The following is a 46,335-nucleotide window of genomic DNA, read 5'->3' as shown; positions in this document are numbered from 1 at the left end:
TGGTCGGCAAAAGCGGCTTTAGTGAAGGCTGCGCGGCAGGAAGCATTCGTCAAAGCTAAACAGGAGCTCATGGGACAACCTGCAACGCTCAAGAGCGGAACTCGGCTGAACGTGCAGCTGATCATTCAACCTCCCGATCGCCGGCGCCGTGACGAGTCGAACATGGTTGAACGTTGCAAGTCGTTCTACGACGGAATCGCCGATGCACTTGGATTTGACGATTGTCTTTTCCACCATCGAGAACAGGTATGGCTGAATCCTAAGAAGCCGGGAACGATTGTGATCGCAATTGACTGGGAGGAAGAATGACTGACGACGAACTTGAAGACTATTTAGTCAACTGGGGGAGATGGAGTCGAGAAAGCAGAGGTCCTGGAAGATCCCCTATGGCTCGCCTAATGGCTGAGGCCGGTGCTATGAGCGGCATTTTCGAAAGTGACTCTCCCGTTGATATCGCTAAGGCAGTTCAAGTCAATCGTGCCTGGCAAGGAATGCCGTGCACTACGCATTCTGACAGGTGCATTAAGGCGCTCATAGCTGCGCTCTATGCATACCCAGTCTCCCGAGAGCATATGCTGTCCTTGATATGGCGCCATTTCAAACTACGCATGCGCTATCGTGACGTGGATAACTTTCTTACACGTGGACGCACGGTCATTCGCAACCGACTTGAAAAAATTCTGCATCGTCCTCTATAATTGCTCAAAATTTATATACCGTCTCAGACGCGAAAGACTTGCTCTGGAGGAGCGGTCTTTTTGCGCCCAGAGAAAGTAGAAGAAAGCCCGGCTCGATTGAGATTGAGTGCGGGCTTTTTGCTATTTGGGTTTTGGCTAAATCTTTGATGCCTTCCATGTAATGCCTCTCATGACGTTTTGCAAACACCCCGGTTGTCGGCGCTCTGTACCGCGTGGTGTTGATTTTTGTGGACAGCATAAAAGCGATGCTGAAAAGCATGCCGCTGCAGCTCGTAAAGCTCGAGAGGCGCGTAGGACCGCTTTTAAGGGTTCTTCTGCAAAACGGGGGTATGGCTATCGATGGCAGAAGCTTCGTAATCGCTTTATTGCGCAGCACCCTTTCTGCGAGCAGTGCATGAAGCAAGGGCGCCTCACAATTGCAACGGATATCGATCACATCAAGCCACACCGTGGCGATCCGATCCTTCTCTTTGATGAGGAAAACCTGCAAGCCCTCTGCCACGCTTGTCACTCGCGAAAGACGGCTTCTGAGGATGGAGGCTTTGGGAATGAGAGGAAGGAATGATTCAGCTGGTAACGCCGCAGTGCATCCAATTCATGGTCAAAGCCGGCCACACGGTGATGGAGGTATGGACCGACATGCCCGGCAATGGCTTTATAGCTTCCATCGCCGGGCATGATGTCGTCTTTACGGAAACCGGAGTTGCCCTCGTGAGTGGCAATCAGCTCATCCGGATATTTACAGAAGTCCAAAAAGACCAGATGCAGAAGACAGCGTTGCCTGGATTCCCATATCCAAAAGTTTGTCTAGTAGGCGTTTGGCGGACTCTTCTGGAAGCTTCTTCAGTTGATCGACCAAGGAAGTTTTTTGTTGGGGATCGAGAGAAGAAGAAAGCAGGCGCGCCTCAACCAATGCCTTAATCGTGTCTGGGTGGATTTTGACGGTCTGAACATTCAGGATGGCGCTTAGGCCACCGTCCTGCGCTACGAAATCTATTCCCTTTTCTGTGATTTTCGGGAAGGGAATAACACCAACAGAAGTTGTGCCATCCACGCCGTGACTTAATAGGACTCCGTCTCTTAGCAGACCATGTTGCTGAAGGTAGTCAACGTTCCCGATGTACTTTGGACCGTCGGTCATGTATAGCTTCTGGCAATGCTCATGGGCATGTTCGTATTCGGGGTAATCCTGCAAAAGGAAATTGAGAAGTTCATTTTGGTATTGGCGGTCGAGAACCATGCTTTTCTCCAAGTCAGGGGAGGGGCGGGTCAAAAGTTTCAACACATTTGATTGTAGACCGCGCCCCTACCTAAATTTTTACGCATGCAAAATCGATAGGTTTCAGCTATGGGACGACCGAGGAAACCGGACGCCGAGAAAAAAGCGCTCGGAACTTTTCAGCCGTGTCGTTCACTAGAAGTGCAAGCCAAAACGAACACGGAACTTTCTTCTCAACCACCGAAATGTTTGACGAAGGAAGCACGTGAGGCGTGGAGGATCGCTGTCGAAAATGCGCCGAAAGGTCTATTGGCGGTTACCGATTTCACCGTACTCGAAAGATGGGCGCGAAATTACGCGCTCTATCGCAAGCTCGCTAAAGCTGTTGACCACGACGGCACGACGATCGTCACAGAGAAAACTGACGGTACCGTGCGGCGTGAATTGAATCCTGATGCAAAGCTACTTATTCAGATTCAGACAGTCTTACTTGCTTGCGAAAGGGAGCTCGGTTTTACGCCTTCTTCGCGCGCGCGCGTGAACATTGCGACAAAAGATGAACCAGTGAACGAATTCGATGGTTTCTAAGAATTACTGTGGTATCGCTCGCCAGTACATGGAGGGCGTGCTTTCTGGAGTGATCGTTGCATGCGAGTGGGTCAAGCTTGCGTGTCAACGCCAAAAAGAAGACCTGGAGCGATTCGCAGCTTCAGGTCTTTACATTTTCAATGAAGCTAAGGGAAACGAAGTTTGTCGGTTCATTGAGCTCCTGACACACACTAAGGGTGCGCTCGCTGGGAAAAGAATCGTGCTCGAGCCTTGGCAGATCTTCATCCTGACGACAAGTTTCGGATGGCGTCGACGTGCTGATGGCGGTCGTCGATTTCGGCGCGTCTACATTGAAGTGCCACGGGGGAACGGCAAATCCAGTCTGTCAAGTGGAGTGGGCCTCTATTGTCTTGTTGCCGATAAAGAACCTGGTGCAGAGGTCTACAGTTTCGCGACAACGCGTGATCAGGCGAAGATCGTCTTCGGTGACGCGAAGCAGATGGCCAAACAAAACGAGCCGCTGCGCCAACGCTTCGGTTTGGAAGTTTTGGCCAATGCCCTTTATGTACCATCGACAAACTCTACTTTTCAAGCCAAGAGTGCGGAAGGATCAACGCTGGACGGCTTAAACACTCACTTGGCGGTCATTGATGAGTTGCATGCTCACAAGACACGTGATGTCTATGACGTAGTGGAAACGTCCTTAGGCAAGCGCCTGAACTCGTTGCTTTGGGTCATTACGACTGCCGGCTTTGATACTTCGGGTATCTGCTACGAAGTGCGCATGATGGTCACACGAGTGCTAGGAAAAGAGATCAGTGATGAGACTCAGTTTGGAATCATCTATGGTCTTGATGACGGTGACGATTGGACTACTGAGGAAGCGCTCATGAAGGCGAACCCGAATTGGGGCGTCTCAGTAATGCCAGAAATGGTTCTGTCGCTGCAAAAGAAAGCAATAGCGCTGCCATCGGCGATGAACAACTTCAAAACAAAGCATCTCAATGTATGGTGCTCCGCTTCAACAGCATGGATGGATATGCAGGCGTGGAAACGCTGTGAAGTGCCAGAGATGTCCATCACGGACTTCGAGGGGCGTAAGTGCTTTATCGGCCTTGACCTTGGCTCGAAATCTGACTTGACTGCGAAGGTCTTGATTTTCCCCGGCGAAGATGATGAGGGCCGTACGACCTACGCCGTCTTCTGTCAGTGTTATTTGCCGCGTCGCGCAGTTGAACAGTCCACAAACTCTCAGTACGTGGGGTGGGCTGAAGAGGGTTATCTGATCGTTACAGAAGGTGCGATGACCGACTTCAACGTGGTTGAGGAGGATTTGCGACTTGATCTCTCTCGATATGAGGTCAGTGCCATTGTTTATGACCCGTGGCAGGCAACACAGCTTGCTACATCGCTCGCAGAGGACGATGCGCCGATGATCGAGTGCCGGAATACCGTGCAGAACATGTCGGACCCGATGAAATCACTCGAAGCACTTGTTCTCGATCACCGTATTTGCCACGACGGTAACCCTGTGCTCACTTGGATGATGGGCAACGTTGTTGCGAAGGTTGACGCGAAGGACAACATCTTCCCGCGCAAGGAGCGCTACGAAGAGAAGATCGATGGTGTGGTCGCACTAATTATGGGACTCGGCAACGCAATCGTTGATGACAACGACCGATGGGCTGGCTTTGTAGAGTCGTCCGATCAAACCTTTTTTTCATGGTGACTTAGATGTTCGTTCGCCGGTTGGTCAACTGGATCACGAGTTGGGGAGGTCCGCTCGGGACTGCATCAGGGATGCAGGTGCCGCTACCTCTCGCGCCGGTGATTGATCAGACGCGAGAGATTCCGTCAGATGTTGCACTGCAAATTTCTGCGGTGTATGCGTGTGTTGAGCTTTTGGCGAACACAATTGGGACGTTGCCACTCTTTGTCTACGCAGACGAAGGTGGAGGTCGTGTACCGGCTCGCAGCAGTCGCCTATGGATGCTCCTTCATGAGCGTCCAAATGCATGGATGACACCATCTGAGTTCTACTCTGCGATGACTGTTAACCGTTTGCTGAGAGGAAATGCATACGCACGTATTGAGCGTGACAGTTCCGGAGAACCCATTGCGCTCATTCCGGTGTCTCCAGATCAGATGGAAGTTTCTGTCGTGGGGGGAGGTGAGGTCTACACCTACTATCAGGACGGCGCGATTTCGGTCTGGGCGCCTGAAAACGTCATTCATTGGAAGGGTATTGGCAACGGGTTCATGGGGCTCTCGAAGCTCGAGTTCATGCGAGCTTCGATGAACGAAGCTGTGCATGCACAAGAGAACGCAAATGCACTCTTTGGAAAAGGCAGCAAGCCGACGGGCGTGTTGTATACCGACAGTGCTCTCAACGAGAATCAGCTGAAGAATCTGATGAGTCGCTTCAAGGTGCAGATGACATCGAGCACAGGCGGCCTGATCATCGCTGATCGCGGTCTGAAGTACACGCAGATGTCGCTTTCGCCGGCGGACGCTCAGCTTCTTGAGACGAGACGTTTTTCGGTAGAGGAAATCTGCCGTTGGTTTGGCGTACCGAGTGTGCTTGTAGGAGCAAGCGGTGTAACCACGTGGGGCTCTGGGATCGAGCAGATCACGAAAGGTTTTCACACATACACCATTGGACCGCTCTGTAAGCAGCTCGAGCAGGCTCTTGAGCGTCGGTTGATCGGAGTCGATCAAACAGAACTCACAATCGAGTTCAAGACTGACGCCTTCCTTCGCACAGATCAACAGACACGTGCGGCTTTCTACTCTCAGATGGCCCAAAACGGCGTGATGAGCCGTAACGAGATTCGGAAGCTGGAGAATCTCCCGCCTGTTCCGGGCGGTGACGATCTCACAGCTCAGAGTAACTTGGTGCCGCTGCATCGACTTGGAAAGGTGCAACCGGCCAATTCGCCTGTAAATGGCGAACCTGTGAGGCAGTGATGGCAGTGCAGTACAAAAGCATCCCGCTTCAGGATGTTGAGCTAAAGATGATAGAAGGGAGCACGAGAAAGTTCCGTGGCTACGCTTCTGTTTTCAACGGCAAGGATAGTTATGGCGACGTGATTCTTCCCGGTGCCTATAAGAAGTCTCTTGAGACCTACGGTATGCCGAAGATGTTCTTCGGACATCGGTGGGACTTGCCGATCGGCAAGTGGACGTTTGCGGCCGAGGATGAAAAAGGCCTTCTCGTCGAGGGTGAGCTTACGCCTGGCAATCCACAGTCTGATGCCGTGCTCGCAGCTCTCAAGCATGGAACTGTCGATGGACTTTCTGTTGGCTTCTCTTCTCGTGGTGCTGAGTGCCGAGAGCTTGATGGTGGCGGTCGTGAGTATAAGTCGATCGGGCGGCTCCTCGAAATATCGATCGTGAGCTACCCCGCAGACGATGCGGCGCGCATCACTGATGTTAGGTCCGAAGACCTCGACGAAATTGACTCTATTCGAAATCTAGAGAACTTCCTGCGGGATGCAGGCGGTTTCTCGAAGTCGATGGCGACGGCAATCGTCGCTAAATCCCGGAAACTTTTCTTGGATCAGCGGGAGGCTGAGGCCGAAGAGAAGGCATCCAAAGACCTACTCGAGCGACTCAAGAAGCTCGAGGAATCCATCTAGCAAGGAACCGAAAATGGAAACGAAGGACATCATGGAGGCCATCGACCGCATCGAAGAAAAGATGGCAGCTACCTCCGAATCGAACAAAGCTGAGCTCAAGCGTCTCGGTGAAGAACAGACGAAGCTTGCGCGACAGTTGCTTGACGTGCAACAGAAGGGCGTTAAGGTGCAAGAGGCCGTCCGTATGAAGTCGGCTGGTGAAATGTTCGTCGAAAGTGAGAACTTTAAGGCGATGGTTACTGGTCGTGCTGGCCGTGCTCGATTTGATCTTGACGAACAGGTTGATACGAAGGCTGAGGCACAGAATCCGATCACCACCCCGGCCGGCGGCGTCGTTCAGGCTTACCGCCGCCCCGGAATTCTTGCCGGTGCGTACCGTCCGCTCACAATCGAATCGCTCTTCCCGACGATTCCGATCACCACCAATGCGTACGAGTACGTGATGGAAGACGAGACGAAACTCGTAAATGGCGCGGCCTTCGTCCCTGAAGGTGGTCAGAAGCCCTTCGGCTCGACTGGGTACGCCCTCAAGCAGGGCACGATCCAGACGATCGCGCATATGGCTCGCGTTTCGAAGCAGCTGATGGCTGACGGACCCGCGCTCGCCGCGTACATCAATCAGCGACTTGTTTACGGTGTTGATCTAGTCGTCGAAGACGAACTTGTTTCCGGCGACGGCTCGACGAATCACTTGCTTGGCATTTTTGCCGCCGGACAGTACACGCCGCATGACGCGACGACCGATGATCTTCCCGCGAAAAGTGCGACGCTGTTTGATCTTATCCTTCACGCGAAGACGAAGGTTGAACAGGCCTTCTATCGCCCGAACGTGATTCTTCTGAATCCGGTCGACTGGTCGCGGCTGCAGATGGAGAAGAACAGCTCGGGCGACTACTATCTCGGTCATCCAGCCTCAATTGCTCCGAAGGCTCTCTGGGGCCTGCCGATCTGGCCGACGCCGGCAATCCCGCAGAAGAAGTTCCTCGTTGGCGACTTCACGCAGGCCGCCACGCTTTGGCCGCGCCAGGGCATGACTGTCGAGATGTTCGAACAGGACATGGATAACGTACAGAAGAATTTGGTTACGATCCGTGCAGAGCGTCGTCTTGGCTTTGGCGTCGAGCGTCCTAAAGCTCTCTGTGGTGGAGATCTCGTACTTCCAGTCTCGACGAAGTAAACGGAGATGCGGATGACGATCGACACCTCAACGGCCGTCGGGGCAGTGAGCCTCGAGGCCGCAAAGGAGCACCTTCGCGTGGACTGGCACGGGGACGATGATCTCATCCGCAGTCTCGTGCTAGCTGCTACGCAGATGGCTGAACACGAGCTTCAACGTGGTCTAATCACTCGTGATGGAGTCAAAGGATTCGGCACCAATGCTGAAGACATCCCAGCTAGCATCCGACAGTGGATCTTGGTTCAGGTTGCACACTTCTACGAACAGCGCCAGGCCGCAACTGCCGGAGAGCTCAAGCCCTTGCCATTCGTTAATGCGCTGCTTGATCCCTACAGGGTGTGGCTATGAATCTTCCGCAGATTGGAGAGCTTAACCGCCGCGTGAAGATCTTCTTCACCGTCCATCTCCCGGATGAGCGCCTAGGCTTCTCGAAGGCGACAGCTCACGAGGATGAGGTCTGGGGGAAGATCGAACCCGTGGGCGCGACTATCTACTGGGGCGCGAAGCAGGTCGATTCCGGCGTGACGCACCGCATCACGGTACGTCGCATTAAAGGTCGCACTCGCCCGCAGGACTTCGCCGGGGTGGTTGAGCTTGAGGTTGACGGCATCCGCTACCGCGTGCAGCGCGTTGCTGATCTTGGCGAGGTCAACCGTTTCACTGTGCTTGACGTCGAGGAGAAAGCAAATGTTGGTTCAAACACGCGTCGATCCTGGATTTCGAACGATTGATTACGACTCGAAAGAGTTGCGTAAGCCACTCCGGAAAGCAGGTAATGACGTTCGTAAACTTGCCAGAAAGTTGATTTCGCGACGGTCTGTTTCCGAGGCTGGTGACTTTCCGGGCCGCGACTCTGGTGAAATGCAACGCTCTCTACGCGTCAAAGTGTCCCGATCAGGCTACTCCGTCGCGGTTTATCCGACGAAGACTCAGCGAATGCCGGTTTATTACCCGGCATTTGTCGTTTATGGGCATCGTGGGCCAGGATCAGAAACGCTGGAGCAATCGCGGCGTCACAAAAAACGACCCGGTGAGAAGGTAGCGAAGCCGCGTAAGAACTTTGTTCCAGCAGCGGCCGAGCAGTATTCAGGAACATTTCATGAAACGATGGCAAACGCGCTAGCAAATGCCATTAAGCCGGGGATTGTATGAAGCTGGATCCAATCATTAGCGCATTGCGGGAGCGTTGCCCTTCCTTTCACCAGAGGGTTGGCGGCGCAGCGCAGTGGGCAGGCCTTGAGCGCGCTGAGAATGCGCCCGTGCCTTTTGCCTACGTTGCTCCGCTTCGTGAGGATGCTGGAGCGCAGGAGTCCAATAACGGGTATTACCAGGTGATTACGAATACCTTCGGGGTGATCGTAGTCGTGCCGAACTGTGCAGACGAACGTGGGCAGGATGCCGGTCGGTGGCTTGAAGTACTGCGTCCAGAGATCTTTCGAGCGATTCTTTCGTGGCACATGAAGCCCAAGGATGAGTTCAGTGAGATCGTCTACGAAGGCGGAGTTCTCATCTACATCGACGCGGCACGTGCGGCCTATCAGTTTGAGTTTTCTTTTGAGACCTACATCGATACTTCTGACACTTACCAGAAGGTCGAGCTCGATGCCCTGTCGCCGTTCGATGGCATGGATGTCGATGTGGACTGCATTGATCCGTCGATGCAGAAAGATCAGCCGGATGGCCGGCTCGAAGGACATATCAAGGTGGATCTATGAGTATTTCTTTCAATACCATTCCGAGCGGCATTCGAGTGCCGCTTTTTTATGCTGAGATGGATAATTCTGCGGCTTACACGCCGACTAATACTTCTCAGAGTTTATTGATTGGTCAGAAGCTTGAGTCGGGAACGGCCGAAAAGGGTGTGCCGGTGACAGTTTCGACTGTAGCGATGGCGAAGAAACTCTTCGGTCGCGGTTCGATGCTCGCACGTATGGTAGATGCCTATCGTACCGTCGACAGCTTCGGTCAGCTGGTGTGTATCCCATTAGTCGATGGTCAGTCTGCAGGTGCGGCAGCAGGCAAGGTCGAGATTACAGGAACTGCCCTCGAGGCCGGTACGCTCTCCTTCTACATTGGAGGCGAACGCCTGCAGGTGGCCGTGAAAGAAGGTGACACGGGTGCTCAAATCGCGATTGCACTATCAGACTCAATCTCTCTTTCAAAGGATCTGCCGGTTACGGCAGGTGCCGCTGACGGAATCTGCACGATTGCAGCACGGACGAAGGGTACGATCGGAAATGGCATTCAGCTTGCACTCAACCTTCGTGGTCTCATCAATGGCGAGGCGACACCTTCCGGTATCAGCGTGACAATCACGCCGATGTCTGGCGGAACGGTTGATCCTGAGATTGATCAGGCAATCGAAGCTATGGGCGACGAACAGTACGATTTCATCGGTTGTCCCTACTCGGACGCCGTCGTGCTCGATGCGTTCAAGACAGAGATGAACGACACATCGGGCCGTTGGTCTCCTTTCCGCCAAATCTACGGCCACGTGTATACCGCGAAGCGCGGTACGCTCGAAGAGCTCAAGACCTTCGGCGCGGCTCGCAACGACCAGCACATGACGATCGTCGGCGTCGAGCCTTCGATGCCGACTGCGGTTGAAGAGGTGCTCGCGGCCTACGTCGCGCGCACTGCTGTCTTCATCTCGGCCGATCCGGCCCGTCCGACGCAGACTGGAGCTCTTACCGGCGTCATGGCCTCGCCGACGCAGAATCGGTTCATTCTCACGGAGCGCCAGACACTGTTGGAGAACGGCATCGCCACGCTCACGACTGTGAGCGGCACGGTGCAGATCGAAAGGGCGATCACGACGTATCAGAGGAACTCTATGGGTGACGCCGATGCGTCCTACCTCGACTCTGAGACGCTGCATACGTCTGCCTACGTGCTGCGCCGACTCAAATCAATCATCACGTCGAAGTACGCGCGCCATAAGCTCGCGAGCGACGGAACTCGCTACGGCGCAGGTCAGGCAATAGTTACACCGTCTGTGATCCGCGGCGAACTCGTAGCTGAATATGCACGTCTAGAGACCTCAGGCATTTGTGAGAACAGGGACCTTTTTAAGAAGTACCTCATCGTCGAACGCAATGCGGACAATCCAAATCGTCTCGATGTGCTGTTCCCGCCCGACTATGTAAATCAGCTGCGTGTTTTCGCACTTCTCAACCAGTTCCGTCTTCAGTACGCGGAGGAATAACAAATGGGTAAGCGACTAGCAGGTACCTGCTATTTCAAAGTGGACGGTCAGCAGCTCGAACTGCAGGGGAACCTAGAGTTCCCAATGGCAAAAGTCACTCGTGAGACGATGGCTTCGACGGGTGGTCCAGTTGGCTTCAAGGAGACGATCGCTACGCCCTATATCGCAGGCGACTTCATTGTGACTTCTGACTTTCCTACTGAAACGCTCATGGAAAGTGAATCCATGACGATCACTGCTGAATGTGCAAACGGTATGGTTTACACACTTAGTGATGCGTGGCTTGTAGGTGACGCAGCCTTTAAGCCTGTAGACGGAACGATCAGCCTTCGGTTTGAAGGACTGGATGGAGATTTGGCATGAAGTACGAATTGAAGCATCCGATTGAACACGCTGGCGAGAAGATTAGCGAGCTCGATCTGAAGGAGCCGACTACAAAGATGTGCAAACAGCTTGGTATGCCATACACAGTAGATCTTGACGGCATGCCTCATCTCAACACTGCTGTGTGCGCAGCTTACATCTCAAAACTCGCAGGGCTGCCGCCTTCGATAATTGAGATACTTGCACTCAAAGACTTCAATGTGCTGTGTTGGATGGTGATGGGTTTTTTCGGGGAAGGGGCCGAGTAGAAGACATCCTGGCACGATGCTTTGATCTCGCGTATGTGTGGAGGCTCGCTCCTTCGAAGACTATGAAGATGTCCTTTTCGGAACAGGATCTTTACGTGGCTCAATGGAATCGCATCGCAATGGAGAGAACAGATGGCGGGTAAAGACTTTAGATTGACTGCCGTTCTTGCGATCAGAGACGTTGCATCGCCAGTGGTCAAAGCGTTCTCCGCCCGATGGGTTGGACTTGCCAAAGTCATTCAGTCGACGAAATTCACGGGTCTCCAGAAGCAGTTAAGACTCTTCAATCGGTCTGTGATGGACGTTGCCGAGAACGCAAAAAACCTCGGCAGTATTGTCGGCGGTCCTCTTGCCGCGGCAGCTGGATCTGTCGGCTTTAGTATGCAACAGGCGGTCTCGAGTTTCACAGCAACAGGCGATGGACTCGACAAGATGAGTCAGCGCGTCGGAGTGGGTGTCGAACGCCTGCAAGAGTGGGGCTACGCGGCTGTGCAGGCTGGCGCTTCTCAGGAAACGCTTGAAGATGCGCTCAAGGATTTCGGCAAGCACATGACTGAAATCGCAACGGGGATGGACACGACATCGAAAGCAGCAACGCTCTTCGACGCTCTTGGCATCAAGATGAAAGATGCTGCCGGAAACATGCGCTCGGTTGAAGACGTTTTCCGTGACTTTGCCGACGCAATACAAAGAAACGAGGATCCGACGTTGCGAGCCTCGATGGCAATGGCCGTCTTCGGTGAGGGCGGTCGCAAGCTCTTACCGATGCTGACTGCTGGAGCTGCAGGGCTCGACGATATGAGTGCCGAAGCTCATCGACTTGGCATCGTAATGAGTCGGGATGCAGTGAAATCAGCTTCTGATCTGAGCACGGGGTTCACAAACTTACACCTTGTTGTGGCTTCAGTGGGCAACACAATAGCTTCATCATTAGCGCCGACAATCACACACATGACTGGGCGTATCCAGACCATGATCGTCGCAAATCGGGAGGCTTTCTCTGAGAAGTTCGCTCAAGTTGCTGAGCGCTTCGCGCAATCGCTTGAGAGTATTGATTTCGAAGGAATCGTGAGTGGGATCCTGGCTTTTGCGGATTACGCGATTCGTGCCTTCAATGCTGTAGGTGGGTTCAATACAGTCTTGTATACGATGGGCGCGATTATGGCAGGAAAGACGATTATGGCTGTCGTCGCTCTCGGCTCGAGTGTGATGACGATGATTCAGACATTCAGCACGCTTGCGACTATCGCCCGCACAGTCGGGGTCACTATGGCTGGTGCACTCGGCCCCGTCGGCTTCGTGATCAGCGCCGTTGCAATTGCTGCGGGGCTTGTGATCGCGAACTGGGATCGCATCTGGCCAGCAATCAAGGAAGGTGCTCAGGCCTGTGTCGATTTTGTCGCCGCAGCATGGGATCGTCTCACCGACCGATTTGGGGCAGTAGGTTCTTCGATACTTTCAACGGCTAAAGCAGTTTTCCGCGGAGATTTTCCAGCGGTGCTCCGCAGTATTGATGATGTCATCAAGAGCGTGTTCAACTTGCTTCCAGATTCGTGGGCGAAGGCTTGTACTGGTTGGTATGAGAGTGTCAAGAAAAGCGTACAAAATGTTGGTCGAATCATCCGTGACTTCTTCGCAAACTTCGACTTCGCCTCCCTCGTGCCTGACTTCGTGAAGAGCTGGTTCTCGAGCGACTCGAAAACATCGGGCAGCACACAGTCCGCAACCGTGCAGCAGGTCGAGCCAGTGAACTTAACTGCATCGCAGCAGGTGAGTGGCCGCGTCGCGGTCGACGTAACTGCGACCGGCGGCGCATCGGCGGCGATCACTGACGCTCAAGGCAGTGGCGGCCTCGACATTCTTGGCTCCGTCGGTTATGCCGACCGTTACTCATACTGAGGTTTTGGATGAGTAAGTTCTCTGATCAGCTTCAGCCGGCAAGCTTTAGAGGTATACCCTTTGAGGTGACTGCGTCAGGTTTGAAAATTGGGCGCCGTACGGTGGTCCACGAATATCCTCAAAAGGATCAGCCATTTGTTGAAGATTTAGGGCGAGCGACGCGACAGATCACTCTCACTGCGTTCGTTATTGGTGATGACTATATCGCTCAGGCTCAATCCTTAATGGCAGAGCTGGAGGCTCCTGGGTCTGGCACGCTCATACACCCTTGGCTGGGCGAGATGGAGGTGACGATTACCTCTATCTCAGAGCTCAAATTTGATGCAGCACTCGGAGTTGCGTCGGTGGTGATCACCGCGACAGAGGCCGGCATTCTCGAATTTCCGACGATTTCGGTGGACGCTGAGAGTGAAGCATTCGATGTTGCAGATGCTGTCGAAGAGTCGGCTATTGATCGGTTTGTGACGTCAATTGATCTTAAGACGATCAACGAGTACATCGACTCTGCGCTTCAGGGTGACATTCTTGACTGTCTAGGGATCATAAGTAACTCGGAACTCTCCAAAATCTTCGATTTTGCTGAGGGAGTAGCTGAGACTGCGTCGAAGGCCATGTCACTGCTTTCAACTGATCCGAAGATCTTCGCGACGAAGCTCGTCGGTGCGCTAGGACTTTCGCGGTGGGCAACAACTGTTTCTGCGTGGCGCGGTGTGGCGAAGCAGCTCGAAAATTTGGTCGGGCACGACAAACTTTCGTCAGGCACTAAAGCTTACAGAAAGGTCGTTGAGGAAGGGACGACACTCTCGGATGTGCAGAAGACTGTGATGAAGAATCGTGCGGCGGTAGAAACGCTGACGCGTCAGCTTCTTATCGCGCAGATGGTCGGCGTGAGCGCTCTCGTGGGCTCTGACAAAGACTCTTCGGCGCCAGGCACGACGCTCACGACTAGGGACGATCTTTCCGAAATGACAGTTCATGTCAGGAGCTACGATGAACTCATTGAAACTCGTACGGTGCTTACAGAGGCACTCGATACGGAGCTTCTGCTCGAGACCAATGATGAGATGTACAAAAAGATCGAAGATGCCCACGTCGCAGTCTTTGAGGTACTTACATCACGTGCAGATTTGCAGCAGCGCTTAATCACTGTGACGCCAACGGATGTTGTTCCAGCTGTGGTGCTTGCCTACGACTATCACGATGATGCAACTCGCGATTCGGAAATAGCACTCCGAAATGGGGTTCGTCATGAAGGCTTCTGTCCCGCGTCTCCGTTAAGGATTTTGAGTGAATGACTGACAACAGAGTTGAGGTTCGTATTGGTGGCCGCCGCTTTGGTGGTTGGAAATCTGTAAGAATCGAAACGGGCATCGAGCAGCTATCTCGCGCGTTCGCGCTGGAGGTGACAGAGAAATTCCCGGGCAGTACCGACTTCGGTTTTTTTCGAAACGGAGATTTAGTGCAGGTTTACATCGGCGATGATTTGGTTTGCACCGGATGGATCTCCTCGACACCAATCCAGTATGACGGGAAGTCTGTTAAGGTGCAGATACAAGGAAAGTCGAGAACGGTCGATTTGGTGGAGTGTTGTCCTCCATCAGCCGCATATGCGGCAGCGGGATCGAAGAACGCTTGGGTTGGTGTAAAGGGCAAAAGTGGCACAGCGATAACAACGACGAGTACGAATCCCGCAACTTCATGGAAAAATCAGTCCGTTTCCCAAATCATTGCGGATTTAGCGAAGCCTTACGGTGTAACTGTGAAAGATGAAGTCGGCATAGGTAAGACGCTCACAAATCACACAGTAAATCCCGGCGAAAAGGTATTTGAGTCAATTAACCGCTTGATTACGAAAGAGAACTTAGTCGTCATGGATGACGAACAAGGAAATCTCGTGATCACAGAGCCGGGGAGCGCCGGACAAGCGGCGGACGCGCTTGAATTGGGCGTCAATATACTTGCTGGCAGTTCGGCATTTGATTTCTCAAAGCGTTATTCGCATTACATCGCTGTTGGTCAACACGCAGGAATTGATACTGACTTTGGTCGATCTGCAGCGGAAGACAAAGGTACAGCAACAGATTCTGATGTAGGCCGCTTCCGACTTCTGGTTTTGAAGGATTCTGGTCAGAGTGGCGGGCAGATGTGTGCTGCGAGAGCTAACTTTGAAGCCGCATATCGCCGTGGAGTGTCTTTGAAAGCGTCATACACAATACAAGGATGGCGTCAAAGCGACGGCACTCTGTGGCGTCCTAATCAATTTATTCGTGTTGAAGACGAAATTCTGAAGCGCAGCGATTTGATGTTGGTGACAAAAATTATCTTTCAGCTTTCTGCGAGCGGAATGATTACAACTCTGGAAGTTAGTTTGCCGTCGGCATTTAAGCGAGATGTATCATCTCAAAGTAACGTGGTAACTAAGAATGCTTGGAAAGGTGTGAAATGAGGCGATTCGTTGCGGCATTAAGCTTAATTGCGATGGCTCAGACGAGCTTTGCCGGTGCGTTTGTCTGTGAGAAATACATCAACAAGTACGGTCTGTTGAGTGACAGAAATTGCGTTTATCACAGCGAGCTGAATCCTAATATTGTGACGCCTCATAAAGACGGAGATATCAAGCGAATACAGGTGCAAGATGATCGGGTCTTTGTCGAACGCTACGGGCGCGACGGACAGGAAGAAGAGTGGCACGAGTCGTCAAAAGGTGAGTGGGTTCGCATGCACTGAACCAGTCACATACGAATATACGAATGAGGACGGTCGCAGAGATGTGGCCGTTTTTTTATGGGCAGATTGGATGACGTGCTTGCCCGCGGGACGGTATCCGCGGCAGACGGCACAAAAAAGATGCGCGTGGTGCAGGTGAGGCTGCTTGCAGATGAAGTACGCGACGATCTTGAGCATGTTGAGCCTTATGGGTTTACATCTGAGCCGCTCGACGATGAACAGCCGGAAGCTTTTGCGGCATTCTTCAGCGGCGATCGCAGCCACGGCATAGTTTTTTGTATCGCTGACCGGCGCTATCGGCTGACGAAATTGAAAGCCGGTGAAGTTGCACTCTATGACGACCAAGGACAGAAGGTGCATCTCACGCGCGATGGAATTGTGGTCCACACAGACAAACAGCTCGAGGCGACCGTCGGCGGCACACTGACCGCAACAGTGAGCGGTGCTGCGACTCTCAAAGCGGCTTCAGTGAAGATCGATGCTCCAACGGTTGAACTCACCGGCGCACTAAAAGTGGCAAAACTTATCACCGGCACCGGCGGCATGGCTATCTCCGGCGGCAGTGGCGCGGCCGTTACCGGCGACATCAAGGTGTCCGGCGGTGACGTTACTGCTGACGGTATCAGCCTGCAAAACCACACTCATGGCGGTGTGCAGGGCGGCTCAGGAACGACGGGGAAACCGCAATAGGCGAACCTGACAAAAAGCAATCCCGCATGGATGTGGCGTCCGTGCGGGATTTTTTTATCTGAACGGATGACTTCAGATGGAAGAAATTTTAACAAAAGGTATAGGGGCATTAGCCATGATTTTGCTGAAAGATCCCCATCCGATTCTCACGGTCAGAATTTTGCGGGCCACGTTGTGCTTGGCCTCGCTGATTACCTTGGTGGGATTGGCCGGTTATGTCCTTCATCTGCTGATCGAATGGTTTGCATGAGGAAACGGTCATGGAATTAATTCTCAATGGAAAGGATGCTGACCTTTCCGATTTTGAGGCTGATGAGCTAGCGCAAGCTGTACTTATCAGCCTTTTTTCATGGCGTAAATCGGCTGCAGATGATGGTCCGGTAGCGCCATACCGCCAGGGTTGGTGGGGCGACACATTTGCTCAGGAAACTGGTGACCGGATCGGATCGCGGCTGTGGTTGCTGCAGCGTCAGAAGATGCTTCCGCAGATGCTCAGACGCGCTGAGGCCTACGCCAAAGAGGCGCTTAAATGGCTCACTGAAGATGCCGTTGTCGCTCGCATCGAGGTGACTGCTGAGCGTAGCGATATAGATCAATTGACGCTCACAGTCGTTTGTTTCAAGCCTGACGACACGCAAGCGCTTGCCGCTCGTTTCCAAAACGTTTGGAGCTGACATGTCTTTTGAAAGACCAACTCTTTCGCAGATCATTAAACGTGTGCAGGCAGATGCCGAGAGCCGCATGGGAAAGAAGGCTATGCGCTGGTCGCTCGTACCTGTGCTAGTGCGAGTTATCTCAGGCGTTTCGCATGGTTTGCATGGATTTATCGCCTTCGTGTTGCGACAGTGCTTCACGACGACAGCAGAAGGTGCGTATCTTGAGCGCCGTGCGTCCGAATACGGTATCTACCGCAAAGCCGCTTCAGCTGCGACAGGTAAAGTCTCCTTCATCGGCGCTGGCACCGTGCCGGTCGGTACACAGCTTCAAGCTGAAGATGGCAGCGTCTACGTAACTACCGCAGCAAGCATCGATGGTAAAGCTCCTATCGAAGCTGCAGTGGCAGGTGCCTCGGGCAATTCAGAAGCCGGCATGGAACTTACGCTCGTCAGTCCTATAGCGGGGATCATGAGCATAGCGACTGCAGACGAACTTACTGGCGGCGCAGAGGCAGAGGACGATGAGAGCTTGCGCGAGCGCTTGCTTCAGCGCCAGAAAAGCCCGCCCAAAGCTGGGACAAGGGCGGATTACGTTGCTTGGACGCTTGCGGTCTCAGGTGTCACTCGAGCGTGGTGCTATCCCCAGGAGCTCGGTCAAGGTCATGTGACGGTGCGTTTTATGACAGACGGCATGACGTCAAACGGGATACCGACAGAGACGATGGTGAAACGCGTCGATGAGTACATCACTTCACAAATGCCGGTGACGGCAATATTGCACGTAGTCGCGCCAGTCCCGAAACCGCTCGACATCACGCTCGACATACTCCCGGACGATGAAGCCGTAAAGGCCAAGATCGAGTCTGCGATCGAGAGCGTTGTGCTCGCTGAAGCTGTCCCAGGCGGCGCCGTTTTGCGAACCTCAATAGATCGAGCAATTAGCGGTGTCTCGGAGGTGAAGAGTTATCGCATTGTGACGCCAACAGATGATGTGAGTACGGTCGTAGGAGAGATCTACGTTCCTGGCACGATCACATGGGTGTGATATGGCACTGACGGAAAAACATTATGCGCATCAAGTTGAGGCTCTGCTTCCGCGGGGCTCGATCTGGCATCGTCGGCAGGGCGGCATGCTTGACGCAATTCTGTATGCCTTAGCTCGAGAGGCTGCAAGAGTTGACGAGCGTGCAAATGCTGTACTTGAAGAGGCTGATCCGCGCTCCTCAATAGAGGAGCTTGAACGATGGTTCGACGAGTGGGGTATCCCGTCAGAGTGTCTCGCAGCGATTGCTGATCCATCTCGTGAACAAATGCGGCAGGAACTGCTCGCAAAGATCACTTCAAATTTGGGATTGACGGCTGCATTTTTCGAGTCGCTCGCCGGCACTCTCGGCTATCAGGCAAAAGTGACGATATTCACGGAGCACACAGTCGACAGCACAGTTGACGACGCGCTCTGGGACGAACAATGGACGACGGTGATGACTCTTGGCATCACTATCAGGTCCGACGGAAACGCCGAGTATTTCGATGTGACGTGGGGTGTTGATGAGCATCTTGCCCGATGGGGTAATGCACTTCTCGAGTGCATGATACGTGCGCTTGCACCTGCACACGTATACGTAATTTTCATCTATGAGGAAGAAGCATGACAGCAGGTTATTGGCAGGCGTCCGCGATCGATTCGCCGCCGTCGCTAAGCACTTTGAGTTCAAAGGGTTATCCAACGTCCGGCAATCCAAAAACCGGGACTCCCGCAACCAAACCAGGGGCTGCGTGGTTCTATTTGATAGATCAGATGCGCATCTCGGTGATTGATGCATGCGGCATGACGCAAGTCGAGCCGCCGAGCATCACACAGTTTCTTGAGGCGTTACAGTCTTTCAAATGGACTAAAGATGGGGCTCTTGATGGTGCTGCGCTCAAGGCAGGATCAGTGAAAGAGCTGCATCTTGCTGAGCGAGCAGTGACAGCAAAGAAACTCGCAACACCTCTCGATTTTCAGGTAGGCGGTGTAGCTATCCAAATTAAAGGCTACACGACTGCTGAACTAGCTCAAATAACTCCTGCAGATCGAGAAGTTGTACTGAATACAGAAACATGGACACTTTATGCGGGTGATGGCGCTACGCCAGGCGGACGACCGATTGGCGGCACAACTGCACAAGAAGTTGAATCTTTAAAAATAATTGTCACTCAGTTGACCCAGGCTGTTGCCAAGCTGGGTGGTGAAACTGTGAACATCTGACATCTGAAGAGGTTGGCATGGCAACTCTTACTCAAATTTCTCAGGCATTGAATGATCTACTCCCTAAGCTAAAGCCGTTGAGCATGCCAACAGGAATGCTTGGACACTTCTATTCAGTTCCTGATGGCTGGCTTCTCTGCAACGGTGCAGCTGTGAGTCGATCGACATACGCAGCGCTTTTCGCAGTTATTGGTACAAAACATGGCAGTGGTGATGGAAGTACAACTTTTAACTTGCCAAATTTAGCGAATCGTTTCGTCGAGGGTACAACCTCAATTGGGTCAGCCGGAACGTTTAAAAGCGCTGGGTTACCGAATATCAGTGGAAATGGTGGTGCGCTTATCTACTATCAAGATGGTGACGGAGGCTTTATCTACAGAGGAGATCTTGCAGATAACAGCCGCACAGGAGCTACCGGTAGTATGGTTTACTGGCTTCGATATAACGCTTCCAGAGCTTCATCAACTTACGGGTCTTCTTCAACAGTTCAGCCTCCGGCAATCGCGCTTCTGCCTTGCATTAAAGCTTGATACAAGGAAGAAGAGCGATGCTTGGCGGTTGGACTGTAGACGCTGATCCGTAGATCGATGAGACATTTGAAGCATCAAAGTTGACGGCGACATTACCCGAGCTGTTGCCGTTTGGAATTGTTGACTTTCCGCTAATCGCATATGCCCCCGATACATGACTAACCCATGGAGTTCCGTCGTGATAGCCAGTGATATTCGGTCTGTCCGAATATCAGTGGATCGACGTCTTGGGAGGTCAACGGCATTGGCAAAGAGGGAGCGGGATACAGCTCTGTAAGTAGCTCAAGAGTGTCCAATTCTGGTGCTCTCTATGTTTCAGCCGGAACGTACTTTGCATGTATTGGCTCATCTGGCGGCGATTTAAGTAGCAACAATGGTGTGGTAAACATATCTGCATCAAGATCAAACTCGATCTATGGAGGTTCTTCCGTACAGCCCCCAAGCCTCGCACTACTCCCTTGCATCAAGTTTTGATGCAAGGCAGAAGGCTTATTGATGGCGGCTGAACACCTGACGATCCTCCATAAGCTGACGAAGAAGAACGAGCTGAAAAAGTCAGAGAGGCTGTAGTTACACCATAGCCCGAGGAGAGTTCTGCATTGGCGTTTTTAGAGAGTGAAAAGGCTCCTGAAGCCGTAGCGTTTGTATAGCCAACAAGATCCCCGGGAGATCCACTGATATTCGGTCTGTCCGAATATCAGTCACCGTCACAATTTTGCCCTAGGTACCGGCTATTACAACGCTGATGGCTCGTCAGACTTAAAACTGGCAGCGGGGACGTACGCAAATCGCACCACTCAAAGCTCTGCCACCAGCGAAGCTGCGAGCTTTTCGTCCATTTATGGCAACAGCTCTACAGTACAGCCTCCAAGCCTCGCACTACTCCCTTGCATCAAGTCTTAATGCACGCAAGTAACGCCATGCTCGGCGGCTGAACCGTTGAAGCTGAGCCGTAAATCGAAGATGATTTAGACGCATTTATGTACAAGTTGGTGCCGTTGTCTGCACCACCCCCAGGACCTCTTGTGGTTTCGCTTTTGTACAAAGCTCCGGATTCAGCAAGGCCTCCCCACGCGTAAGCCATATTGATGTGGCCTGTGATATTCGGTCATCAAAAGCACGTTTCTAGCCCTGCGGTCTGTAGCTTCTAAACGCAGGGCTAGGCACATGTCATATTGGGTGATTAGATCAGATCTTGTCCCGCTCGGTTTCAAGGATTCCATCGAGCATATCGGCTTCTCGGGCACAGCGCTTGATGAAGGTACTCCAGCGCGTCATAACTAGAACGCGTGCTGTGAGAAAGTCGCTTCTTTGGTAGGCCCGCGATACAGAAGAGCCAGCAACATGTGAAAGGCATGCTTCAGCGACTTCAAAAGAAATCTCTTGATCTGCCATCCACGATCGTGCCATCGAACGTAGACCGTGGGCCACGAGCTTCCCGGAGAGTTGCGTTGAATGCAGATACTTAGCAAGCGTTTGAGTGCTGATATGTTTGCCTGCTTGTTTGGCAGCGAAGATGACATCTCCTCTGGGATGGGGAGAAAGGCGTAGCTCAGCTTCAAGGAGTTGCTTCATGAAGACAGTGAGCGGAACACGGTGCATACGCCCCATTTTCATCTCTTTGGCGGGGATCGTGAGGATGTCGCCATCAATCCATGAACGCTTGAGCTTTGCGTTTTCCCCAGGACGCAGCATTGAGCAGGTCGAGAAAAGGAAAAGAATTCGCATACGTACGGGAGCGGATTTCATCACCTGCATGATGTTTGGTAGTTCATGCCACTCCGGTGCCGGCATGGGCGTAACAACGGGAGCTGCAAAGACACGGCTCAAACGCTCGCAAGGATTGTGATGGATGTAGCCCGCACACACGGCGAGGTCAAGTATTTCACGTGTTCGCATGAGAACGCGCTTCAGTGTTGCTTGATGCCCCTCTGCCTCGATGTGCTTAACGGTTGTAATGACGAGTGGTGCAGAGATTTCGTCAATCTGGCGTCTTCCGAGGGGTTTGATGAGATAGCGCTCCAATCGTCGACGTTCGTCGGCGTAACTCACGATGCGGCCTTTCTTTAGACCACACCAAAGTTTGAAGGCATCATTTAAGACATAGCCTCTCGGTGGTTCAAGACCAAGTGTTTTTCGTCGCCTGCGAGCTTCCTGTCGAGCTTGCATCAAGCTGATTTCTGGCCATCGACCGAGTGCGATGTCTGTCACGCGGCCTGAATATGAGATGCGCAGGTACCAACTTTTAACGCCAGAAGGATAGACACGCAAACACAAACCGTGGCCGTCAGCCACTGCGAATCGTTTTTCACGCGGCTTTAAGGCCGCAATTTTTTTTGAAGATAAGGAGGAGCGCATTCATGCCATCCAATCAGTTCAAAGACCTCCCTTTTGTCGACGAGGACGGCTATTTTGCAGGCGTCTGCTCGGTGCAGATGGGAGACGGGATCAGCCTCCCAGTCAATGTTGCAGAAGCTGCCGTGCCCGAAGACACGGAACATTTCTTTTACAAGTTAAACGCGCCGCGTGACGGTTTTGAGGCAGAACCGAAGCCAACAACAGCTGCAGAATGCGTCGCTTGTGGTGTTATCTCGCATGAATCGCAGACGGCTCACTGCAGTGAGTTGCGCGAACTTTTCCAGAAACTGACCGAAGGATCGAGTGAGTACCACGTTGTGAGAGGTGACAACCTTTCTTGGCGGGTCGAGAAAATTCCCAAAAAGACGTTCGAAGATGTCAAAGCTGAAAAAACAGCTCAACTCGATTCGATATTTACAACTTGGTATACCGATGGTGCAACGCTTGTAAGTTCACTCGGCTTTGAAGTTGACAGCGATAGCAGAGCGATGCAAGACGTTACGGGTCTCATCGTAGCGGCAGAAGCCAGTACTACGTTCGCCGAGACTGGTCTGCTCTTTATGGATGCCAACAATGAAGCTCACAAAGTAACGCTCTCAGATCTCAAGACGCTTCAGCTCGAAATCATTGCGGCCGGTAACGCTGCTTATCAGGAGAAGTGGAAGCTGCGCGACGCTATCGAATCTGCAAAAACTAAAGACGAGCTTGACGTGATTGAAATCGCGTTTCATCCCGTCGACTTTAGCGAGTCGGCTTCGGCATGAGTTGGGCTTATTGGAAGCAGGTTTTGATTGCGTTGGATCAGGTGCTGAACGCGCTTTTGTGCGGATACGCGGACGGCTAGGCCGATATAACATCAACTCGTAAAACAAACTAGGAGTTGATATGAAAAACACTTCAGGTCTCGGCTCAGGATGGACGGCAAAATGCGCCCACTGTGGAAAAACCTTTCATTGCGTCTCGGTCAAACAAAAGTATTGCTCGGACGAGTGCTCGTTTCTAGCACGTTGCAAGCCGCAACCTTCTGGCTGTATTGAGTGGCAAGGAAATGTAAACAATCAGAGCTATGGTGTGCTTAGGGCATCAATCAACGGGGAGCCGCGCAAGATTGTTCAGGCGCACCGTTATGCGTGGTTTAGAGCGCACGGGAACGTACCTAAGAATATGTGCATTTGTCACAAGTGTGATAACCGGAAGTGCGTGAATGTCGAGCACATGTTTTTAGGGACATGGGCGGACAACAATCACGACCGCTCGCAGAAAGGCAGATCGGGAAGCCGCGTTTATACCGATGCTGAAAGAGAGCGTTATTCGACCATGAATCAAGGGGAGAAAAACAACTCTGCAAAATTGACAGAAGATAAAGTTCGTGAAATCAAACTGCTTCGCGGAACCATGCCTAGAAAGGCAGTTGCTGAAAAATTCGGCGTAACAGTTGCATGTATTAAATCAATTTACGGGGGTTATACGTGGAAACGCGTCAAAATTTAGCATGGCAAAAACATTTATTCGTAACGGTAAACAGCTTTTGATAGCGGCGGATCAGACGATCAATTGCTTGATCTTCCTATTTGCAAAAAATGAGCCGTGGCGACCTTGGAGCGATGAAAGTTTGAGCTCTCATTGCTTTCGCTTTGAGAAGGAAAAGGGCATCGCGTGGCCGCGCCGACTGATCGACGGGCTACTTTTTTTTGACAAGGATCATTGCCGAACCAGCTACGAAAGCGAGCTTGAGCGACGTCAACTTCCGCCAAGTATGAGGGGGGAGAGATGACTGTGAAGCTCGATTTTCACATCGATCAGGGCACCGACTGTCGGTGCCCTTTGTGTTTTTTGGACGACTACTCAGAACTCGATTTGACTGGGTGCACAGCGCGCATGGAGGTGCGTCCATCTGCATCAAGTGAGAGAGTGGTCGATTTGCTCACAACCGAGAACGGGCGCATCACTATCCGCGGATCATCTCTCACAGTGTACTGGCCGCATGCCGTAACTGAAGCCCTTCCTGAAGGCGCTTGGGTTTATGACCTCGAGCTCGTTACGTCTGGCGGTGAGGTGACTCGAGTGCTCTGCGGCCGCTTAATTGTCTCGAAGGAGGTGACCAGATGGCCTTATCCGGAAACTGCATGATCCCACCGCTCGGGGAGTGCTGCCAGCCAAATTTTGGTCGTCGAATCGTTCGTGTAAGTGTTCCCGGCCTCCAAGGCCCCCCTGGCCAAAAAGGGTCTCAGGGTTTTTCTTGTCGCTTCTGCAGTTCCCTCGACCCGGAGCAGACAGCGTCGCTCACAAATCTACAACCTGCGGTCGGAGCCCAAGCGGGCGATCAGGTTGTCAACTCATCGGGGCAACTTTTTCTCATTACCGCCGTCTCGGAGTCGACTTTCACCGTCGGTGAAGTTGTCGGCACAGTAGGTGTGCAGATTGATGATGAAAGGGATGGTCTCGACACAACGTGGTCTGGTGCGAAGCTTGCGGCGCATTTCGGTGAACCTCACGACTTTGTCCAGACTTTTGAAGCTGCTCTATCCGAGTCAAACTTTATGGAGAAAATAAACAATGGCTGATGAAGTTAAGTCAATTGACACGCGTACAAACGAGGGCTTTGCCCGGGTTGGTGCGGAGTTTAAGTCTGTCCGCGCCGAAATCGTAGCAGGCGGTCAGGCAACGTCTGCCGATAAGGTTTCGTACGGTGATAAGACCGTACAGCAAGCGCTCGACGATCTGAACTACAAAGCGATCGCGATTAATTCGTTCACTAATGACGTTGGTACCGTCGAAATGGGATCGACAGTCACTGACGTGACGCTGAGCTACAGCTTCAACAAGACGGCAAAGAGCCTCACACTTGATGGCACTGCAATTGATGTTGCTTCTACGAAGCAAGTACTTACTGGGCTGACGATCACTGCGAACAAGACTTACACCTTGACCGCCACCGACGATCGAGACGCCAAAGCCACTAAGACCACGTCAATCAGCTTTCTCAATGGCTGCTACTACGGTGTGGGCACAGTTGACGTTGATGGCGCTGATAAAGCATTCGTCGCAGGCCTTACGAAGGTACTTTCGGGCTCACGTGCCCGCACGATCGATGTCACAGCTGGAGAAGGTGAGTTTATCTACTACGCCATTCCTCATCGTCTTGGCACGCCATCGTTTACGGTTGGTGGGTTTGAAGGTGGTTTTAGTCTGCTTAAGACCTTCGACTACGAAAATCCGGCAGGCTATACCGAGTCCTACGACGTCTACAAGTCGACGAATGCGAATCTTGGCGCAACGAAGGTTGTCATTGCTTAATTAAATTGAAGGGGGATCTTTAAAAATGGCAGTCTATCTCATCGACAAAATCAAACCGAAAAACAACGGCACATTCGGCATGGCTGATACTGTCGACATCGATCATTCCGATGGGCGGCGGTTGGATGTCGTTTTGGACGAAATTGCTGAAAAAGCAGACGGCGGCGGAACAGCAGTGACGGCGCTCACGAAGCGGGTCGAAACAGCAGAAGGTAAGATCGCTGCAGCTGAAAATGCACTAGCGAAGAAAGTTGAGATCAACGACGCGGATACCTCTGCGACGGCAACATACTCAAGTACAAAGATTGAAGACGCGATCACGGCTGCGAAGCAGGCCGTAAAGGACGAGTTGCTCGATGGCGCGGGTGATAAGTTCGATACTCTGAAAGAACTTCAAGACGCAATCACAACTAATAAAGATGCAATTACTGCGCTCAATGAGGTGGCTGGCGCTCACATCCGCTACGATCAAGCTCAGACAATCACAGACGCTCAGAAGAAGCAAGCACGCGATAACGTCGGCGCTGCCTCCGATAGTGACTTGGTGACCGGTCTTGCTTCGAAGCTTGATGCTACAGTGCTTAAGGCGCCTGCTGCAGAAGGTGAAAAGGTCGCACTTTCGTCGCTGACGGCGGAAGGTGAGTACATCGTTACCTCGCCACCGAACGCCCGACGAATTTCAGCGCTGATCCGCTTCTTGTGAGCGTTCGACGTAAAGGTTCTGTTATCGTCCAGCTCGTCGGTGGTATAGATGACAGTCGGTATCAGCTGTACGGCCGAATTGGCACGATCACTGCCGCGGCTGGTGATACGCCGGAATCGATTACGTGGACTGACTTTTCTGAGATTGGCGCCCAGCCCGATCTCTCGGGATACGCCACGAAGACAGAGCTCAACAACGTCAAGTCGACTGCCGATGCTGCACAGACAGCTGCTGCGACCAACGCATCGACAATCGCAAGCGTGAAGACAACTGTTGATGGTCACACGTCAAAACTCTCGACTATCGAAAATCAGGTCGGCACGAACACAGCAGCAATCCAGGCAAATGCTTCAGACATCGCGACGCTTAGGACCGCTCTTGGAGCTTCGACTGATTTTGTTGCGACCTTTGAGGCTGCATTGAAGTAGGGGATGTAATGACAGACGCCGCATACGATGCCGGCGATCTGCTCGTCAAAGCGGCGGCCTTCATGGCTGCCGCACGGGCGCTCGGCTCGACTTCTGAAGAAATCAATCTAGCAGTCGAGCGCATCGCAGCTGAGTTCAAGACAGTGCGATCAGAGATCTCATCTGGCTCTAACTATGCAGATCGCATAAATGCTTTGGAAACTGCGGTCACGGAGCTCACTCAAAATCAAGCGCAGATTGCAAATGCATTAGCCAAACTCGGCGGGCAGACGCAGCCCTTTTAACACGAGCCCGCAGGCCAAAACCCTGCGGGTTTTTTTATTGGACACGAAAGATGATTTCTGAAGACTTGAAAAAGATGCTCGCTTCGCTCGGCGTAAGCGCTGAAGAGCTGAAGGATGCTGCGCTTTATCGAGCGCAGGCGTGGCTTGACGACCAGAAAACCTCACTTGATACGGAGACACGGAGAAAGTGTCGCATGTTCTGGGGGGCTGTCTGCATTGTGTCGTCGGCTCTATGTTGCATCGCGGGATGGTACCTCCACGCTTTTGTGGGGTAATTCATGCTCCACGATCTACTCCCAAAAACTGTCGAAGGTGCGCTGGCAGTACTAGGCGGTTGGCTAGGTCTGATTTGGAGCGCAACACTTCAGAACGTCGCTCCCCTTGCGTGGTGGTTTGCGATCTTTGTGATCGCTGACCTCATCACGGGCGTGTGGGCAGGAATTAAAACTACCGGCTTTTCTTCGAAGACGTTGTATTCCGGCATGGTGAAGAAAGGGATTGCCTTTTTCATCATCATATTGGCACATGGGCTCGACGTGAGTTTTTGGTATGTGCTCAAAGATCTTCCTGTCTTTCAGTCGGTCACGCTCTGCGCGTACTGCTGCGGCGAGTTTGGGTCGATCGTGGAAAACATCGAGCGTGCTGGATACGGCGACGCGTTGCCGCCCGCTTTAAGAAAGATCTTTATGACGCTGGAAGAAAGACTGACCAATGCAGTCGATAAGAAACTCGACGCTGTTGGTCTTGAAGACAAGGAAGATAAAAAATGAATTTTGATAGTTATAGCTACGAACTAGCTATGCATTTCGTTAAGGCTGAAGAGACATTGCGCCTCAAAGCATACAAGTGTCCGAAGGGGGTTTGGACTATAGGTTGGGGGCATACCGGAGACGTCAAAGAGGGAGACACCTGCACCAAGGCGCAGGCCGATGTGTGGATTCGCAGTGACTTGCAGTCTGCACAAACCGGCCTTGCAAAGTACATCAACGTCCCTGTTTCAGCAAATCAGTTCATTGCGCTGCTGAGCTTGGCATACAACATGGGCGCTGAGGGCGTTGTTCAAAAGTGCCCCAAGATGCTGCGCGCGCTCAATGCTGGCGATTACGAAACAGCAGCTGATGAGTTTTTGGACGTCACCAATGGAGGGCTGGCGGGGCTTGTCGCTCGTCGTCGCAGAGAGGCCGAGTTGATGCGCCAGGGGTGAGTATGCTCATAGCGCCCCACGAGCACCAACATGAAATCCAAAGAGCAATTGATGAAACTCGATAAAACGATCACGTTCTGGAAAGGGTTTGCTAGCGGTTTTGCTGCAGCCGTGATTGGCGTGGCGGGATGCTCTTAAATGACAAATTGGTTGAAATATGCCGCTGTCACGATTCTTGTATTCGTGGTGTTTGCGGCGGGCTATCAGCTGGCTTCTGCGCGCGGGGATGCGGCTCTCAAGTCGTATCAGCTCGAAGCCGCCGTAGCGCGTGCTGAGCAGGGGAGAAAAGATTATGCAAAACTGGTTTCCGCAGTGGATCAAGTCGTTGCTGCTGCTGTTGACATTGAGCGTATTCGCAGTGATACTGACAGGATGCGCAGGGCATATGAAAGTCGTCTGCGAAAAGCCAGCGCCGCTGCCTGTAACGCTGAGCAGGCAGCAGTTGCCCGATGCGAAAAACTTCTCAGAGAAAGCGTCGGACTTATCGAAGAAGGTCGCAGCCTACTTCTTAGAAACGCCGCAGTTCACGACGCCTTAGTGTCCACTAATATCAAGTAAGCACTTGGCGGATGCTCCCATAGAAGCTCCCATTATTTGATATGGTCTTTTAATTTACCTCTGTAACAGGCATATATGAATCCCGCCGCCCGACCAGAAAACCAAAATGAGGTCATCGCAAGATGGCCTTTTTTGTTGTCTGAATACCCGCACACCTCAGCGTTTCCAGGGTTTCAGGAATGAAAACGGGCAGCAAAACCCGTCCTCTTGACATGTCTAGACATGTCGCCGGCCCGCAGCTTAAGCACTAACAGAACATTGACGGGCAATGCGGGGAGACGGGCTTAGCAGCAGGCGGCTGCAGTTAGGCGGTATGTGACGTTTTGATGACGGACATTCTTCGCTGTCACACAATATTCATAAGAGATTCACGGCTGAGTCAAAGCCGACTTTCATACTTCGACCCGTGCGGAAAAGAAAACGCACACCGAATACATCTCTAGAAGTTGGAAGTTGGAAATGACTAAAAACATGATTGCCGTTCTCGGCGCTCTCGCTGGTTTTGCCGCTGCCGCCGCCGTTCACGCGGAAACCGTTACGGTTAACGGCTCGACGACGGTTCTGCCCGCTATGCAGCTCACGGCGGAGGGCTTCATGAAGGCCAATCCGAACATCACCGTGACGATCTCTGGTACCGGATCGGGCAACGGCATTAAGGCGCTGCGCGACGGCATGACCGACGTTGCGATGGCTTCGCGCGACATGAAGGATAAGGAAGTCAAGGACTTCGCCGATCACAACATCAAGACCGTGCGTTACACGGTTGCCCATGACGCCATCATTCCGGTCGTCAATCCGAACAATGCCGTCAAGGGCCTGACGATGGCTCAGCTCAAGGACATCTTCGCTGGCAAGATCCGTTCCTGGGATGAAGTCGGCGGTGCCAAGGCTCCGATCGTTGTGGTTGGCCGCGACTCTTCTTCCGGCACCTTTGAGTGCTTCCAGGAATTGGTGATGGGCAAGACCCGTGTGTCGCCCCGCGCTCTGATTCAGGCTTCGAACGGCGGTGTCGTGCAGGCCATTGCTCAGAACCCGAATGCTATCGGCTACATCGGCGTCGGTTACATGGATAAGCAGACGCACCCGCTCACGATGAACAACGTGAAGCCGGGCATTGAATCCGCCAAGGATAAGACCTGGCCGATCGCCAGGGATCTTTACCTCTTCACGGCTGACAACGTGAAGGCCGAGGCGAAGAAGCTGATTGACTTCATGCTCTCCGCTGAAGGTCAAAAGGACGTTGAAAAGGCTGGTTTCGTGCTGGTTGCCGCCAAGTAAGACGGTTTTAGCCCTCGGGAAGCTCGGCGCTTAGGGCGTCGAGCTTCTGTGATTTCAGTGTGACTATCCGGATTCCTTCACTATGGCTCTGCCTGCCAAACTTCAGGCTGACGTGAACTTTCGCCGCGGTCTTGCTGCCGCTGCCGGCGTGAGCGTTCTTGCGTTGGCTGCTATCGTCATCTTTCTCCTCAGCCAGGCGCTGCCGATCTTTGCTCACGTCTCCCTCAAAGATTTTCTTTTCTCAACAGAGTGGTATCCGACGGATGATCCGCCAGTTTTCGGCATTGGGGCGCTGATTGCAGGTTCTTTGGCCTGTGCTGCGCTGACGACGCTGATTGCGGTGCCGTTCGGTGTTCTGACAGCCTGCGCTATTCATGCAGGCATGCCTCCGGCACTCACCCGCATTGTGAAGCCGCTGATTGAACTCATGGCGGCGCTTCCGTCGGTCGTCATCGGCTTTATCGGCATGATCATTCTGGCTCCCTGGCTGCAGGACATGTTCGGCATTGCGACCGGTCTGAATCTGTTCAATGCCTCCATCATGCTCGCCTTCATGTGCGTGCCGACCATCGCTTCCATTTCTGAGGATGCGCTGCGCAATGTCCCGTCAGGACTGCGCGAAGCGAGTCTGGCGCTTGGAGCAACCCGCTGGGAAACGCTTCTCAAGGTTGAGCTCCGCTGGGCTATGGGCGGTATCGCCACAGCCGTGATGCTCGGTATTTCCCGCGTTATCGGTGAAACCATGGTTGTACTCATGGTGGCCGGCGGCGCAGCCATTATTCCTGAGTCGATTTTCGACCCGGTGCGCCCGATGACCTCGTCGATTGCTGCAGAAATGGCAGAAGCAGCCGTCGGCGGCGAGCACTATCACGCGCTCTATGCGACGGGTCTCGTGCTCTTCATCATTACATTTGCCTTCAACCTCTGCGCCTGGTATGCGGCTCGCCGCTTCGGACTGGAGAAGAAATAAATGAAGTCAGCAGCTTTGCGGCGCTTCTATGAAGCCACGGGCTTCACGGTGATGCGCGCCGCAGTCCTCATCAACATTGCCGCACTGCTCGGCATCATCGGACTCATTGTCGTCAATGCCTGGCCGGCGATGACGTGGGAATTTCTGACGGAACCTCCGCGAGATCTGATGACGAAGGGCGGCATTCTGCCTTGCATTATCGGCACATTCTGCCTGGCGCTGGGTGCTTTGGTCATCGCTCTCCCGCTCGGCGTGGCCAGTGCGGTGTACCTCAAGGAATACAGTCAGCCGTCCGTCTGGGTGACGTTGACGCGTCTTTCGATTGCTAATCTTGCGGGCGTCCCTTCCATCGTCTTCGGTCTCTTTGGCCTCACGTTCTTCGTCGTTTTCTGCGGCTTCGGCGTGAGCCTGCTTTCGGGCATCCTGACGCTGGCTGTGCTGTCTTTGCCGATCATCATCAACACGACCGAAGCAGCACTCTCACAGATCCCGCAGGACTGGCGCGAGGCCAGTCTCGCGCTCGGCGCCTCGCAGCGTGAAACCACGCTCAAGGTGGTGCTGCCGAACGCGCTGCCCGGCATTCTGACCGGTTCGATTCTTGCGCTTGCCCGCGCCGCCGGCGAAACGGCCGCGATCATGTACACCGGCAGCGTTTTCTTTACGCCAAAGGAAGGTGTTTCGCTGTTCGACCCGGTAATGGCGCTGCCCTACCACATCTATGTGCTGGCGACTTCCGGCACCAGCATCGAAGCGACGCGGCCGCTGCAGTACGGCACCGCACTGGTGCTCTTGATTCTCGTGCTCCTCATGAGCTCGGCTGCCATTGTCATCCGCGAACGCCGTCGCCGCTGATGCGGACGATCCTCCAGTGAACAGAACATATTGAAGAGCTTCAAATGCCTTTGATTCATCCCGAACATCTCGATCAGCTTGCCGTTCGTGAAATGCCCGAACCCAAGATCCTGATCTCCGACCTTAACGTCTACTACGGCAACTTTCACGCGCTGAAGAACGTTTCGCTGCCCATTCCCAAGGGGTGCGTAACGGCCTTCATCGGACCGTCCGGCTGCGGCAAATCGACGCTTCTGCGGAGTTTGAACCGTATGCAGGATCTGTATCCGGAGCAGCGAGCCGAAGGCTCCATCCGCATGGGTGATCTTGAAATTCTGGATCCTTCGATCGACGTGACGGCGCTGCGCAGCCGCGTGGGCATGGTTTTTCAGCGTCCGACGCCGTTCCCCATGTCGATTTACGACAACGTGGCGTACGGTGTGCGTCTGCGCGAAAAGATCGCCAAAGCCGATCTGGATGAGCGCGTTGAATGGGCGCTGCGCAAGGCGGCGCTCTGGGACGATGTGAAGGATAAGCTCACTCAGCCCGGCACCTCGCTCTCCGGCGGCCAGCAGCAGCGTCTGTGCATTGCTCGCGGCATCGCCGTGAAGCCTGAGGTACTGCTGCTTGACGAACCTTGCTCGGCGCTTGACCCGATTGCCACCGCCCGCATTGAAGAGCTGATTGACGAACTCAAGAAAGACTACACGGTCGTTATCGTCAGTCACAGCATGCAGCAGGCTGCTCGCATTTCCGAGTACACCGCATTCATGTATCTGGGCGAGCTGATTGAGTTTGGCGACACGAAAACGATCTTCACGCATCCTCAAAAGAAAGCGACGGAAGACTTCATCACCGGCCGTTTCGGCTGATCGTTATGGAAGTTTGACCAAGAACTCAACCAACTGGGAAGACAACCAAATGGAAACCAAGGCACATACGGTGAAGCGCTTTGACGCTGAGCTCGAAGAACTCAACAACAACGTTGTTAAGATGGCCAGCGCTGTCGAGGAGCAGCTCGGCAGATTGGGCGATGCGCTCGTGAATCTGAATGCAGATGAAGCCGCCAAAGTGATGGCGGAAGATCATGTCATCAATTCCTGGGAAGCTGAACTCGACGATTATCTGGAAACCATCATTTCTCGGCGTCAGCCTCAGGCGGTGGACCTGCGTCTGCTCCTCGGCTACTACCGCATGACGACTGACTTTGAGCGCATGGGCGACGAAATCCGCAATGCCGCCAAGGGTGTCCGCAAGCTCAGCGAGCTCGTCAAGCCTTTGTCTGAGCCCGCTCTGGCCAATGTCTCGACGCTCTTTAGTCTGCACGCGCTCTTGCGCGTAATGGGCGACGACATGATTGCCTGCGTACGTCTGCTTGATCCGGAGCGTGCACGAGCGTTGGTCGCTCGGCGCACGATTGTGTCCGCAGAAGTCGATGAAGCGCTCAGCGACACGGTGGAGCGCCTGAAGACCGGAGAGCTCAAGCTCGCTGACGGATTGGAATTCATCCGTATTAACCGCTCGCTTGAACGCGTGGCCGCGCATATGCAAAACGTCGGTGAGACTGTAGTTTTCATGACAGAAGGCGTGGACATTCGTCACGCTGGGAAAACTCAGCCTCAGCAAAACTGAAAACATTTCGAAATGTCCAAAACCTCTGGGCAGGAAGTTCCGGCAATGCAGCGCTCCGATGCAGAAAATGCACGCAGAGCAAGTCGCGGACAGTCACGGAAAGTACAATCTGACGCATCACAAACTCGTCGGAATACTTCACCAGACATGTCCGCGCCGCTGCTGCTTATCGTTGAGGACGAGCTCGCTATTCAGGAGCTCATCGTTTTTGTCTGCGAAGCCGAAGGCTTTCGCACGACCCGTGCAGGGAGCATTGCCGAGGCTCGCTCGGCGCTCGCCGCCGAGCGTCCCGATTTGATTCTGCTCGATCGTATGCTCCCGGATCGTCCAGGTGAAGAGTGGCTTCGAGAGCTGCGCTTAGACACCAAGACGGCCGATGTGCCGGTCATCATTCTCACGGCCCGCGGCAATGAGTCGGATCGTGTGGCGGGTCTGGATGCCGGCGCGGACGATTATGTGGTGAAGCCCTTTTTGCCGCGAGAGCTGACTGCTCGAGTGCGTGCGGTGCTTCGCCGCCGTGGTGCGGCTGTCATTGCCGGCCGCCTGAGTCCGATGCCCTCGGAGGAGACGGCCAGCACGGCCGACGAAGAGCGTGTGATTGTCTGCGGACCGTTAAAACTCAACGAAGCGCGTTTTGAGGCGACAGCTGCAGGCAAACCGCTCAAGCTTTCTGCCAAAGAATTTAAGCTCCTCTCCCTTTTTGCGGCCAAGCCTGGGCGCGTCTTTTCGCGTGCAAATCTGCTTGATGCAGTGTGGCAGAGCGCTTTTGTTGACGAACGCACGGTGGACGTGCACATGCTGCGTTTGAGAAAAGCTTTGGCCGGAAGCGCCGCAGAAGACATGATCGAAACCGTGCGCGGCGTGGGCTATCGATTTCGTGATCCGCAGACGGCACTGAACACTCCTGCCAGCGAATAGCAGGAGGGTTTATTCAATGGCAGAAAAGACTGAAGACGCGCTGGGCGGCATTGCCGCGCCTAAAGCCGAAGAGGCGAAGAGCGCTGCCAAAACCTATGAGACGCCTCTTAAAGAGGCTTATGAAGCGGGCGACCTGCCGGCACCGGAGAGTGCTGTCGGCGGAACTGGAAACGGCTCCGGCGTGCGCCCTGCTGACCCCAATGGGCCCGAGGAACGCATAGCGCGGCTGCGCCGTCAGAGTGCATGGCTTGCTGCGGCGTTTGTCTTCCTCTTTGTCTTCATGATGGTTGTCTGGATGAACGACGTCTCCCGCGCCGTGATCTTCTGGATGTGGGTCGTCGGCACGGTCGGCATATTCATTCTTTCCGTTCGCTTGTGGCTGGCGCTTGTGCGTGAAGATGAAAAGAAGGCCAAGCGCATCCGCGACCGCGACGTTCGTTATCGAAAAACCCTTGCCTTGCTGCCCGAAGGGGTTGCTATTCTCGGCGAAGGCTGGCGTATCGACTGGGTGAATGCTCGCGGCGCCGAACACTTCGGTATTGCGCCGGAGATGATCGGCCGGTCGTTTTTCGATGTCGTCACCGATGAACGTTTGCGTCACTGGCTCTTTGAGCGCAATTTTGCCGGGCGCTGCAATTACACCTCGAAGGCGGGTCTGGATCTTGACGTCTCTGTGGTGGCGCCGGACTCTCGCCACATGATGATCGTCACGCATGACGTGACTGAACGTCTGCGCATTGATGAAATGCGCCGCGACTTTGTCGCCAATGTTTCACATGAACTGCGTACGCCGCTCACCGTCATCAGCGGATTTCTGGATATTGAGTCTCAGGGAAAAGTGCCCGCAAACGTCATGCAAAAGCACCGCGAACTGATGCTTGATCAGGCCAGACGCATGCAGTCGCTTCTGGACGATCTGCTGCTTCTTTCGGGACTTGAAAATCGCGACGAAACCGACAGCGATGATGCCGAAGTCATTAGCATGACGAAGCTTCTCGAAGATGTGGTCAACGAGGGACGGGCGCTTTCACTCGGCCGCCATGTGATCACTTTGGAAGCCTGCCGTGCGTCGCTCGTCGGCGAGCCCTCTGATATTCGCAGCGCCGCGATGAATCTCGTTTCCAATGCCGTGCGTTACACGCCTGAAGGCGGCCGCATTGATGTGCGGTGGTTCCGCACATCGAGCGGTGCTGTGCTCTCCGTGAAGGATACGGGCATCGGCATTGAGGAAAAGCACATTCCGCGGCTTACCGAGCGCTTTTACCGCGTCGATAAGGGGCGCTCCAGAAGCACCGGCGGCACAGGACTGGGGCTTGCCATTGTCAAGCATGTCTGCCGCAGCGCCGGGGGACAGCTCAAAATTGAATCAACGCCCGGCAAAGGTTCGACCTTTTCGATGGTCTTCCCGAAGTCGCGGATTTTTGACGACGAAAGCGTTTGAGAAAGCTGCGGGCGGCAGCGGCATAGGGGGCTTGCAGCAGATTTCTGCAAAGAAAAACTTCAGCCGCACGCTCAGACCAAGATCGACTGCGGCAGTGGGCTACAATCCAAAAATTCCAAAGTCCGCTGTGTCCGCTGTTGCGCCCGTGCGCTGAGCGATAAACCCATCGCTCAGTCGGGCGCCGGCTGCTTTTTTGACCTGCATGAACATTCTCATCTCTAACGACGACGGCTACCGCGCCCCCGGCATTGAAGCCTTGGCGCGCGCAATGCGCCGTTTTGGGCGCGTTACGATCGTGGCGCCCGACCACAATCATTCCGGCGCTTCCAACTCATTGACGCTTAATCGACCGCTTACCGTTGAGCACATGCAGGGAACAGATCTCTATGTGCTTTCCGGGACGCCCTCAGACTGCGTGCATGTGGCGCTGACGGGGCTGCTCGATGAAAAACCGGATTTAGTCGTTTCCGGCATCAACTGCGGCGCCAATATGGGTGACGACACGATGTATTCGGGAACGGTTGCTGCGGCGATTGAAGGCTATCTCTTCGGCGTTCCATCCATTGCCTTTTCGCAGATTGACAAAGGCTGGGCAGAGCTTGAGAGTGCGGCAAAGGTTGCCTCGGCCGTGGTCGAGCGCTTCATCGAACGCAGGGATGCAGAGATTGAAGCGGGCAAGACGGCAGACGAACCCGTGCTGCTCAACGTTAATATTCCGAACATGCCGTTTGAGTCACTTCGCGGCATTCTCGGCACTCGCCTCGGCCGGCGCTCGAGTGCAGAGCCGGTTATCGCTGAAATGAGTCCGCGCGGATTTCCAATCTATTGGCTCGGCGCAGCCGGCAAACCGATTGACGCCGCAGAAGGAACTGATTTCTGGGCAACGTCGCACGGTTATGTTTCCGTGACGCCGCTGCAGGTTGACCTCACCAGCTTTAAGCAGGTAGAGGCGGCCAGCCGTTGGGTAGGCGGTGCATTTGCTGCACAGGCAGACCTTTGATGTGAGTGCAAGGAGTTTTTAAGATGAAGGCGTTTCCTCTTCGCGCATGCGGCATGGCCGTCGGTGCTGCCGTACTCCTTGGGGGCTGCTCGTCGCTGCCCCTCGGAGACGTTCCCATCGTTGATCGGTCAGTGCCTACGAGCGGCGAACACACCACTGCCGGTTCGCAGAGCTCGAGCTTTGCGCCGCTCGGCGACGTGCGCGATTCCGGCCGTACGCATACGGTGACGGTCGGCGATACCATCTACAACATTTCCGTGCGTTACGGTGTGACGCCTTCGGCACTGATGCAGCTCAATGCCGTCACGGATCCGACGCAGCTCGCTATCGGCCGTGTGCTTCATATTCCGGAATCAACGGCCGCGCCGCGTGAGGTGACGATGCCTGAAGGCGTGCGCGTCAACCGTATCGAGCATGTCGCTCCGATTGAGGCCGCAGCCGTTTCGCCGGCCGCCGGCAGCAGCTCGTCCGGCGATCGGACGAGTACCGGCTCAGTGCCGACTCCGACTGCTCCGACGTCAGCGGCAGCCGCGCCTGCGGCCGAACCGGCCCCGGCAGCAAAAGCCGCAGAAAAGCCGGCCGCGGCAGTCGTTCCCGGCACTCGCATGATTTGGCCCGTGCGCGGGACAGTACTCTCGGATTTTGCGAAGAACGGCAAGGGGCTCGACATTGGCGCTGCTGCGGGCAGCGTTGTGGTGAGCGCCGGCGCAGGCGAGGTGATCTTCGTGGGATCAGGTGTCAAGGGATATGGTCAGCTGGTGATCGTGCGCCACACGCCGACGCTGGTGACCGCCTACGGACACAATTCGAAGATCGTCGTTCAGACGGGTGACAAAGTGAAGGCCGGACAGAAGATTGCTGAAAGCGGCAATACAGAGGCCGAACGTCCGATGCTGCGCTTTGAAGTGCGCGACAGAGGACAACCCGTCGATCCGATGAAATTCCTGCCGCCGCTGCGCAACTAAGCGCCCCTTTGCGGTAAATTCCTCATCCCGCCGGGAAGCAGCGCTTTGAAAGGGCGCTGCACCAAGACCCGAGGCGCCGTCGGCTCAAGCAAGCTGAACGGCGCCTTTCTTCTTTTTTATTCATCGGGTCAAGGCGGTCGGCCGGCGCAAAGTTCCCGGACCGGTTAATACCAATACAAATCAGACCCCAAACAGTTTTTCTTAGGAGATCATCATGGGCCGCAGAGGACGCTCAAAAGAACGGACGCCCGAATACTTCACTGTCGACGTGGAGCGTCTTGATCAGGAAGGACGCGGCATAGCGCATCTTGACGGCAAGGTGGTCTTTATTCAGGGGGCGCTTCCCGGCGAACGCGTGACCTATGAGCGTCTGCGTTCGAAATCGAGTTTTGATATCGGCCGCACATCGGCGGTGCTCACGCAAAGCTGGGCGCGCGTCGCTCCCCGCTGCCCCAAGTTCGGTTTCGGGCCGGGATCCTGCGGCGGCTGCACGATGCAGCATATTGAACCCAATGCGCAGGTGGCCTTCAAGGAGCGCATTCTGATGGACACGCTCTGGCACATTGGCAAGGTCAAACCGGAAAACGTTCTGCCGCCCATTCGCGGACCTTTTTGGAATTACCGCCATCGTGCACGCCTGACGGTTCGAGATGTTGCCAAAAAGGGCGGTGTTTTGGTGGGATTCCACGAAAAGGCTTCGAGTTATGTGTGCGATATGCATGCCTGCCCGATTCTGACGCAGAACGTTTCCGACATGATTGATCCGCTTCGTGAGCTGATCTCTGTGCTCGATATGCGCCAGCGGATGCCTCAAATAGAAGTCGCTGTCGGCGGCGACGGCCGCACAGCGCTCGTTTTCCGTCATCTGGATCCGGTGTCGCCCGAGGATATGGAAAAGCTGCTGGCTTTTGGCCGAGCACACGGCGCGGATATTTGGCTTCAGCCAAAAGGACCGGAAACCGCTCATGCGGTCAATCCGGAGGATGAAAAAAAGCTCGGGCTGGAATTGACGGAATTCGGTGTACGCATCGCTTTTAAGCCCACAGACTTCACGCAGGTCAACCATGCGCTCAACGAAACGATGGTCGGCCGCGCAGTGCGTCTCCTGGGACTCGAGCCGGATCACAAGGTGGCCGATTTCTTCTGCGGCCTGGGCAACTTTACGCTGCCGCTCGCCCGCTGCTCCCAGCGGGTGATCGGTATTGAGGGATCCGAAGGCTTGGTCGCCCGCGCTCGTCAAGGGGCAGCTGAAAACGGATTGGCTGAGAAAACAACCTTCCGTGCGCGGAATCTTTTTACGTGGAGCGAACAGGACTGGGAAGAGCTCTGGCAGACCATGGGCGGCATCGACCGCGTGCTGATCGATCCGCCGCGCGAAGGCGCCTTGGCGCTGGCCCGCGTGTTGGCAGCAACTGAAAAACGTCCGGCCCGCGTGGTCTACGTTTCCTGCAATCCGGCTACGCTTGCACGTGACTGCGCAATTTTGCAGCATGAAGGCGGCTGGCACATTCGTGCGGCCGGCATCATGAATATGTTCCCGCATACGGGACACGTTGAATCGATCGCAGTGCTCGAACCGGGGCCAAAGCCTGAGAAGCTCGATGAAGAAGCCGAACGAATCGAGGCGCGAATCGCCGCGCAGCATGAAGATAATGTCAAGATGACGCTGACCGACGGATCAGAAGGCTAATCCATCGGGAATCATTTCCGCTCGAATGAAAATCGGCAGGCACCTGAATGGATGTCTGCCGATTTTTTATACGGGTCGTTTCAGCGCTTCTTCGGATCTCGCTGGTAGGAGAGCGGTTCGTTGCGGGAGATCTCGGCGAGCTTTGCAAAAAGACCGTAGGCAAGACCGACGTGCAGAGCCATGGCTGAAACGCGTGCCGGCGCAGCTTCGTTGGGCGCTTTGCCGGTCAGTGCTGAAAGAAATGCGCGCGCAAAAGCATCCTTGTCAGGGACGGTGCTTGCCGCTGCGCCAAGACGCATGAAGCGCTGGCGAAGCAATGTGTAATCACGGATTTCGTCGGGCGACAGATGGTCAAGGATCGGCGCCTTGAGGAGTGCATCCGTATAGGCTTCCATCTGTGAAGTGATCTTGCGCGAGAGCTTGGGATCAGCCTTCAGTTCGGGAATGACGACCAATGCCGCCCAGAGTCCGATGCCCTGCAGAAGGGCTGCCCAGCGGGCGCGAAAACGCACTTTCTCAGCGCGGCCGAAAAAGGGCAGAGGATTCCAATTGGCACCGGCCGAACGAGCGATTTCCGGTGAAAAAAGGTTGAGCGACTGATCTCGCACACAGCCGCCAAATGCTGTGCCGAGGTTGTCGGCAAAAATCTTGTCGATGGTGAGATTGGCTGCCATGCGTGTCCTTCCTTTTGGTGTTCTTTTGATGTTTTAGTTCTTCTACTTTTTTGGCCAGCTTTTCATGAGCAAGTGTCGAGTCTTTGCACTCAAGCATCGAGCCGCATTCTAAACAAAGACAACTGAACGGCGCCCGTTCGGGTCAAGAATCGTGCAAACTGCTCGAACCGTATTAGGTGCGGCGCATACGCACTAGAGAAAAGAACCAAACAGAGCGGGATGGTTATGACGACAGTTGGATTACTCGAGGGTTCGACGGAGGCGCTTTATGACAATGAGGCCGAACTTCGCCGCCTGATCGGCGAGCGGCTGGTCCTCCTCGGCGCAGCGGCCGAACCCGGACAGTCAGAGGCGCTGGCGGACATTATTCTCGGACGCATTGCCCGCGAAGCCGGCCGGCTTGTCAAAGCTGCCGAACCGGAGGCTGCGGACTCGGCAAAGACACCGCAGCACAAACCGGTTGTGATTGTGGGCGGCGCGGGCGGCATGGGGCGGCAGCTCCATCGAGCGTTCGAGCGCTCGGGCTGGCCGGTTCGCATTCTTGAGCAAGGGGATTGGCCACAGGCAGCGGAGATTCTCAAGGGTGCCGGTACGGTGGTGGTATCGGTGCCGATTGATAAGACCATCAGCGTCATCGAGGCGCTCACCGGACTTCTTCCGCGAGAGGCGCTGCTTTGCGATGTGACGTCGGTGAAGGCAGGACCGGTTGAGGCGATGATGCGCGTGCACCGCGGACCGGTTGCGGGGCTTCATCCGATGTTCGGCCCCGATGTGGCGAGTTTTGCCGGTCAGGTCTTCGTTTATGCGCCCGGCCGGGATGCTGCAGCGGCCGAACCGCTTTTAGAGCAGATTCGCCGCTGGGGCGCGAAGGTAGTGACTTGTTCGGCCGAAGAGCATGACCGCTCGATGGGCATTATTCAGGCGCTGAGGCACTTCACGACCTTTGCCTACGGCGTGTTTCTCTCGAAGCTCAATCCGGATCTGTCAGTCATCCTACAGCTCTCGTCGCCCATCTACCGATTGGAACTGGAAATGGTAGGGCGCCTCTTTGCTCAGGATCCGCGTCTTTATGCTGACATTATTCTCGCCAATCCCCGAAATACGCAGCTCATCCGCGGCTACGTTGAAAGTCTTGCGCCGGAGCTCGCAATGATAGAGGCGCGTGACCGCGATGAATTCATTCGGCGGTTTGAGCGCGTACGGCTCTATTTCGGTGATTTGGCGCCTGCCTTTATGAAGGAAAGCGGCAGGATGCTCAATCTCATTCAGACCGAACGCGCCGAGCGCGCAGATGTGTTGAGCTTGAAGGATGCTCCTGAATCGGACGGCAACACATCCTCGCAAGTTTGAGGGGTTTAAGAGCCGAGAGAAATCAAAGCCTCGTGATAAAATTGCGCGCCTGATGAAATAGGCGCCAACCAATGCATAAACGGGCGTCGTCTCATCCGCGAATAACCCTCACGGGGTTTCATATATTTTTCCATTACGAAACGATAAGAGCAGAAAATGGCTATTGAGCGCACTCTCTCCATCATCAAGCCGGACGCCGTCGCCAAGAACGTCATCGGCAAGATCTATTCCCGCTTTGAAACGAACGGTCTCAAGATCGTCGCCGCCCAGATGCGCCAGCTGAGCCAGGCTGAAGCCGAAGGCTTCTATGCCGTCCATCGCGAACGTCCCTTCTTTGCCGATTTGGTCAAGTTTATGACCTCCGGCCCCGTCATGATTCAGGTTCTCGAAGGCGAAAACGCCATCCTCAAGAATCGCGAACTCATGGGCGCCACGGATCCGAAGAAGGCCGCTGCCGGCACCATCCGCGCCGATTTCGCTGAAAGCATCGACGCCAATGCTGTTCACGGTTCCGACGCTCCGGAAACGGCCGCCGTTGAAATCGCCTACTTCTTCCCGACGCTTGCGATTCACAGCCGCTAATGTCCGAAACGCTCGTCAACCCTGACAAGCGCGAAGAGGCCGCTTCTGCTCCTGCGGAGGCGGCTGCACGCGTCAATCTTCTCGACTTCGATGCGGCCGGTCTTAAGGCCTGGTGCGAATCGATCGGCGAGAAGCCTTTTCGTGCCCGGCAGCTTACGCGCTGGGTGCATCGTCATCTTGTCTGCGACTTTAACGAGATGACTGATCTCGCGAAGACCTTTCGGGCCAAGCTCCTCAAGCTTGCGGAAATTCGTCCGCCCGAAGTCATTCACGAAAAGAAGTCCTCTGACGGTACGCGCAAGTGGCTTTTTGCCGTCGGCAACGGCAATGCTGTTGAAGCCGTCTTCATCCCTGAAGATGACCGCGGGACACTCTGCATTTCCTCGCAGGCCGGGTGCGCCATGGGGTGCCTCTTCTGCTCGACGGGCAAGCAGGGTTTCAACCGCAATCTCACTACAGCGGAAATCGTGGGCCAGCTTTGGACGGCCGAGCGCGAGCTCTGCCGCGACCGCGGCATCACGGATCCGAATGACCGCGTCATCAGCAATGTCGTGCTGATGGGTATGGGTGAACCGCTGCAGAACCTCGATGCGGTTATTCCCGCGATCAAGATTTTTTTGGACGATGACGGGTACGGCCTTTCACGCCGCCGCGTCACCGTTTCTACCTCTGGACTTGTGCGCCAGATCGACAAGCTTGCAGAAGCTGCCCCGGTGGCGCTTGCTGTAAGTCTTCATGCTGCCGATGATGGGCTGCGCGACAAGCTCATGCCCATCAATAAAAAGCATCCGCTCGACGATCTGATGGCCGCCTGCCGGCGCTACCTGCGTGTGGCTCCGCGCGACTTTATTACGTTTGAATACGTAATGCTCGGCGGCATCAACGATTCACTCGCCGATGCCGATCATCTTGCGGCTTTGGTTCGCCGCGAGCACGTGCCTTGCAAGTTCAATCTGATTCCCTTCAATCCTTTTCCGCAGTCAGACCTTGAAAAGCCTGACCGGGAGAAGGTGCTCGCCTTCTGTCGCCGGCTCAACGAGCTCGGTTACGTGACAACGGTGCGCAAGACCCGCGGCGACGACATCGACGCTGCGTGCGGTCAGCTCGCCGGTGAAGTGCGCGATCGTACGCGTCGAGCGGAACGTCTCGCACAGCAGAAGGCTGAGGCTGCGGTGATTCTGTATCGCCCGCAGCATTCTTGAAACCGTCGTTTTCATTGAGGCGCATCCATGGCTGAGAGCAATTTCACGACCCCAGAGCAAAAAAATGCTGCAGACCGCTCGAGCGGCTCGGCGTCCGAGAAGCTCGAGCCGAGTCTCAACACGCTGCAGGGCGAAACTGCCCAGACGCAGGCAGAACCGACTATTCCCGTACGTGAGGAAGCGTTGGCTGCCCCTAAGGGGTTTGGTGCGGTGCTTCGAGCTGCTCGAGAGGCCGAAGGCATTTCTGTGGGCGATATGGCCGTACAGTGCCGTCTTGCCGTGACACAGATTCGCGCGCTCGAAGAGGAGCGCCTTGAGAATTTGCCCGAACCCGTCTATGTGCGTGCTTTCATTCGCGGGTATGCGCATGCGCTTAAGATTGATCCGGCGCCTTTGGTTGACGACTACATGATGCGCTGCGGGCGCCGCGGCGCTGCCGTGGAGGTGGGGCAGCTCCCGAACCGTTCTCCCTCTAGGGAAGCGGTTTTCCATGAACCGCCGAAAAACCGCACCTTGAAGGCCGTGCTCTTCGTGGTGTTGGCGGCGCTTGTTGGCGGCGGCATCTGGGCAGTCTATACCGATCAGTTTGCCAGTCTGCACACCTCGAGCGAAGCGCAGAAGGTTGAGTCCGGTGCCAACGAGGCTAAAGAGACTAAGACACCGGCCGCTGAGCCGGCAGAAAGCGCTGCTGCGCCTTCGGATGCTGCTCCTGAGACTCAGCCTGCTCAGCCGTCAGCTCCCGCCGCAGCGCAAGCTCAGCCGACACCGTCGGCCGCGCCGGCTCCTGCTGCGCAGACCGCGTCAGCCGCGCCGGCGCAACCGGCGCCCGCTGCTTCCGCTCAGCCGCCCGCTGCCGCACCGGTGCTCCACAAGGTGGAATTCCGTCTGGGAGCTGGGGCCAGCTGGGTTCAGGTTATCGCACCCAATGGCCGCAATGTAGTAGCAAGCGAAATGCGTCCGCAGTCTGTGCAGGCCTATGAGATTCCGAAGGGTTCGCGCTTCACGATAGGCAATGCCGGCGTCGTCTCGCTCACGATCGACGGTGAGGTTTATCCGTTGGACGGCGTCGTACGAAACGGCATCGCCCGCTTTACCATCGAATAATCGCCCGGCACCTTCGGGCATGCCGGAGAGTCCAAAAAGGCGCTCGCCGCTCGATACGTCGAGCTAAGGCGCCTTTTCTGATTTCTGCGGTTTCAGTTAAAAAGAGCAACGAGATGCCAACAGTGAATGCTTGCGGTCTCAACCGTCATTGGACCACGCCTGTTGATGTGATTTGGGGTTCGACGACCGTTACGATCGGCGGCGGCCGGCCAGTAGTCGTGCAGTCGATGACCAATACGGCAACGGCAGATGCAGAGGCGTCCTATCGACAGACGGCCGAACTCGCCGAGGCGGGCAGCGAACTCGTGCGGCTCACGGTGAATACGCCCGATGCGGCGCGGGCGGTCGTGGCTATCCGCGAAAAACTCGATGCGGCGGGAATTCATGTGCCGCTGGTGGGCGACTTCCATTACAACGGGCACAAACTCCTCACGGAAATCCCTGAATGTGCTGACTGCTTATCGAAGTACCGCATCAATCCGGGCAATGTCGGCAAAGGCACCAAGGCCGAAGAGAACTTCGCGATGATGATCGAGGTTGCCAAACGTACGGGCGCAGCGGTGCGCATCGGCGTGAACGGCGGGTCGCTTGATCAGGCGCTCTTAGCTCGGCTGATGGATGAAAATCGTCAGTCCGAACACCCGGAGTCGCCGCAGGCCGTGCTCCGTGAGGCACTGGTTCGCTCGGCAGTGGAATCCGCAGAGGCTGCGCAGTCGCTGGGACTGCCTGCCAATCGCCTTGTCCTTTCCTGCAAGGTTTCGGAGGTTCAGGAACTTATTGCGCTTTACCGGACCCTCTCGCGCCGCACGAAGGCGGCGCTCCATTTGGGATTGACGGAAGCGGGCATCGGCAGCAAAGGCATTGTGGCGTCAACGGCTGCACTGGCCGTACTGCTTGAGGAAGGCATCGGCGACACCATCCGGGTTTCACTCACGCCAGCTCCCGGAGCATCGCGCACGGAAGAAGTGATCGTGGCACAGGAAATCCTGCAGTCGATGGAGCTGCGCAGTTTCACGCCGCTCGTGACGAGCTGCCCGGGGTGCGGCCGCACCTCGTCGGATCTCTTTCAGCGTCTGGCGCAGGAGACACAGCAGTTTCTGCGGGCGCGGGCGCCGGAGTGGCGGCGTATTGCCCCGGGTTCGGAAGCGATGAAGGTGGCGGTGATGGGCTGCATCGTCAACGGTCCGGGGGAAAGCCGGCAAGCCGATATTGGCGTAAGCCTTCCGGGATCGGGTGAAAGCCCTGTCGCACCCGTCTACATACGCGGAGAGAAGGCAGGCGTGCTCAAAGGCGCGGACATTGCCAAGCAGTTTCAGGATATCATTGAAAAATTCGTCCGCGAAAACTACGCGAAGCAGGGGAGCTGAGCGGCGACCTCTGCCTTTTACACAGCATTTTCACAAAGCGGTGCGTCGTTCATCCATAAAATGACGGCGTATCCGGGGCCGGCAGAGCACAGCGGTGCCGCAGCCTCAGACATACCAAGCAGCAACAGAGCAAATGGCTAAAGAAAAATTCACCGGCGTCAAGGGCATGAATGACATGCTTCCGCAGGACGCTCCCATCTGGCAGTACGTGCAGAAGACCTGCGTCGACGTGCTGTCGTCCTACGGTTATCAGGAAATCCGTACGCCGATTCTTGAAAATACGCGCGTTTTTACCCGCGGCGTCGGCGAGGTAACGGACATCGTTGAAAAGGAGATGTACAGCTTCACCGACTCCATGAACGGCGATCAGCTGACGCTTCGTCCGGAATGCACCTCCGCTGTGGTTCGTGCTGTTAATGAACACAATCTCCTTTACGGAACCACACAGCGCCTTTGGTACTGCGGCCCGATGTTCCGTCATGAACGCCCGCAGCGCGGCCGCTACCGTCAGTTCCATCAGCTCGGCGCTGAAGCGCTCGGCATGGCGGGCCCGGACATTGATGCCGAAATCATTATGATGCTCGCGCGCATGTGGAAGGCGCTTGGCGTTGGTCCGGTGAAGCTCGAAATG

General features: G+C 54.7%; 57 protein-coding genes (1 of these 57 running past the window's edge). 53 read left to right on the top strand and 4 right to left on the bottom strand.

Features of this window, described 5'->3' with window-relative positions:
• Both DES29_RS12450 and DES29_RS12705 read left to right on the top strand, forming a co-directional pair.
• A partial coding sequence (locus DES29_RS12450; RefSeq protein WP_113854476.1) for a hypothetical protein occupies positions 1 to 309 on the top strand: 309 nt, incomplete at its 5' end.
• Between the two features lie 549 nt (positions 310 to 858).
• Positions 859 to 1,263: an HNH endonuclease gene (locus DES29_RS12705; RefSeq protein ID WP_113854474.1), complete on the top strand. Its 405-nt coding sequence runs from the start codon at positions 859 to 861 to the stop codon at positions 1,261 to 1,263.
• On the opposite strand, the gene DES29_RS12445 is transcribed toward DES29_RS12705, so the two are convergent.
• Together DES29_RS12445 and DES29_RS03705 are read right to left on the bottom strand one after the other, a co-directional pair.
• A complete protein-coding gene (locus DES29_RS12445; protein WP_165649589.1) occupies positions 1,206 to 1,451 on the bottom strand; it encodes a hypothetical protein in 246 nt (81 codons plus the stop codon). The genes DES29_RS12705 and DES29_RS12445 overlap by 58 nt on opposite strands.
• A complete protein-coding gene (locus tag DES29_RS03705; protein ID WP_113854473.1) occupies positions 1,438 to 1,938 on the bottom strand; it encodes a F0F1 ATP synthase subunit epsilon in 501 nt (166 codons plus the stop codon). Before DES29_RS03705 ends, DES29_RS12445 begins: the two co-directional genes overlap by 14 nt.
• A gap of 108 nt (positions 1,939 to 2,046) precedes the next feature.
• Between DES29_RS03705 and DES29_RS03700 the strand changes: the two genes are divergently transcribed.
• The 23 genes from DES29_RS03700 (at position 2,047) to DES29_RS03595 (ending at position 19,868) form a co-directional block, all read left to right on the top strand.
• Positions 2,047 to 2,505, top strand: coding sequence for a phage terminase small subunit P27 family (locus tag DES29_RS03700; RefSeq protein ID WP_113854472.1), 459 nt, complete (start codon positions 2,047 to 2,049; stop codon positions 2,503 to 2,505).
• Positions 2,495 to 4,195 (top strand): terminase large subunit, encoded by a 1,701-nt coding sequence (locus tag DES29_RS03695; protein ID WP_113854471.1) that lies wholly within the window; start codon positions 2,495 to 2,497, stop codon positions 4,193 to 4,195. Before DES29_RS03700 ends, DES29_RS03695 begins: the two co-directional genes overlap by 11 nt.
• A 5-nt stretch (positions 4,196 to 4,200) precedes the next feature.
• A complete protein-coding gene (locus tag DES29_RS03690) occupies positions 4,201 to 5,433 on the top strand; it encodes a phage portal protein (RefSeq protein ID WP_005431827.1) in 1,233 nt (410 codons plus the stop codon).
• Positions 5,433 to 6,104, top strand: a complete 672-nt coding sequence (locus DES29_RS03685) for an HK97 family phage prohead protease (RefSeq protein WP_113854470.1) — start codon at positions 5,433 to 5,435, stop codon at positions 6,102 to 6,104. Before DES29_RS03690 ends, DES29_RS03685 begins: the two co-directional genes overlap by 1 nt.
• Positions 6,105 to 6,117: 13 nt before the next feature.
• Positions 6,118 to 7,281: a phage major capsid protein gene (locus tag DES29_RS03680; RefSeq protein ID WP_170126112.1), complete on the top strand. Its 1,164-nt coding sequence runs from the start codon at positions 6,118 to 6,120 to the stop codon at positions 7,279 to 7,281.
• 12 nt (positions 7,282 to 7,293) lie between these two features.
• Positions 7,294 to 7,629 carry a head-tail connector protein gene (locus DES29_RS03675; RefSeq protein ID WP_165659723.1) on the top strand — a complete coding sequence of 112 codons (336 nt, stop codon included), beginning with the start codon at positions 7,294 to 7,296 and terminating at the stop codon, positions 7,627 to 7,629.
• Positions 7,626 to 8,012: a head-tail adaptor protein gene (locus tag DES29_RS03670; RefSeq protein WP_113854467.1), complete on the top strand. Its 387-nt coding sequence runs from the start codon at positions 7,626 to 7,628 to the stop codon at positions 8,010 to 8,012. The genes DES29_RS03675 and DES29_RS03670 overlap by 4 nt, the downstream gene beginning before the upstream one ends.
• Entirely contained in the window at positions 7,969 to 8,433 is a 465-nt protein-coding gene (locus DES29_RS12340; RefSeq protein ID WP_147145851.1) for a hypothetical protein, read from the top strand. The genes DES29_RS03670 and DES29_RS12340 overlap by 44 nt, the downstream gene beginning before the upstream one ends.
• Positions 8,430 to 8,996, top strand: a complete 567-nt coding sequence (locus tag DES29_RS03660) for a phage tail terminator protein (protein ID WP_005431818.1) — start codon at positions 8,430 to 8,432, stop codon at positions 8,994 to 8,996. The genes DES29_RS12340 and DES29_RS03660 overlap by 4 nt, the downstream gene beginning before the upstream one ends.
• Positions 8,993 to 10,486, top strand: a complete 1,494-nt coding sequence (locus DES29_RS03655) for a phage tail sheath subtilisin-like domain-containing protein (RefSeq protein WP_113854466.1) — start codon at positions 8,993 to 8,995, stop codon at positions 10,484 to 10,486. Before DES29_RS03660 ends, DES29_RS03655 begins: the two co-directional genes overlap by 4 nt.
• Before the next feature lie 3 nt (positions 10,487 to 10,489).
• Positions 10,490 to 10,849 (top strand): phage tail tube protein, encoded by a 360-nt coding sequence (locus tag DES29_RS03650; protein WP_005431810.1) that lies wholly within the window; start codon positions 10,490 to 10,492, stop codon positions 10,847 to 10,849.
• Positions 10,846 to 11,118 (top strand): phage tail assembly protein, encoded by a 273-nt coding sequence (locus DES29_RS03645; RefSeq protein ID WP_113854465.1) that lies wholly within the window; start codon positions 10,846 to 10,848, stop codon positions 11,116 to 11,118. Before DES29_RS03650 ends, DES29_RS03645 begins: the two co-directional genes overlap by 4 nt.
• Positions 11,119 to 11,415: 297 nt before the next feature.
• Entirely contained in the window at positions 11,416 to 13,017 is a 1,602-nt protein-coding gene (locus DES29_RS03640; protein ID WP_165659721.1) for a phage tail tape measure protein, read from the top strand.
• An 8-nt stretch (positions 13,018 to 13,025) separates the two neighbouring features.
• Positions 13,026 to 14,312 carry a DNA circularization protein gene (locus tag DES29_RS03635; protein WP_113854463.1) on the top strand — a complete coding sequence of 429 codons (1,287 nt, stop codon included), beginning with the start codon at positions 13,026 to 13,028 and terminating at the stop codon, positions 14,310 to 14,312.
• Positions 14,309 to 15,463 (top strand): phage baseplate assembly protein, encoded by a 1,155-nt coding sequence (locus DES29_RS03630; protein WP_113854462.1) that lies wholly within the window; start codon positions 14,309 to 14,311, stop codon positions 15,461 to 15,463. Before DES29_RS03635 ends, DES29_RS03630 begins: the two co-directional genes overlap by 4 nt.
• Positions 15,460 to 15,744: a hypothetical protein gene (locus tag DES29_RS03625; protein ID WP_113854461.1), complete on the top strand. Its 285-nt coding sequence runs from the start codon at positions 15,460 to 15,462 to the stop codon at positions 15,742 to 15,744. The genes DES29_RS03630 and DES29_RS03625 overlap by 4 nt, the downstream gene beginning before the upstream one ends.
• Positions 15,745 to 15,801: 57 nt before the next feature.
• On the top strand, positions 15,802 to 16,434 hold the full coding sequence (locus tag DES29_RS03620; RefSeq protein WP_113854460.1) for a phage baseplate assembly protein V: 633 nt from the start codon (positions 15,802 to 15,804) through the stop codon (positions 16,432 to 16,434).
• Positions 16,435 to 16,510: 76 nt separating this feature from the next.
• On the top strand, positions 16,511 to 16,684 hold the full coding sequence (locus DES29_RS12440) for a hypothetical protein (protein WP_165649441.1): 174 nt from the start codon (positions 16,511 to 16,513) through the stop codon (positions 16,682 to 16,684).
• 10 nt (positions 16,685 to 16,694) lie between these two features.
• A complete protein-coding gene (locus DES29_RS03615) occupies positions 16,695 to 17,108 on the top strand; it encodes a phage GP46 family protein (protein WP_005431799.1) in 414 nt (137 codons plus the stop codon).
• Position 17,109: 1 nt separating this feature from the next.
• Complete coding sequence (locus DES29_RS03610) at positions 17,110 to 18,135, top strand: baseplate J/gp47 family protein (RefSeq protein ID WP_113854459.1); 1,026 nt, start codon at positions 17,110 to 17,112, stop codon at positions 18,133 to 18,135.
• A gap of 1 nt (position 18,136) precedes the next feature.
• Positions 18,137 to 18,742: a YmfQ family protein gene (locus DES29_RS03605; RefSeq protein WP_113854458.1), complete on the top strand. Its 606-nt coding sequence runs from the start codon at positions 18,137 to 18,139 to the stop codon at positions 18,740 to 18,742.
• On the top strand, positions 18,739 to 19,338 hold the full coding sequence (locus tag DES29_RS03600) for a hyaluronate lyase N-terminal domain-containing protein (protein WP_113854457.1): 600 nt from the start codon (positions 18,739 to 18,741) through the stop codon (positions 19,336 to 19,338). Before DES29_RS03605 ends, DES29_RS03600 begins: the two co-directional genes overlap by 4 nt.
• 17 nt (positions 19,339 to 19,355) lie before the next feature.
• On the top strand, positions 19,356 to 19,868 hold the full coding sequence (locus tag DES29_RS03595) for a phage tail protein (RefSeq protein ID WP_113854456.1): 513 nt from the start codon (positions 19,356 to 19,358) through the stop codon (positions 19,866 to 19,868).
• 1,188 nt (positions 19,869 to 21,056) lie between these two features.
• Here the strand turns inward: DES29_RS03595 and DES29_RS03590 are convergent.
• On the bottom strand, positions 21,057 to 22,226 hold the full coding sequence (locus DES29_RS03590; RefSeq protein ID WP_113854455.1) for a tyrosine-type recombinase/integrase: 1,170 nt from the start codon (positions 22,224 to 22,226) through the stop codon (positions 21,057 to 21,059).
• 77 nt (positions 22,227 to 22,303) lie between these two features.
• Here DES29_RS03590 and DES29_RS03585 point away from each other — a divergent pair, with 77 nt between their 5' ends.
• From DES29_RS03585 to rlmD, 22 genes are all read left to right on the top strand, one after another.
• Positions 22,304 to 22,990: a DUF4376 domain-containing protein gene (locus tag DES29_RS03585; RefSeq protein ID WP_236578965.1), complete on the top strand. Its 687-nt coding sequence runs from the start codon at positions 22,304 to 22,306 to the stop codon at positions 22,988 to 22,990.
• Between the two features lie 121 nt (positions 22,991 to 23,111).
• The gene (locus tag DES29_RS03580) at positions 23,112 to 23,717 is read left to right on the top strand and encodes an HNH endonuclease (protein ID WP_113854453.1); all 606 of its coding nucleotides are present in this window, start codon (positions 23,112 to 23,114) and stop codon (positions 23,715 to 23,717) included.
• 480 nt (positions 23,718 to 24,197) lie between these two features.
• Positions 24,198 to 24,356 carry a hypothetical protein gene (locus DES29_RS12435; RefSeq protein ID WP_170126111.1) on the top strand — a complete coding sequence of 53 codons (159 nt, stop codon included), beginning with the start codon at positions 24,198 to 24,200 and terminating at the stop codon, positions 24,354 to 24,356.
• Positions 24,353 to 24,790, top strand: coding sequence for a hypothetical protein (locus tag DES29_RS03565; protein ID WP_113854449.1), 438 nt, complete (start codon positions 24,353 to 24,355; stop codon positions 24,788 to 24,790). Before DES29_RS12435 ends, DES29_RS03565 begins: the two co-directional genes overlap by 4 nt.
• Positions 24,783 to 25,523: a hypothetical protein gene (locus DES29_RS03560; RefSeq protein WP_113854447.1), complete on the top strand. Its 741-nt coding sequence runs from the start codon at positions 24,783 to 24,785 to the stop codon at positions 25,521 to 25,523. The genes DES29_RS03565 and DES29_RS03560 overlap by 8 nt, the downstream gene beginning before the upstream one ends.
• A 25-nt stretch (positions 25,524 to 25,548) precedes the next feature.
• The gene (locus DES29_RS03555; protein WP_113854446.1) at positions 25,549 to 26,226 is read left to right on the top strand and encodes a hypothetical protein; all 678 of its coding nucleotides are present in this window, start codon (positions 25,549 to 25,551) and stop codon (positions 26,224 to 26,226) included.
• The gene (locus tag DES29_RS03550) at positions 26,223 to 26,654 is read left to right on the top strand and encodes a hypothetical protein (RefSeq protein WP_113854444.1); all 432 of its coding nucleotides are present in this window, start codon (positions 26,223 to 26,225) and stop codon (positions 26,652 to 26,654) included. Before DES29_RS03555 ends, DES29_RS03550 begins: the two co-directional genes overlap by 4 nt.
• An 8-nt stretch (positions 26,655 to 26,662) precedes the next feature.
• Positions 26,663 to 26,938 (top strand): hypothetical protein, encoded by a 276-nt coding sequence (locus tag DES29_RS03545; protein ID WP_005430580.1) that lies wholly within the window; start codon positions 26,663 to 26,665, stop codon positions 26,936 to 26,938.
• 50 nt (positions 26,939 to 26,988) lie between these two features.
• The gene (locus tag DES29_RS03540; protein WP_039930030.1) at positions 26,989 to 27,213 is read left to right on the top strand and encodes a hypothetical protein; all 225 of its coding nucleotides are present in this window, start codon (positions 26,989 to 26,991) and stop codon (positions 27,211 to 27,213) included.
• A 3-nt stretch (positions 27,214 to 27,216) separates the two neighbouring features.
• The gene (locus tag DES29_RS03535) at positions 27,217 to 27,708 is read left to right on the top strand and encodes a phage holin family protein (protein WP_005430578.1); all 492 of its coding nucleotides are present in this window, start codon (positions 27,217 to 27,219) and stop codon (positions 27,706 to 27,708) included.
• Positions 27,705 to 28,142 carry a lysozyme gene (locus DES29_RS03530; protein ID WP_113854443.1) on the top strand — a complete coding sequence of 146 codons (438 nt, stop codon included), beginning with the start codon at positions 27,705 to 27,707 and terminating at the stop codon, positions 28,140 to 28,142. Before DES29_RS03535 ends, DES29_RS03530 begins: the two co-directional genes overlap by 4 nt.
• A 138-nt stretch (positions 28,143 to 28,280) precedes the next feature.
• On the top strand, positions 28,281 to 28,700 hold the full coding sequence (locus DES29_RS03525; RefSeq protein WP_113854442.1) for a hypothetical protein: 420 nt from the start codon (positions 28,281 to 28,283) through the stop codon (positions 28,698 to 28,700).
• Positions 28,701 to 29,159: 459 nt separating this feature from the next.
• Positions 29,160 to 29,978 (top strand): phosphate ABC transporter substrate-binding protein, encoded by an 819-nt coding sequence (locus tag DES29_RS03520; RefSeq protein ID WP_113854441.1) that lies wholly within the window; start codon positions 29,160 to 29,162, stop codon positions 29,976 to 29,978.
• A gap of 82 nt (positions 29,979 to 30,060) precedes the next feature.
• Positions 30,061 to 30,948 (top strand): phosphate ABC transporter permease subunit PstC, encoded by an 888-nt coding sequence (pstC, locus tag DES29_RS03515; RefSeq protein WP_005430570.1) that lies wholly within the window; start codon positions 30,061 to 30,063, stop codon positions 30,946 to 30,948.
• Positions 30,949 to 31,800, top strand: coding sequence for a phosphate ABC transporter permease PstA (pstA, locus tag DES29_RS03510; RefSeq protein WP_005430568.1), 852 nt, complete (start codon positions 30,949 to 30,951; stop codon positions 31,798 to 31,800).
• 44 nt (positions 31,801 to 31,844) lie between these two features.
• On the top strand, positions 31,845 to 32,651 hold the full coding sequence (gene pstB, locus DES29_RS03505) for a phosphate ABC transporter ATP-binding protein PstB (protein ID WP_005430566.1): 807 nt from the start codon (positions 31,845 to 31,847) through the stop codon (positions 32,649 to 32,651).
• Positions 32,652 to 32,700: 49 nt separating this feature from the next.
• Positions 32,701 to 33,411: a phosphate signaling complex protein PhoU gene (phoU, locus tag DES29_RS03500; protein ID WP_005430564.1), complete on the top strand. Its 711-nt coding sequence runs from the start codon at positions 32,701 to 32,703 to the stop codon at positions 33,409 to 33,411.
• Between the two features lie 147 nt (positions 33,412 to 33,558).
• The gene (locus tag DES29_RS03495; protein ID WP_113854440.1) at positions 33,559 to 34,329 is read left to right on the top strand and encodes a winged helix-turn-helix domain-containing protein; all 771 of its coding nucleotides are present in this window, start codon (positions 33,559 to 33,561) and stop codon (positions 34,327 to 34,329) included.
• Positions 34,330 to 34,345: 16 nt separating this feature from the next.
• Positions 34,346 to 35,770, top strand: coding sequence for a phosphate regulon sensor histidine kinase PhoR (gene phoR, locus DES29_RS03490; protein ID WP_005430558.1), 1,425 nt, complete (start codon positions 34,346 to 34,348; stop codon positions 35,768 to 35,770).
• Positions 35,771 to 35,972: 202 nt separating this feature from the next.
• Positions 35,973 to 36,770 carry a 5'/3'-nucleotidase SurE gene (surE, locus tag DES29_RS03485; RefSeq protein ID WP_005430557.1) on the top strand — a complete coding sequence of 266 codons (798 nt, stop codon included), beginning with the start codon at positions 35,973 to 35,975 and terminating at the stop codon, positions 36,768 to 36,770.
• A 23-nt stretch (positions 36,771 to 36,793) separates the two neighbouring features.
• Complete coding sequence (locus DES29_RS03480) at positions 36,794 to 37,735, top strand: M23 family metallopeptidase (RefSeq protein WP_046445961.1); 942 nt, start codon at positions 36,794 to 36,796, stop codon at positions 37,733 to 37,735.
• A 214-nt stretch (positions 37,736 to 37,949) separates the two neighbouring features.
• The gene (gene rlmD, locus DES29_RS03475) at positions 37,950 to 39,425 is read left to right on the top strand and encodes a 23S rRNA (uracil(1939)-C(5))-methyltransferase RlmD (protein ID WP_005430553.1); all 1,476 of its coding nucleotides are present in this window, start codon (positions 37,950 to 37,952) and stop codon (positions 39,423 to 39,425) included.
• A gap of 80 nt (positions 39,426 to 39,505) precedes the next feature.
• On the opposite strand, the gene DES29_RS03470 is transcribed toward rlmD, so the two are convergent.
• Positions 39,506 to 40,099 carry a hypothetical protein gene (locus DES29_RS03470; RefSeq protein ID WP_016475388.1) on the bottom strand — a complete coding sequence of 198 codons (594 nt, stop codon included), beginning with the start codon at positions 40,097 to 40,099 and terminating at the stop codon, positions 39,506 to 39,508.
• 225 nt (positions 40,100 to 40,324) lie between these two features.
• On the opposite strand from DES29_RS03470, the gene tyrA reads away from it, so the two are divergent.
• The 6 genes from tyrA to hisS all read left to right on the top strand — a co-directional run.
• A complete protein-coding gene (gene tyrA, locus DES29_RS03465; protein WP_021994600.1) occupies positions 40,325 to 41,449 on the top strand; it encodes a bifunctional chorismate mutase/prephenate dehydrogenase in 1,125 nt (374 codons plus the stop codon).
• Between the two features lie 156 nt (positions 41,450 to 41,605).
• A complete protein-coding gene (gene ndk / locus DES29_RS03460) occupies positions 41,606 to 42,031 on the top strand; it encodes a nucleoside-diphosphate kinase (RefSeq protein ID WP_005430548.1) in 426 nt (141 codons plus the stop codon).
• Complete coding sequence (rlmN, locus tag DES29_RS03455) at positions 42,031 to 43,233, top strand: dual-specificity RNA methyltransferase RlmN (RefSeq protein ID WP_021994599.1); 1,203 nt, start codon at positions 42,031 to 42,033, stop codon at positions 43,231 to 43,233. Before ndk ends, rlmN begins: the two co-directional genes overlap by 1 nt.
• Positions 43,234 to 43,260: 27 nt before the next feature.
• On the top strand, positions 43,261 to 44,337 hold the full coding sequence (locus tag DES29_RS03450; RefSeq protein ID WP_113854439.1) for a helix-turn-helix domain-containing protein: 1,077 nt from the start codon (positions 43,261 to 43,263) through the stop codon (positions 44,335 to 44,337).
• Between the two features lie 113 nt (positions 44,338 to 44,450).
• Positions 44,451 to 45,704 carry a flavodoxin-dependent (E)-4-hydroxy-3-methylbut-2-enyl-diphosphate synthase gene (gene ispG / locus DES29_RS03445; protein WP_021995442.1) on the top strand — a complete coding sequence of 418 codons (1,254 nt, stop codon included), beginning with the start codon at positions 44,451 to 44,453 and terminating at the stop codon, positions 45,702 to 45,704.
• A gap of 133 nt (positions 45,705 to 45,837) precedes the next feature.
• A protein-coding gene (gene hisS, locus DES29_RS03440; RefSeq protein ID WP_016475385.1) for a histidine--tRNA ligase crosses the window boundary here: on the top strand, positions 45,838 to 46,335 show its beginning. The gene runs 801 nt beyond the window's last position; only the first 498 of its 1,299 coding nucleotides appear in the window; it begins with the start codon at positions 45,838 to 45,840; its stop codon lies beyond the right edge, outside the window.

This window comes from Sutterella wadsworthensis (assembly GCF_003315195.1).
Taxonomy (GTDB): domain Bacteria; phylum Pseudomonadota; class Gammaproteobacteria; order Burkholderiales; family Burkholderiaceae_F; genus Sutterella; species Sutterella wadsworthensis.
Note: the sequence above shows the minus strand (reverse complement) of the source record. Positions and strands in the feature narration are given on the sequence as shown.

What these genes read in the sequence shown, in the direction of transcription:
- DES29_RS03610 (WP_113854459.1), top strand. Translation starts at nt 17,110, where the DNA reads ATGTCTTTTGAAAGACCAACTCTTTCGCAGATCATTAAACGTGTGCAG.
- DES29_RS03450 (WP_113854439.1), top strand. Translation starts at nt 43,261, where the DNA reads ATGGCTGAGAGCAATTTCACGACCCCAGAGCAAAAAAATGCTGCAGAC.
- DES29_RS03690 (WP_005431827.1), top strand. Translation starts at nt 4,201, where the DNA reads ATGTTCGTTCGCCGGTTGGTCAACTGGATCACGAGTTGGGGAGGTCCG.
- DES29_RS03620 (WP_113854460.1), top strand. Translation starts at nt 15,802, where the DNA reads ATGGGCAGATTGGATGACGTGCTTGCCCGCGGGACGGTATCCGCGGCA.
- DES29_RS03600 (WP_113854457.1), top strand. Translation starts at nt 18,739, where the DNA reads ATGACAGCAGGTTATTGGCAGGCGTCCGCGATCGATTCGCCGCCGTCG.
- tyrA (WP_021994600.1), top strand. Translation starts at nt 40,325, where the DNA reads ATGACGACAGTTGGATTACTCGAGGGTTCGACGGAGGCGCTTTATGAC.
- DES29_RS03590 (WP_113854455.1), bottom strand. Translation starts at nt 22,226, where the DNA reads ATGCGCTCCTCCTTATCTTCAAAAAAAATTGCGGCCTTAAAGCCGCGT.
- DES29_RS03670 (WP_113854467.1), top strand. Translation starts at nt 7,626, where the DNA reads ATGAATCTTCCGCAGATTGGAGAGCTTAACCGCCGCGTGAAGATCTTC.
- DES29_RS03470 (WP_016475388.1), bottom strand. Translation starts at nt 40,099, where the DNA reads ATGGCAGCCAATCTCACCATCGACAAGATTTTTGCCGACAACCTCGGC.
- DES29_RS03580 (WP_113854453.1), top strand. Translation starts at nt 23,112, where the DNA reads ATGAAAAACACTTCAGGTCTCGGCTCAGGATGGACGGCAAAATGCGCC.
- DES29_RS03635 (WP_113854463.1), top strand. Translation starts at nt 13,026, where the DNA reads ATGAGTAAGTTCTCTGATCAGCTTCAGCCGGCAAGCTTTAGAGGTATA.
- phoR (WP_005430558.1), top strand. Translation starts at nt 34,346, where the DNA reads ATGGCAGAAAAGACTGAAGACGCGCTGGGCGGCATTGCCGCGCCTAAA.
- DES29_RS03705 (WP_113854473.1), bottom strand. Translation starts at nt 1,938, where the DNA reads ATGGTTCTCGACCGCCAATACCAAAATGAACTTCTCAATTTCCTTTTG.
- DES29_RS03680 (WP_170126112.1), top strand. Translation starts at nt 6,118, where the DNA reads ATGGAAACGAAGGACATCATGGAGGCCATCGACCGCATCGAAGAAAAG.
- DES29_RS03655 (WP_113854466.1), top strand. Translation starts at nt 8,993, where the DNA reads ATGAGTATTTCTTTCAATACCATTCCGAGCGGCATTCGAGTGCCGCTT.
- DES29_RS03660 (WP_005431818.1), top strand. Translation starts at nt 8,430, where the DNA reads ATGAAGCTGGATCCAATCATTAGCGCATTGCGGGAGCGTTGCCCTTCC.
- rlmD (WP_005430553.1), top strand. Translation starts at nt 37,950, where the DNA reads ATGGGCCGCAGAGGACGCTCAAAAGAACGGACGCCCGAATACTTCACT.
- DES29_RS03605 (WP_113854458.1), top strand. Translation starts at nt 18,137, where the DNA reads ATGGCACTGACGGAAAAACATTATGCGCATCAAGTTGAGGCTCTGCTT.
- DES29_RS03585 (WP_236578965.1), top strand. Translation starts at nt 22,304, where the DNA reads ATGGGAGACGGGATCAGCCTCCCAGTCAATGTTGCAGAAGCTGCCGTG.
- DES29_RS03530 (WP_113854443.1), top strand. Translation starts at nt 27,705, where the DNA reads ATGAATTTTGATAGTTATAGCTACGAACTAGCTATGCATTTCGTTAAG.
- pstA (WP_005430568.1), top strand. Translation starts at nt 30,949, where the DNA reads ATGAAGTCAGCAGCTTTGCGGCGCTTCTATGAAGCCACGGGCTTCACG.
- ispG (WP_021995442.1), top strand. Translation starts at nt 44,451, where the DNA reads ATGCCAACAGTGAATGCTTGCGGTCTCAACCGTCATTGGACCACGCCT.
- ndk (WP_005430548.1), top strand. Translation starts at nt 41,606, where the DNA reads ATGGCTATTGAGCGCACTCTCTCCATCATCAAGCCGGACGCCGTCGCC.
- DES29_RS03595 (WP_113854456.1), top strand. Translation starts at nt 19,356, where the DNA reads ATGGCAACTCTTACTCAAATTTCTCAGGCATTGAATGATCTACTCCCT.
- DES29_RS03555 (WP_113854446.1), top strand. Translation starts at nt 25,549, where the DNA reads ATGGCAGTCTATCTCATCGACAAAATCAAACCGAAAAACAACGGCACA.
- phoU (WP_005430564.1), top strand. Translation starts at nt 32,701, where the DNA reads ATGGAAACCAAGGCACATACGGTGAAGCGCTTTGACGCTGAGCTCGAA.
- DES29_RS03685 (WP_113854470.1), top strand. Translation starts at nt 5,433, where the DNA reads ATGGCAGTGCAGTACAAAAGCATCCCGCTTCAGGATGTTGAGCTAAAG.
- rlmN (WP_021994599.1), top strand. Translation starts at nt 42,031, where the DNA reads ATGTCCGAAACGCTCGTCAACCCTGACAAGCGCGAAGAGGCCGCTTCT.
- DES29_RS03540 (WP_039930030.1), top strand. Translation starts at nt 26,989, where the DNA reads ATGATTTCTGAAGACTTGAAAAAGATGCTCGCTTCGCTCGGCGTAAGC.
- DES29_RS03545 (WP_005430580.1), top strand. Translation starts at nt 26,663, where the DNA reads ATGACAGACGCCGCATACGATGCCGGCGATCTGCTCGTCAAAGCGGCG.
- DES29_RS03520 (WP_113854441.1), top strand. Translation starts at nt 29,160, where the DNA reads ATGACTAAAAACATGATTGCCGTTCTCGGCGCTCTCGCTGGTTTTGCC.
- DES29_RS03565 (WP_113854449.1), top strand. Translation starts at nt 24,353, where the DNA reads ATGATCCCACCGCTCGGGGAGTGCTGCCAGCCAAATTTTGGTCGTCGA.
- DES29_RS03700 (WP_113854472.1), top strand. Translation starts at nt 2,047, where the DNA reads ATGGGACGACCGAGGAAACCGGACGCCGAGAAAAAAGCGCTCGGAACT.
- DES29_RS03560 (WP_113854447.1), top strand. Translation starts at nt 24,783, where the DNA reads ATGGCTGATGAAGTTAAGTCAATTGACACGCGTACAAACGAGGGCTTT.
- surE (WP_005430557.1), top strand. Translation starts at nt 35,973, where the DNA reads ATGAACATTCTCATCTCTAACGACGACGGCTACCGCGCCCCCGGCATT.
- DES29_RS03645 (WP_113854465.1), top strand. Translation starts at nt 10,846, where the DNA reads ATGAAGTACGAATTGAAGCATCCGATTGAACACGCTGGCGAGAAGATT.
- DES29_RS03535 (WP_005430578.1), top strand. Translation starts at nt 27,217, where the DNA reads ATGCTCCACGATCTACTCCCAAAAACTGTCGAAGGTGCGCTGGCAGTA.
- DES29_RS03695 (WP_113854471.1), top strand. Translation starts at nt 2,495, where the DNA reads ATGGTTTCTAAGAATTACTGTGGTATCGCTCGCCAGTACATGGAGGGC.
- DES29_RS03525 (WP_113854442.1), top strand. Translation starts at nt 28,281, where the DNA reads ATGACAAATTGGTTGAAATATGCCGCTGTCACGATTCTTGTATTCGTG.
- DES29_RS03615 (WP_005431799.1), top strand. Translation starts at nt 16,695, where the DNA reads ATGGAATTAATTCTCAATGGAAAGGATGCTGACCTTTCCGATTTTGAG.
- DES29_RS03675 (WP_165659723.1), top strand. Translation starts at nt 7,294, where the DNA reads ATGACGATCGACACCTCAACGGCCGTCGGGGCAGTGAGCCTCGAGGCC.
- DES29_RS03495 (WP_113854440.1), top strand. Translation starts at nt 33,559, where the DNA reads ATGTCCGCGCCGCTGCTGCTTATCGTTGAGGACGAGCTCGCTATTCAG.
- pstB (WP_005430566.1), top strand. Translation starts at nt 31,845, where the DNA reads ATGCCTTTGATTCATCCCGAACATCTCGATCAGCTTGCCGTTCGTGAA.
- DES29_RS03650 (WP_005431810.1), top strand. Translation starts at nt 10,490, where the DNA reads ATGGGTAAGCGACTAGCAGGTACCTGCTATTTCAAAGTGGACGGTCAG.
- DES29_RS03630 (WP_113854462.1), top strand. Translation starts at nt 14,309, where the DNA reads ATGACTGACAACAGAGTTGAGGTTCGTATTGGTGGCCGCCGCTTTGGT.
- pstC (WP_005430570.1), top strand. Translation starts at nt 30,061, where the DNA reads ATGGCTCTGCCTGCCAAACTTCAGGCTGACGTGAACTTTCGCCGCGGT.
- DES29_RS12705 (WP_113854474.1), top strand. Translation starts at nt 859, where the DNA reads ATGCCTCTCATGACGTTTTGCAAACACCCCGGTTGTCGGCGCTCTGTA.
- DES29_RS03640 (WP_165659721.1), top strand. Translation starts at nt 11,416, where the DNA reads ATGGACGTTGCCGAGAACGCAAAAAACCTCGGCAGTATTGTCGGCGGT.
- DES29_RS03625 (WP_113854461.1), top strand. Translation starts at nt 15,460, where the DNA reads ATGAGGCGATTCGTTGCGGCATTAAGCTTAATTGCGATGGCTCAGACG.
- DES29_RS12340 (WP_147145851.1), top strand. Translation starts at nt 7,969, where the DNA reads ATGTTGGTTCAAACACGCGTCGATCCTGGATTTCGAACGATTGATTAC.
- DES29_RS12440 (WP_165649441.1), top strand. Translation starts at nt 16,511, where the DNA reads ATGGAAGAAATTTTAACAAAAGGTATAGGGGCATTAGCCATGATTTTG.
- DES29_RS03480 (WP_046445961.1), top strand. Translation starts at nt 36,794, where the DNA reads ATGAAGGCGTTTCCTCTTCGCGCATGCGGCATGGCCGTCGGTGCTGCC.